Source organism: Bizionia argentinensis JUB59 (assembly GCF_000224335.1).
Taxonomy (GTDB): Bacteria; Bacteroidota; Bacteroidia; order Flavobacteriales; family Flavobacteriaceae; genus Algorimicrobium; species Algorimicrobium argentinense.
In genome coordinates this window covers 115344-173014 of record NZ_AFXZ01000012.1, presented here as the reverse complement: position 1 = coordinate 173014, position 57671 = coordinate 115344, and the positions used below count along the sequence as shown (strand labels likewise).

The 57671-nt window shown below is 34.8% G+C and carries 55 protein-coding genes (2 of these 55 cut by a window edge); 22 read left to right on the top strand and 33 right to left on the bottom strand.

From position 1 onward, the window contains the following. The 6 genes from BZARG_RS05055 to tamL all read right to left on the bottom strand — a co-directional run. A protein-coding gene (locus tag BZARG_RS05055; RefSeq protein ID WP_008635881.1) for a glycosyltransferase crosses the window boundary here: on the bottom strand, positions 1–1295 show its 5' portion. Its footprint begins 142 nt before the window's first position; 1295 of the gene's 1437 nt are visible here — the first part of the coding sequence; it begins with the start codon at positions 1293–1295; the stop codon falls past the left edge of the window. A 206-nt stretch (positions 1296–1501) separates the two neighbouring features. After that, a complete protein-coding gene (locus BZARG_RS05050) occupies positions 1502–3754 on the bottom strand; it encodes a polyribonucleotide nucleotidyltransferase (protein ID WP_008636030.1) in 2253 nt (750 codons plus the stop codon). A gap of 178 nt (positions 3755–3932) precedes the next feature. Beyond that, complete coding sequence (gene rpsO / locus BZARG_RS05045) at positions 3933–4202, bottom strand: 30S ribosomal protein S15 (RefSeq protein WP_008635930.1); 270 nt, start codon at positions 4200–4202, stop codon at positions 3933–3935. Between the two features lie 168 nt (positions 4203–4370). Further along, positions 4371–5228, bottom strand: coding sequence for an acetyl-CoA carboxylase, carboxyltransferase subunit beta (accD, locus tag BZARG_RS05040; RefSeq protein WP_008636006.1), 858 nt, complete (start codon positions 5226–5228; stop codon positions 4371–4373). Positions 5229–5353: 125 nt separating this feature from the next. Continuing rightward, on the bottom strand, positions 5354–6421 hold the full coding sequence (gene fbaA, locus BZARG_RS05035) for a class II fructose-bisphosphate aldolase (protein WP_008636045.1): 1068 nt from the start codon (positions 6419–6421) through the stop codon (positions 5354–5356). A 54-nt stretch (positions 6422–6475) separates the two neighbouring features. Further along, entirely contained in the window at positions 6476–9001 is a 2526-nt protein-coding gene (tamL, locus tag BZARG_RS05030; protein WP_040288028.1) for a translocation and assembly module lipoprotein TamL, read from the bottom strand. 187 nt (positions 9002–9188) lie between these two features. Here tamL and BZARG_RS05025 point away from each other — a divergent pair, with 187 nt between their 5' ends. Continuing rightward, positions 9189–9908, top strand: coding sequence for a TrmH family RNA methyltransferase (locus BZARG_RS05025; protein ID WP_008635923.1), 720 nt, complete (start codon positions 9189–9191; stop codon positions 9906–9908). 62 nt (positions 9909–9970) lie between these two features. Here BZARG_RS05025 and porT read toward each other — a convergent pair whose 3' ends face one another. Next, the gene (gene porT, locus BZARG_RS05020) at positions 9971–10684 is read right to left on the bottom strand and encodes a type IX secretion/gliding motility protein PorT/SprT (protein WP_008636013.1); all 714 of its coding nucleotides are present in this window, start codon (positions 10682–10684) and stop codon (positions 9971–9973) included. A 4-nt stretch (positions 10685–10688) separates the two neighbouring features. Beyond that, positions 10689–11414 carry a bifunctional demethylmenaquinone methyltransferase/2-methoxy-6-polyprenyl-1,4-benzoquinol methylase UbiE gene (gene ubiE, locus BZARG_RS05015; RefSeq protein ID WP_008636032.1) on the bottom strand — a complete coding sequence of 242 codons (726 nt, stop codon included), beginning with the start codon at positions 11412–11414 and terminating at the stop codon, positions 10689–10691. Positions 11415–11638: 224 nt separating this feature from the next. On the opposite strand from ubiE, the gene trkA reads away from it, so the two are divergent. Both trkA and BZARG_RS05005 read left to right on the top strand, forming a co-directional pair. Next, positions 11639–12988 carry a Trk system potassium transporter TrkA gene (trkA, locus tag BZARG_RS05010; RefSeq protein WP_008636027.1) on the top strand — a complete coding sequence of 450 codons (1350 nt, stop codon included), beginning with the start codon at positions 11639–11641 and terminating at the stop codon, positions 12986–12988. Positions 12989–12990: 2 nt separating this feature from the next. Continuing rightward, positions 12991–14484, top strand: a complete 1494-nt coding sequence (locus BZARG_RS05005; protein WP_008635837.1) for a TrkH family potassium uptake protein — start codon at positions 12991–12993, stop codon at positions 14482–14484. A 73-nt stretch (positions 14485–14557) separates the two neighbouring features. Here BZARG_RS05005 and BZARG_RS05000 read toward each other — a convergent pair whose 3' ends face one another. Together BZARG_RS05000 and BZARG_RS04995 are read right to left on the bottom strand one after the other, a co-directional pair. Continuing rightward, positions 14558–15745: a pyridoxal phosphate-dependent aminotransferase gene (locus BZARG_RS05000; RefSeq protein ID WP_008635940.1), complete on the bottom strand. Its 1188-nt coding sequence runs from the start codon at positions 15743–15745 to the stop codon at positions 14558–14560. Positions 15746–15777: 32 nt separating this feature from the next. Next, positions 15778–16872, bottom strand: coding sequence for a fatty acid desaturase family protein (locus tag BZARG_RS04995; RefSeq protein ID WP_008635966.1), 1095 nt, complete (start codon positions 16870–16872; stop codon positions 15778–15780). Positions 16873–17017: 145 nt separating this feature from the next. Between BZARG_RS04995 and rsmG the strand changes: the two genes are divergently transcribed. Further along, positions 17018–17647 (top strand): 16S rRNA (guanine(527)-N(7))-methyltransferase RsmG, encoded by a 630-nt coding sequence (rsmG, locus tag BZARG_RS04990; RefSeq protein ID WP_008636029.1) that lies wholly within the window; start codon positions 17018–17020, stop codon positions 17645–17647. Between the two features lie 175 nt (positions 17648–17822). On the opposite strand, the gene pruA is transcribed toward rsmG, so the two are convergent. Beyond that, entirely contained in the window at positions 17823–19451 is a 1629-nt protein-coding gene (gene pruA / locus BZARG_RS04985; RefSeq protein WP_008635917.1) for an L-glutamate gamma-semialdehyde dehydrogenase, read from the bottom strand. A 149-nt stretch (positions 19452–19600) separates the two neighbouring features. Between pruA and BZARG_RS04980 the strand changes: the two genes are divergently transcribed. Next, positions 19601–20320, top strand: a complete 720-nt coding sequence (locus BZARG_RS04980; protein WP_008635804.1) for an NRDE family protein — start codon at positions 19601–19603, stop codon at positions 20318–20320. A 7-nt stretch (positions 20321–20327) separates the two neighbouring features. Here BZARG_RS04980 and apaG read toward each other — a convergent pair whose 3' ends face one another. Together apaG and BZARG_RS04970 are read right to left on the bottom strand one after the other, a co-directional pair. Beyond that, positions 20328–20714 carry a Co2+/Mg2+ efflux protein ApaG gene (gene apaG / locus BZARG_RS04975; protein WP_008635807.1) on the bottom strand — a complete coding sequence of 129 codons (387 nt, stop codon included), beginning with the start codon at positions 20712–20714 and terminating at the stop codon, positions 20328–20330. Between the two features lie 96 nt (positions 20715–20810). Next, positions 20811–22064, bottom strand: coding sequence for a type IX secretion system plug protein (locus tag BZARG_RS04970; RefSeq protein WP_008635791.1), 1254 nt, complete (start codon positions 22062–22064; stop codon positions 20811–20813). Between the two features lie 200 nt (positions 22065–22264). Here BZARG_RS04970 and BZARG_RS04965 point away from each other — a divergent pair, with 200 nt between their 5' ends. From BZARG_RS04965 to nqrF, 6 genes are all read left to right on the top strand, one after another. Beyond that, positions 22265–23620 carry a Na(+)-translocating NADH-quinone reductase subunit A gene (locus tag BZARG_RS04965; protein ID WP_008636040.1) on the top strand — a complete coding sequence of 452 codons (1356 nt, stop codon included), beginning with the start codon at positions 22265–22267 and terminating at the stop codon, positions 23618–23620. Positions 23621–23659: 39 nt separating this feature from the next. Further along, a complete protein-coding gene (locus tag BZARG_RS04960) occupies positions 23660–24865 on the top strand; it encodes an NADH:ubiquinone reductase (Na(+)-transporting) subunit B (RefSeq protein ID WP_008635838.1) in 1206 nt (401 codons plus the stop codon). 2 nt (positions 24866–24867) lie between these two features. Next, positions 24868–25665, top strand: coding sequence for a Na(+)-translocating NADH-quinone reductase subunit C (locus BZARG_RS04955; protein WP_008635903.1), 798 nt, complete (start codon positions 24868–24870; stop codon positions 25663–25665). Position 25666: 1 nt separating this feature from the next. Then, a complete protein-coding gene (locus BZARG_RS04950; RefSeq protein ID WP_008635788.1) occupies positions 25667–26311 on the top strand; it encodes an NADH:ubiquinone reductase (Na(+)-transporting) subunit D in 645 nt (214 codons plus the stop codon). A gap of 65 nt (positions 26312–26376) precedes the next feature. Continuing rightward, positions 26377–27117 carry an NADH:ubiquinone reductase (Na(+)-transporting) subunit E gene (nqrE, locus tag BZARG_RS04945; RefSeq protein WP_083823828.1) on the top strand — a complete coding sequence of 247 codons (741 nt, stop codon included), beginning with the start codon at positions 26377–26379 and terminating at the stop codon, positions 27115–27117. Between the two features lies 1 nt (position 27118). Further along, the gene (nqrF, locus tag BZARG_RS04940) at positions 27119–28426 is read left to right on the top strand and encodes an NADH:ubiquinone reductase (Na(+)-transporting) subunit F (RefSeq protein WP_008635987.1); all 1308 of its coding nucleotides are present in this window, start codon (positions 27119–27121) and stop codon (positions 28424–28426) included. Positions 28427–28574: 148 nt separating this feature from the next. Here nqrF and BZARG_RS04935 read toward each other — a convergent pair whose 3' ends face one another. After that, positions 28575–29297 (bottom strand): YggS family pyridoxal phosphate-dependent enzyme, encoded by a 723-nt coding sequence (locus BZARG_RS04935; RefSeq protein ID WP_008635864.1) that lies wholly within the window; start codon positions 29295–29297, stop codon positions 28575–28577. Between the two features lies 1 nt (position 29298). Then, complete coding sequence (locus tag BZARG_RS04930; protein ID WP_008635974.1) at positions 29299–30345, bottom strand: AAA family ATPase; 1047 nt, start codon at positions 30343–30345, stop codon at positions 29299–29301. A 317-nt stretch (positions 30346–30662) separates the two neighbouring features. On the opposite strand from BZARG_RS04930, the gene BZARG_RS04925 reads away from it, so the two are divergent. Continuing rightward, positions 30663–32483 (top strand): OmpA family protein, encoded by a 1821-nt coding sequence (locus BZARG_RS04925; RefSeq protein WP_008635835.1) that lies wholly within the window; start codon positions 30663–30665, stop codon positions 32481–32483. Positions 32484–32646: 163 nt separating this feature from the next. After that, on the top strand, positions 32647–33738 hold the full coding sequence (locus BZARG_RS04920) for a hypothetical protein (RefSeq protein ID WP_040288027.1): 1092 nt from the start codon (positions 32647–32649) through the stop codon (positions 33736–33738). Positions 33739–33863: 125 nt separating this feature from the next. Here BZARG_RS04920 and BZARG_RS04915 read toward each other — a convergent pair whose 3' ends face one another. Beyond that, positions 33864–34307, bottom strand: a complete 444-nt coding sequence (locus BZARG_RS04915) for a hypothetical protein (RefSeq protein WP_008636021.1) — start codon at positions 34305–34307, stop codon at positions 33864–33866. Between the two features lie 110 nt (positions 34308–34417). Here BZARG_RS04915 and BZARG_RS04910 point away from each other — a divergent pair, with 110 nt between their 5' ends. Then, on the top strand, positions 34418–34795 hold the full coding sequence (locus tag BZARG_RS04910) for a hypothetical protein (protein WP_040288026.1): 378 nt from the start codon (positions 34418–34420) through the stop codon (positions 34793–34795). 3 nt (positions 34796–34798) lie between these two features. Continuing rightward, the gene (locus BZARG_RS04905; protein ID WP_083823827.1) at positions 34799–35836 is read left to right on the top strand and encodes an FAD:protein FMN transferase; all 1038 of its coding nucleotides are present in this window, start codon (positions 34799–34801) and stop codon (positions 35834–35836) included. Between the two features lie 535 nt (positions 35837–36371). Here the strand turns inward: BZARG_RS04905 and BZARG_RS04900 are convergent. The 4 genes from BZARG_RS04900 to map all read right to left on the bottom strand — a co-directional run bounded on the left by BZARG_RS04900 (position 36372) and on the right by map (position 39244). Then, positions 36372–36740 (bottom strand): DUF423 domain-containing protein, encoded by a 369-nt coding sequence (locus BZARG_RS04900; protein ID WP_008635847.1) that lies wholly within the window; start codon positions 36738–36740, stop codon positions 36372–36374. 265 nt (positions 36741–37005) lie between these two features. Beyond that, positions 37006–37773, bottom strand: coding sequence for a class I SAM-dependent methyltransferase (locus BZARG_RS04895; RefSeq protein WP_008635906.1), 768 nt, complete (start codon positions 37771–37773; stop codon positions 37006–37008). Between the two features lie 39 nt (positions 37774–37812). Further along, on the bottom strand, positions 37813–38187 hold the full coding sequence (locus BZARG_RS04890) for a GxxExxY protein (protein ID WP_008635953.1): 375 nt from the start codon (positions 38185–38187) through the stop codon (positions 37813–37815). Positions 38188–38425: 238 nt separating this feature from the next. Beyond that, positions 38426–39244, bottom strand: coding sequence for a type I methionyl aminopeptidase (gene map / locus BZARG_RS04885; RefSeq protein WP_040288025.1), 819 nt, complete (start codon positions 39242–39244; stop codon positions 38426–38428). 122 nt (positions 39245–39366) lie between these two features. Here map and BZARG_RS04880 point away from each other — a divergent pair, with 122 nt between their 5' ends. Then, complete coding sequence (locus BZARG_RS04880; RefSeq protein ID WP_008636000.1) at positions 39367–40638, top strand: acetyl-CoA hydrolase/transferase family protein; 1272 nt, start codon at positions 39367–39369, stop codon at positions 40636–40638. A 5-nt stretch (positions 40639–40643) separates the two neighbouring features. On the opposite strand, the gene BZARG_RS04875 is transcribed toward BZARG_RS04880, so the two are convergent. The 4 genes from BZARG_RS04875 to pepE all read right to left on the bottom strand — a co-directional run bounded on the left by BZARG_RS04875 (position 40644) and on the right by pepE (position 43904). Then, the gene (locus BZARG_RS04875) at positions 40644–41060 is read right to left on the bottom strand and encodes a BT0820 family HAD-type phosphatase (protein ID WP_008635988.1); all 417 of its coding nucleotides are present in this window, start codon (positions 41058–41060) and stop codon (positions 40644–40646) included. Between the two features lie 18 nt (positions 41061–41078). Then, positions 41079–42596 carry a 2,3-bisphosphoglycerate-independent phosphoglycerate mutase gene (gene gpmI, locus BZARG_RS04870; RefSeq protein WP_040288024.1) on the bottom strand — a complete coding sequence of 506 codons (1518 nt, stop codon included), beginning with the start codon at positions 42594–42596 and terminating at the stop codon, positions 41079–41081. Between the two features lie 118 nt (positions 42597–42714). Continuing rightward, on the bottom strand, positions 42715–43197 hold the full coding sequence (locus BZARG_RS04865; RefSeq protein WP_008635830.1) for a GNAT family N-acetyltransferase: 483 nt from the start codon (positions 43195–43197) through the stop codon (positions 42715–42717). After that, positions 43197–43904 carry a dipeptidase PepE gene (gene pepE, locus BZARG_RS04860; protein ID WP_008635984.1) on the bottom strand — a complete coding sequence of 236 codons (708 nt, stop codon included), beginning with the start codon at positions 43902–43904 and terminating at the stop codon, positions 43197–43199. The genes BZARG_RS04865 and pepE overlap by 1 nt, the downstream gene beginning before the upstream one ends. A 113-nt stretch (positions 43905–44017) precedes the next feature. Between pepE and BZARG_RS04855 the strand changes: the two genes are divergently transcribed. The 6 genes from BZARG_RS04855 to BZARG_RS04830 all read left to right on the top strand — a co-directional run bounded on the left by BZARG_RS04855 (position 44018) and on the right by BZARG_RS04830 (position 49644). Then, positions 44018–44803, top strand: coding sequence for a peptidase associated/transthyretin-like domain-containing protein (locus BZARG_RS04855; protein ID WP_008635863.1), 786 nt, complete (start codon positions 44018–44020; stop codon positions 44801–44803). Beyond that, a complete protein-coding gene (locus BZARG_RS04850) occupies positions 44790–45569 on the top strand; it encodes a peptidase associated/transthyretin-like domain-containing protein (protein ID WP_008635925.1) in 780 nt (259 codons plus the stop codon). Before BZARG_RS04855 ends, BZARG_RS04850 begins: the two co-directional genes overlap by 14 nt. A 61-nt stretch (positions 45570–45630) precedes the next feature. Next, positions 45631–46308 carry a hypothetical protein gene (locus BZARG_RS04845; RefSeq protein WP_123766877.1) on the top strand — a complete coding sequence of 226 codons (678 nt, stop codon included), beginning with the start codon at positions 45631–45633 and terminating at the stop codon, positions 46306–46308. Positions 46309–46391: 83 nt separating this feature from the next. Beyond that, a complete protein-coding gene (locus tag BZARG_RS04840; RefSeq protein WP_040288023.1) occupies positions 46392–46892 on the top strand; it encodes a DUF6702 family protein in 501 nt (166 codons plus the stop codon). A 63-nt stretch (positions 46893–46955) separates the two neighbouring features. Further along, entirely contained in the window at positions 46956–49265 is a 2310-nt protein-coding gene (locus BZARG_RS04835) for a M1 family metallopeptidase (RefSeq protein WP_008636011.1), read from the top strand. Between the two features lie 94 nt (positions 49266–49359). Then, positions 49360–49644 carry a Sec-independent protein translocase subunit TatA/TatB gene (locus BZARG_RS04830; protein ID WP_394330506.1) on the top strand — a complete coding sequence of 95 codons (285 nt, stop codon included), beginning with the start codon at positions 49360–49362 and terminating at the stop codon, positions 49642–49644. A gap of 248 nt (positions 49645–49892) precedes the next feature. Here BZARG_RS04830 and BZARG_RS04825 read toward each other — a convergent pair whose 3' ends face one another. The 9 genes from BZARG_RS04825 to BZARG_RS04785 form a co-directional block, all read right to left on the bottom strand. After that, entirely contained in the window at positions 49893–50411 is a 519-nt protein-coding gene (locus BZARG_RS04825; protein WP_008635832.1) for a hypothetical protein, read from the bottom strand. Positions 50412–50492: 81 nt separating this feature from the next. Beyond that, complete coding sequence (locus BZARG_RS04820) at positions 50493–51137, bottom strand: O-methyltransferase (protein ID WP_008636025.1); 645 nt, start codon at positions 51135–51137, stop codon at positions 50493–50495. Between the two features lie 141 nt (positions 51138–51278). Next, a complete protein-coding gene (locus tag BZARG_RS04815; RefSeq protein ID WP_008635999.1) occupies positions 51279–52367 on the bottom strand; it encodes an amidohydrolase family protein in 1089 nt (362 codons plus the stop codon). A gap of 93 nt (positions 52368–52460) precedes the next feature. After that, positions 52461–52994, bottom strand: a complete 534-nt coding sequence (locus tag BZARG_RS04810; protein WP_008635817.1) for a 3-hydroxyanthranilate 3,4-dioxygenase — start codon at positions 52992–52994, stop codon at positions 52461–52463. A gap of 319 nt (positions 52995–53313) precedes the next feature. Further along, entirely contained in the window at positions 53314–53766 is a 453-nt protein-coding gene (locus tag BZARG_RS04805; protein ID WP_008635976.1) for a hypothetical protein, read from the bottom strand. A gap of 7 nt (positions 53767–53773) precedes the next feature. Next, positions 53774–54556, bottom strand: a complete 783-nt coding sequence (locus BZARG_RS04800) for an SDR family oxidoreductase (protein WP_008635911.1) — start codon at positions 54554–54556, stop codon at positions 53774–53776. 136 nt (positions 54557–54692) lie between these two features. Beyond that, positions 54693–56099, bottom strand: a complete 1407-nt coding sequence (locus tag BZARG_RS04795; RefSeq protein ID WP_040288034.1) for an aldehyde dehydrogenase — start codon at positions 56097–56099, stop codon at positions 54693–54695. Between the two features lie 190 nt (positions 56100–56289). Next, positions 56290–56727 (bottom strand): RidA family protein, encoded by a 438-nt coding sequence (locus BZARG_RS04790; protein WP_008635935.1) that lies wholly within the window; start codon positions 56725–56727, stop codon positions 56290–56292. Positions 56728–57029: 302 nt separating this feature from the next. Further along, positions 57030–57671, bottom strand: partial view of an FAD-dependent oxidoreductase gene (locus BZARG_RS04785; protein ID WP_008636008.1) — the end only. It continues 777 nt past the right edge of the window; only the last 642 of its 1419 coding nucleotides appear in the window; the start codon falls outside the window, past its right edge; the stop codon is at positions 57030–57032.

Sequence of the window (57671 nt, the reverse complement as noted above, 5' to 3'; positions counted from 1 at the left end):
TGCGCGAAGAAAAACACTGAAAATGTAGAGGTTACTAAAATACTTAACAATGTAGATCCTAAAAATAATAAGGGATGCGTTACAACAAAAAACAGCATAAAGATTACAAATGGATAGCTCATGATTATGCTTGTAGATTGACTAATAAAAAGTAGTCGGGTACCAAATTTGTTTTCCTTCTTAAAGTTGGTAAACACATATTTGGCCATGTTAATATTCTCACGAACATTGCTACGTCCCCATCTGATAAACATTTTATATAATCCTGGATACTCCTCTGGAACATTAGTAAAGGCAACTGCATTTCTTTGAAATAGCACGTGTTTTCCTTGTTTTAAAATCATGTTGGTCATGGCACGATCTTCACCTATATCAGAAGGTTGTCCCATAAAGGTTTGATTAATCCATTCTGGCAAACATGCAAAAACAGCTTCACTGCGGTAAGCAGCCAAGGCTCCTGGTGTACATAAAACAGAGTTCATTGCGCTTTCAGCCGAACGTACAAATTCAAAACTCATAACAAAACTGACGTCCAACATTTTTGGAAGCATGGCTTTTGTGTTGTTTAAAACACGAATATTTCCAGCAACAGCACCACAATTTTTATCTGTAATAAAGGGGCTTACTAAATTACGTAACGTTTCTGGGGTTACTACAGAGTCACTATCAACCGTAACAAAAACTTCGCCAGTTCCTAAATTAAAGCCACGATATAAGGCATGACGTTTTCCTTTGTTTTCTGGTTGTTTAAAAATTTCTACGCCATCGCCTAAACGTTTCTTCGCATTTACCATCCAATCCCAAGTGTCGTCTAAACTACCATCGTCAATAGCTAGTAGTTGAATTTTTCCTTTAGGATAAGCGCTGTTCGCTAAACTCATTAGCGTATCCCATACTTGTTTTCCTTCATTGTAGGCAGGAACGATTATGGTAACCGTTGGTAATTTATCATCCGAAACAGATTCAATAGGCTTATATTTAAAGTATTTATAGGCCATGAAAATAAAGTAGAATGTTTTAAAAGCAAATAGACCTCCCGCAGTAACTAAAAAGGTAAGACCTATTATGGAACTTTTTCGATCGGCATTAAATTGTTGAAAATCATTATGAAATACAGTAAATAAATAAACACCCATAGCAATAAATATGAGAGTACTTAATAAAGCAATACCATTATATGAACTTTCAGTTTTACCATTACTGTGCGTGGTGAAACCTAAAAAATGTTTTAGTTTTTGAGCCTTGATTCGTGTGTTAGTATGTGGTTTTTTCAAAGTAGTGTTATTTGCAGCCATATCTCGTTCTGTCGTTTGTTATTTAAGCCTTTGTTTGATGTACGACGTTAAATTGGTTTTAGATTTTTTTTAATCTTTTTTTAAGATAAAAAGCATGGGTTTAACTTATTTTAGATGTATTTGGAATAAATAATTTATTCTTCTCGCATAAAAAACCTCACAATTTATAAAAACGGTGAGGTTTGATTTTATTAAACAGAAGACTTTTAGTCTTGTTTATCTTCTCTCGGCTTCCTGTCATCACGACGGTTGTCACGACCTTTATTGTCACGAGAACCACGATTATCACGCCCACCAGAACGGCTATCTTCTCTTGGCGGTCTTGCTACATAACCTTCAGGTTTAGGCAAAATAGCTTTGCGAGAAACTTTTTCTTTACGTGTTCTTGGGTCTTGTCCAAAATACTTCACATCAAAAACGTCACCCATATTAACTACATCGCTAACATTTTCAGTTCGTTCCCAAGCTAGTTCACTTACATGTAAAAGAACTTCGTTTCCTGGCGCATCCATATATTCAACAACAGCACCAAAATCTAACATCTTGATTACTTTTACTTCATATACGCTACCAACTTCCGGTTTAAATAAGATAGAATCTATTTTTGCCATAACAGCATCAATACCTTTTCTACCAACACCTAAAATTTCAACAATACCTTCTTCGGTAACTGGATCTTCGTTAATAACGATAGTTGTATCCGTTTCCTTTTGCATTTCCTGAATAACTTTTCCACCAGGTCCAATTAAGGCACCAATGAATTCATTAGGAACACGTCTAGTTATCATTGTAGGAGCATGCTCCTTAACTTCTGCATTTGGTGTAGCAATCGTTTCAACTAACTTCTCTAAAATATGTAAACGACCATTACGAGCTTGTTGTAGTGCAGCTACTAAAATCTCGTATGATAAACCTTTTACTTTAATATCCATCTGACAAGCAGTAATACCATCAGCCGTTCCTGTAACTTTAAAGTCCATATCTCCTAAATGATCTTCATCACCTAAAATATCAGATAAAACAGCATATTTTCCAGAATTAGCATCAGAAATTAATCCCATTGCAATACCAGAAACTGGTTTTTTCATTTGAACACCAGCATCCATAAGTGCCATTGTACCTGCACAAACTGTAGCCATTGAAGAAGAACCGTTAGATTCTAAAACTTCAGATACAACTCTTACAGTGTAAGGGCAATCTTCAGGAATCATTCCTTTTAAAGCACGTTGAGCCAAGTTACCATGACCTACTTCTCTACGAGATGTACCACGGATTGGTCTAGCTTCACCTGTACAAAACGGTGGGAAGTTATAATGTAAATAGAAACGCTCTTCACCTTCATGAGATGGCATATCTATTTGGTTAGCATCTCTAGAAGTTCCTAAAGTTACCGTTGCTAATGCTTGCGTTTCTCCACGTGTAAAGATTGAAGAACCATGTGTAGAAGGTAAATAATCTACTTCACACCAGATTGGTCTAATCTCATCTGTTTGTCTTCCGTCTAAACGTAAACCTTCATTTAAGGTTAAATCACGAATAGCTTCTTTTTCAGCTTTACGGTAATAATCAGAAACTAAACCACCATAATCAGCTAATTCTTCTTCAGAAAAAGTTGCTTTAATGTCTTCTTTTATTTGTTGAAAAGCAGCGCTGCGTTCATGTTTAGCTGATCCAGCTTTTGCAATAGCATACACTTTATCATAAGCCATATCATGAATTTTCTTGGCTAAATCTTCTTCTTTTCTTTCACCAGCATATTCACGAACAGCTTTCTTTCCAAATGCTTCTGCTAATCTTACTTGCGCAGCACATTGTACTTTAATTGCTTCGTGAGCAAACTTAATAGCTTCCGCCATTTCTTCTTCAGAAATCTCATCCATTTCACCTTCAACCATCATCACGGAATCGGCAGAAGCCCCAATCATCATATCGATGTCAGATTCTGCTAATTGTGCACGTGTTGGGTTGATTATGAATTCGCCATTTACACGACCAACTCTTGCTTCAGATATTGGACATTCAAAAGGGAAATCTGATAATTGAATAGCTGCCGAAGCGGCTAAACCTGCCATTGCATCTGGCATAACATCATCATCATGAGACATTAATTGAATCATTACCTGTGTTTCAGCGTGATAATCACTTGGAAATAATGGACGTAAAACACGATCCACTAAACGCATAGTTAATACTTCGCCATCACTAGGTCTTGCTTCTCTTTTGAAGAAACCACCTGGATAACGACCAGCTGCTGCAAATTTCTCTCTGTAGTCTACCGTTAATGGTAAAAAATCAAGATCTTTTTGTTCGTAATTGGAAACAACTGTACATAACATCATACATTTTCCTGACTGAACAACAACAGAACCGTGAGCCTGTTTTGCTAGTTTTCCTGTTTCGATAGTGATTTCTCTACCATCGCCAAGGTCTATAACCTCTTTAAATACTTTTGGAATCATAAATTTTTAATTCTAATTAAACATTGGTAGTTGTGTTGTGTAGTAGTAGTGTCCAATGAAAAACCTTTAGTCCCAAATTCGCTTTGGGATCTAGCTTCTTATTTTTTCGGGTTTTTAACTCTGCCGAATGAGCTGATTATAAAACAAAAAAGAGGCCGCGAAGCCTCTTATAGTGTGATTATTTTCTTAATCCTAATTCTTTAATTATAGCACGATATCTTAAAACATCTTTCTTAATTAAGTAATCAAGTAAAGCGCGACGCTTACCAACTAACATTACTAATGAACGCTCTGTATTATAATCTTTACGATTATTTTTTAAGTGTCCAGTTAAGTGTTCGATACGTTGCGTAAATAATGCAATTTGTCCTTCTGCACTTCCAGTATCGGCTTTTCCGCTACCGTGTTTAGCAAAAAGATCTTGCTTTTCTTCTTTTGATAAATACATTCTAATATTATTGTAAATGATTGTTATGTATTACCCAATTAAATTGAGTACATGATGAAAGATTTTCTTTCAAGCTGCAAATATAGTAAATTTTAATTATTCAATCGTTTTTTGTTAAAAAAAGACAACCACTGTTTTGTAGCGCTTTATCTAACAGAAAATTGCCCATTACGCTCGTAGCGGTTGATTGGTAATTAAATCAATATATAAATTAACTTTGTCTTTTAAATCTCTTCGGTGTGTTATGAAGTCCAAGAAGCCGTGTTCTAGTAAAAACTCCGATGTTTGAAAATCTTCTGGTAAATCTTGTCCTGTTGTATCACGAACTACACGCGGTCCAGCAAAGCCAATTAAGGCGCCAGGTTCTGCAATATTAATATCGCCTAACATAGCAAAGGAAGCGGTTGTTCCTCCCGTTGTTGGATCTGTAGCTAAAGAGATATACGGAATACCTGCATCGGCTAATTGCGCTAACATAACCGAAGTTTTAGCTAGTTGCATTAATGATAAAGCAGCTTCTTGCATACGTGCACCTCCAGATTTGGAGATAATCATAAACGGTAATTTTTTCTTTAAAGCATATTGTGCTGCACGTGCTATTTTTTCACCTACAACAGATCCCATAGAACCACCAATAAATGTAAAATCCATACAGGCAACGACTAAATCGTTTCCTTTAGATTTTCCAACGGCTGTACGAACAGCATCAGTTAATTTGGTCTTTTCTTGTGCTGCTTTTAAACGGTCTGGATATTTTTTAGTGTCTTCAAACTTTAATGGGTCTTTAGATTCTAGTTTAATATCAAACTCTTTAAATTTATTATCGTCAAATAAGATTTTAAAGTACTCGTTACTTCCAATTCTTACATGATAACCATCTTCAGGACTTACATAAAAGTTCTGCTCTAATTCTTTAGCATCAACAATTTTTCCTGTAGGCGATTTATACCACAACCCTTTGGGTGTGTCCTTCTTTTCTTCCGTAGAAGTTTGAATTCCTTTTTCTTTTCGTTTAAACCAAGACATATCGATTAACGATTTTAAGTTATGCGAGTAACGTTTTTAACTATTAAAAGCCGTTAGGATTCGCGTTAATTAGACTCGCAAAATTACACGTTTAATTGGATTGACGTATTTTTTGCCCTATTATTTTATAAAGTGTTGACGTTGTTTAGGTCTTCAAAAGCCTTTTTTAAACGTTCTACAAATGTTATTTCTCCTTTACGAAGCCAAACACGAGGGTCGTAATATTTTTTATTTGGGATATCATCGCCATCTGGATTTCCTATTTGCGCTTGTAAATAGTCTTTCTTTTCTAGTATATAATCACGAACACCTGTTGTAAAGGCATATTGCATATCGGTATCGATGTTCATTTTAATAACACCATAGCCAATAGCTTCGCGAATTTCTTCAACTGAACTTCCAGAACCGCCATGGAATACAAAATCTATATGATTATGTCCTACATTGAATTTTTCTGAAATATGTGCTTGAGAATTCTTAAGAATTTTTGGCGTTAATTTAACGTTACCAGGCTTGTAAACACCATGTACATTTCCAAAAGCGGCAGCAATAGTAAATTGATCGCTTACTTTGCTTAATTCTTCATAAGCATAAGCAACTTCGTCTGGTTGTGTGTATAATTTGGAATCGTCTACATCGGTATTATCAACACCATCTTCTTCGCCACCTGTAATGCCTAGTTCAATTTCTAACGTCATGCCCATTTTGCTCATGCGTTCTAAATATTTTTTACAAATTGCAATGTTTTCTTCGATTGGCTCTTCACTTAAATCAATCATATGTGAGCTATAAAGTGGTTTTCCAGTTTCTTTAAAATGCTGCTCACTAGCATCTAATAAACCGTCTATCCAAGGCAATAGTTTTTTAGCACAATGATCTGTATGTAAAATTACTGGAACGCCATAAGCCTCTGCCATTAAATGCACATGTTTGGCACCAGCAATACAACCAGCAATAGCTGCTTTATGGTTTTCATTGCTTAAACCTTTCCCGGCATTAAATACACCGCCACCATTAGAAAATTGAATAATAACAGGGGCGTTTAAATCGCGAGCAGTTTCCAGGACACCATTGATACTGCTTGATCCAACCACGTTTACAGCTGGCAAGGCAAAACCTTTTTCTTTAGCTAATTTAAAAATAGCTTGAACTTCGTGTCCGGTTGCAACACCCGGTTTAATAGAATGTGACATAGTTTGTTGTTTTGTTGTTTTTTTAATGAAACAAAAATAATGAAATTAAATAGCTTAAAAGGGGTAATTGATACCAATGTTATAAACAGCTTTTCTGAAATTGTAATCATTTAACCATCTTTCACCCATTGGGTATGAAGGATCGTAAGTTTTAAACCCGACATCAAAGCGGAAAATAATAAATCCGAAATCGTAACGCAGCCCAAAACCAGTACCTAGTGCAATATCCTCTAACGATTGGAAACCGGTGAAGGTTGCCTGTGGATCTTCAATATTATCCAGTGCATTCCAGATATTTCCAGCATCAGCGAAAAGGGCGCCATAAAAATCTTCGAAAATATTAAAACGATATTCCAAGTTGAAGGCTAACTTCATATTGGCTTCATTAAACTCATCATTACTGTCAGAACTTCCTGGTCCTAAACTATAGGCGGTCCACGCACGGTTATCGTTTGTTCCTCCGGCAAAGAAACTCTTGGAGAACGGAATGCTATTCGAGTTTCCATAAGGAATGGCAATTCCAAAAAATGTACGTAAAGCTAAGACTTGCTTTTTACCTAAATCCCAATGTTTAATATAATCGAGTTCGGTTTTAATGTATTGTGAATAGGCAACATCAAAAACTTCATAATTATCATTAATGTTTTTTGGTGCCCCAAAAGCTTTGGATCCTAATGATAAAAGATTTCCTGCCGATTCTATTTTACCTCTAAATATGGAGAAATTTTCGTCGAATAAGCTAGTTCTATTGTCGCGAATGTAGTTATAGCTGGACGCAATAATTAGGTTGTTTTCTGTTAAGCGCTCTTGGCGTTCTCCAATATAACTAATGTTTTGAATATTGTCTGATGATAAACCAAATGGTGGATTATTACTGGCAGCTTCCTGAATAAAAGTATTGGCTTGACCAGGTATCCCTAGTTCTGCATTAGGACCGATATAATTAACGTCCTGAGCAATGTCATTTAGTATGTTGTAAGACGTGCTATAGACATTGAAATAGTTGTCTGGATTTAAGTTTTTTACATATTGAATACTAAACAAATCGAAACGGTTTGTAACTTTTTCATTAGGTTTCCAACGGTAATTTAAGGTTCCTATAAGGTTTTGTTTGTCTAAACCAATGTTGGTTTGACTAGAGGTAGAGATACTCATTCGCGTACTTGGCGACATGCTTTTAGGAATAAACTTGGTGGTATTAAATGGTAATAATAACCTTGGAATAGTTAATTTTAAATCAGCTCCCCATTCGTTGATGTCAAAAAAATCATCCTGATCAAGAGCTGCATCTTTAGAGGATCCAATAGATCCAAAAGCAGTAAGTTGTAGCGTTTCAGCGCCGCCAAAAACATTACGCATTAATACGGATGGATTAAAGGATAAACCAATGGTTTGAATATTGCTTTGCGAAACTTCGGCACTGAATTCTACACCAAATTTCTTTAAAGGTGTTAAAAATACATTAGCTGTAAGCGTGGTGTCCGCATTTTCAATATATTCAATATTAGGATATTTAAAAGTCCGTAATTCCGAAATATGCCTGTAGGACATCGTTCGGTCTTTATCTCTAAAAGTAGAATCTGGTGTAATAAAAACAGCATCGGTTAAAGCCTTGGGCTTAAAGCGTAGTTTTTCGTTACTAAACAAGTTGTAGCCTTTATAAGTTGCCGAATCTTTTTGTTGTTTATTTCGGTCATTGTAGGAATAATCCGTGAAAATATTAACATCCTTTACTTTATAGATTTTAAAAGGTTCACGTCTGGACGAATCTTGATTTTTTATTAAACGATCGCGAATCTGCAATTCTACTTTTACCTTTTTATTCGTGTCTATGGTATCCATTTCGAAATAGACATAATCTTCACTGAAATGATAAACTCCGCTATTTCTAAAATATTTATTTAAACGATCTTTTTCCTGCTCAAACGTTACCGTTTTGTATTGTTTGTTTAATTGAATACGTGATTTTTTTTCTGACCTCCTGTACAAAGTATCAATTTCTGGTGAAGAAATTTTAACGGTTAAAGAATCCACCATATACGGATCTCCAGTGTTAACAAAATAATCCACTTTTGAGCGACTAGAGTCTATTCTGATTGTTTCCGATTCTGCCTTGGCGGTAAACCAACCGTTATGAAAGTAATAAGCCTCCAAGCGATTAATAGAGCGCTTGGTTTTTTCTGGGTTTAAAATTATCGGTGCTTCTCCTGTTTTTTTAAGCCACTTATTAATTCCTATTCTGGAAGCAATATATTCGTCTAATTGTTTTCTAGATAAAAAGCGTTCTAATCTTCTTTCTCGTTTTGGGTTTTTGGTGATGTTTGCTTCTAAAATTGAATCAATATCAGGCCGTGCTAAATTATAAATATGAAGCCGAATAGGAATAGTAAGCAGTTTTCGATTCGCTTTTTGGTAAAGTAAATTATTTATGTTTTCCGAATTATTTACCTTGTCATTGACGTAAACCGTATTTTTGGTCAGTAGTTGCTCGTCTTCCCCAACGCGTTTTATGGTGCTACAAGAAGCCAAAAACAGGGATAGAACAATATAAAATGCTATTTTTGAAGACTGTATTCTCAAGGATGCTTAAAATTATATAATTTAATGATGGATTTTTGGTGTGTATTTACAGCTGACAAATAATCTGAAAATCGATTCAAAAATACGCTATTTCATCGGAAATATGGTATTAATATAATGACACATTTTTGAAAGCTTTTTGTTTTATTCTTTTTAATTTAGTTGCCATCATTTAAAAGGTATTTTCATGCTATCAAAAAATCAAATAAAATTACTTGCGCGTTTAAAACAAAAAAAGTTTAGGCAGGAGCAAGGCTTGTTTGTTGCCGAAGGTATTAAAACCATTCAAGAGCTTCTTAACTCTACGTTAATTCTACACCAATTATATACGGTAAAGTCCTTCAATTTGGATGCTGAATTAGAAACGCTTATCGACGAAAAAGAATTAAAAAAGATTAGTTTTTTAAAAACACCCAATCAAGCGTTGGCTGTTTTTAAAATTCCAGATGAAAAGGATCTACCTAAAAAGGGGTTCGTTTTAGCTCTAGACGATGTTCGCGACCCTGGTAATTTAGGAACTATTATTCGTTTATGCGATTGGTTTGGAATCTCAAATTTAGTTTGTAGCGAACAAACTGTAGATTGCTTTAATCCGAAAGTAATCCAAGCAACCATGGGTTCTATAACTCGTGTACAAGTTAGTTATACGGATTTGAACACGTATTTAAATGATACCACTTTGCCTGTTTATGGCGCTTTTATGGATGGTAAAAATGTCTATACAGAATCCCTTGTGTCTGAAGGTGTTCTTGTTATGGGAAATGAAGCTAACGGGATCTCAGAAGACATTGAGAAACATATAACTAAACGCATAAGTATTCCACGTTTTGGCGAAATTCAAGCTACAGAAAGCTTAAATGTGGCTACAGCTACTGCTATTTTATTGAGTGAATTTAGAAGAGGGTAGGTGTTGGTTTGCTATATGTAATTTAATGTCTCCACAATTAAAGCGCTAAACAGCTCAAAAATTTATTGAAAGGTAAAGTTTAAAAACACACCGCGTGTTTTCATGCTGTTTACATTGTTAGTCCAAGGACTGTTAGGGTCCTTATCCTGAATTATTTCATCGTTTAAAGCAAATACACCTCTAATAGATGGCGTGAATTTAAAGTAGTGCAAATAAAGGTCTACACCAAAACCGATTTCGTAGAAGAACATGTTCTTTTTGGTTCTAAATTGTCCGCTACTATTGTCGTCTGGGTTATTTTCGTTACTTGATAAATTTATAGCAGTCGATAAACCAGCAACCACAAAAGGCTTGAAGTTATTAATTCGTTTGGTTGAAAATTTCATTAAAAGCGGGAAATGTACGTAGGTAGATTTGACTTCACGTTCCAAATCCGTGTCTGTATAGGTTAACCCATTAAAGTAGCTTTCGTTGTACATTAAATTTCGTGTGGTAATATATAAGCCTGGCTCAAACCGCAAATCCATGTATTCTAGAATACGTATGTTTCCAACTAAACCAACACTAAAGCCACCTGTTTTTCCAACTAAAATATCGGCTTGATCAAAATTATAATCGAAGTTAAAATCGTAACTATTATATCCTAAAAAGAAGCCATAGCTCAATAGCCTTTTATCTTCATTTTCAAGGTTTCTAATTTTTTCTTTTGAAAATAATTGTGCCGAAGCCACTTGTGAAAGTAAAATAAATGCAAAAAGGACTAGGTGTTTTTTCATAAAACTATTTTGATAATGTATAAATAGTTGCCACTCCAAAAGTTTGTGGCAAATCATTTACATTAGTAAACCCAGTTTTACGTAAAATATTGTTTAATTCTTCACCAAAAGGAAAAACAGAAGCCGATTCACATAAATATTTATAAGCCGTTTTGTCTTTTGAGAACAATTTTCCAATAACAGGTAAAATATTTTTAGTGTAAAAATTATAACCTTGTTTATAAGGTGTTTTTGTTGGCATAGACGTTTCCAAAATAACAAAAGTTCCGTTTGGTTTTAATACACGGTAAATTTCCGCCAAGCCTTTTTCAAGCGTTTCAAAATTACGAATACCGAACGCAACGGTAATAGCATCAAAGGAGTTGTCCTGAAAAGGCATGTTTTCCGAATCGCCTAAAACCATATCAATGGTGTCATTCAATTTTTTTTGTGCTACTTTTTGTTTGCCAACTTCTAGCATACCGCTACTAATGTCGAAACCAATAATTTTCTTGGCATCAGTTTCAGCCATCATAATGGCTAAATCACCAGTGCCTGTTGCAATATCTAAAATAGTTTCTGGATTACTAGCTTTTACAATTGCTAATACTTTTTTACGCCAAGACACATCAATACCAAAGGAAATTATACGATTTAAACCATCGTAATTACCTGAAATGGCATCAAACATTTGTGTAACCTGCTCTTTCTTTCCAAGGGCACTGTCTTTATATGGATTTATTTTTGACAACTTATAATTTTTACTACAAATATAAACTAATAGGTAACCATAAAACAACTAGATGGTAATTTATTATATACGGATGAATGATATCGCAGTCCTATTTTTTGCTTTATATTTGTACTACTTTTTAGTTAAAAGTACATGAAACCGAAATGGTTAATGTGTGAATTACAGATATTAATTGGTATCTAGATACATGTAACCATTGAAAATTAAATCTAAATAAATAGATGAAAATAATTATTGCGGGTGCTGGTGAAGTTGGATTTCATTTAGCAAAATTACTGTCTTTTGAGTCGCAAGAAATTACGCTAATAGATCCTGATAAAGAGAGTTTGCTTAGTGCCGATAATCATTTAGATATTAAGGCAATGAAAGGCGATGCAACGTCAATCTCTATTTTAAAAGATGCTCGTGTAGCTGAAAGTGATTTGGTAATTGCCGTAACATCATCCGAAACTACGAATATTACGGTTTGTGTTCTAGCCAAACAATTAGGTGCCAAACGGACTATTGCGCGCATATCAAATACAGAGTTTATTCATCATAAAGAAGAAGTTGGTTTTACCAAACTTGGTATTGATGAACTTATTTCACCCGAAGCTTTAGCCGCCGCGGAAATTAGGTTGCTGTTAGATCAATCAGCTTTTAGTGATACCTATGAGTTTGAAGATGGCGCGTTAACTATGGTGGCATTAAATTTAACGGCCAACATGGCTTTTGCAGGTAAAAGTGTAAAAGAGGCTGCACAAATTTTTCCTAAAATTCGTTTCGTTCCTATCGCTCTGCAGCGTTTTGGAACGCAATTCACCATTATTCCAAGAGGTGATACTCTGCTCAAGGATGGCGACCATGTAGTGTTTATTACATCGGAAGGCGGTGCTGAAGAACTGTGTAAGATTACTGGGAAAAAGAATACGGAAATCAAAAATGTCATGATTTTGGGAGGAAGTAAAATTGGTTATAAAACAGCTCGCGATTTGGCAGATAGTGGGTTTAGAGTAAAACTTATTGAAAAAGATAAAACCCGCGCTTTTGATATTGCAGATGAATTACCAAACGTGCTTGTTATAAATGGCGACGGTAGAAATGTAGATTTGCTTGAGGAAGAAAATATTAGTAAAATGGATGCATTTATTGCCGTAACGGGTAATAGTGAAGTGAATATTATGTCTAGTTTGGTAGCGAAATCGAAACATGTAAAAAAAACGATTGCCTTGGTGGAAAATATGGATTATTTTCAGTTATCACAATCCATAGGAATTGATACTTTAATCAATAAAAAACTTTTAGCAGCAAATACTATTTTTAGATATGTTAGGCGTGGCGATGTTGTTGCTATGACTAAATTAAATAATATGAATGCCGAACTTTTAGAGTTTAAAGTCAAATCGCGCGCAAAAATTTGTAATAAATTAATTAGAAATGCAGGTTTTCCAAGATCCGCTATTATAGGTGGCGTTATTCGTAATGGTATTGGGAAGATTGCTTTGGGCGATTTTAGAATAGAAGAAGGAGATCGAGTAGTAGTTTGTGGATTGCCGAGTTCCATTAAAGAAGTTGAAAAGCTATTCTTATAGGTATGAAATTGAACTTCAAAATCATCTTTCACTTTTTAGGTGTCCTACTCCTGTTTAACGGCGGGTTTATGTTGGTGTCTACATTAATTAGTTTCATTTATAAAGATGGCGTTACGTTTCATTTATTATTAGCAGCTATAAGTACTATTTTTATAGGAGCTTCTATAATGGTTCCAACACGCAACCATGAAAAAATCATGAATAAGCGCGAAGGGTATATCGTGGTAACTTTTGGTTGGATTATCATGGCATTTTCGGGCACATTGCCTTATATTTTTACGGGTGCTATTCCGAATTTTACAGATGCTTTTCTGGAAACCATGTCCGGTTATACAACAACAGGAGCCACTATTTTAAACGATATTGAAATTATTCCGCATGGCGTTTTGTTTTGGCGTAGTATGACGCATTGGATAGGGGGAATGGGAATTATTGTTCTTGCCATTGCTGTTTTGCCCTTATTAGGAATAGGAGGAATGCAACTTTTTGCAGCCGAAGCACCAGGTCCAAGTGGTGATAAATTACACCCGAGAATTACCGATACAGCCAAACGTTTATGGCTTATTTATGTTGGTTACACGGTTGCTGAAACCATTTTATTGAAACTTGCAGGCATGAGTTTCTTTGATGCCATTAATCATGCGTTGAGTACCTTGTCCACTGGTGGGTTTTCCACAAAAAATGCCAGTGTAGCGCATTGGAATGATCAGCCTATTATACAGTATATTATTATTCTCTTTATGTTTCTAGCAGGAACGAATTTCGTTTTAAGCTATTTTGCTCTTAAAGGAAAGGTGCAGAAGGTTATAAAAGATGATGAATTCAAGATTTATTTTATCTTTATTGTCATTTTCACGGCTATAGCAGCGGCTATTATTTATCTTAAAGCCGATCCATCTATCTCGTCCATTAGCCATCCCATGGTTTGGGGACCCGCGGAAAGCGCGTTTCGTCATGCTCTCTTTCAAGTCATTAGTGTGATAACAACTACTGGCTTTATAACTGCAGATTATACCTTATGGTCACCATTTTTAGTGGTGTTCTTTTTTGGACTCATGTTTTTGGGGGGCTCTGGAGGAAGTACCTCAGGTGGTGTTAAAGTGATGCGACATTTAATTTTGATTAAAAATGGTTTTTTAGAATTTAGGCGAGCCTTGCACCCAAATGCAATTTTACCAGTTCGGTATAACTCGCGAGCAGTTTCAGGTGAAATTGTTTTTAATATTCTAGCGTTTTTTATTATGTATATGCTGTCCTTTATTGTGGGAGCTTTGGTGTTTTCTATGTTTGGGTTGGACTTTATGTCGTCCATTGGTATTGCAGCTTCTAGTTTAGGAAACGTTGGACCAGCTTTTGGCGATTTTGGACCTGTAAATAATTATGCTTCATTACCTGCTTTAGGTAAGTGGTGGGCTGCATTTTTAATGCTTATTGGACGTTTAGAACTCTTTACCGTACTTATATTATTGACGCCTTTCTTTTGGCGGAATAGATAAACTGTGAAAACAAAAAATCCACTTCAAACGAAGTGGATTTTTTATAGAATATAAATTGATAGTAACTATTAAATTAAGTCACAGCATCTTTAATACGTTTAATGGCTTCTACAATTTGTCCTTGACTTGCTGCATACGATAATCGGATGCAATCTGGAGCACCAAAAGCTTCACCGGTTACAGTTGCTACTAAAGCTTCTTCTAGTAAGAATAAAGAGAAATCGGTAGCATTGCTAATTGTTTTTCCTTTCAATGTTTTTCCGAAGAAAGCAGAGATATTTGGAAATACATAAAATGCACCTTCTGGTGTATTATTAATAAATCCGGGAACATCATCCAATAACGTTAGAACTAAATCACGACGAATTTTAAATTCATCAATCATGTATTTCACACGTGTTGGCGATTCGTTTAAAGCAGTAATAACGGCACGCTGTGCTATACTGTTGGCACCACTAGTAACTTGTCCTTGCATTTTGTTGCAAGCGCGTGCAATTTTTTCTGAAGCTCCAAGATATCCAATTCTCCAGCCTGTCATAGCGAAAGCTTTGGAAACACCATTAATGGTTATCGTTCTATCAAACATATCTGGGAATTGTGCCATACTAGCATGACCATTTTCTGTAAAGTTGATATGCTCGTAAATTTCATCAGAAACCACGTAAATGTTTGGGTGTTTTATAAGTACATCAGCCAAAGCGCGTAATTCTTCTTTACTGTAAAGTGAGCCACTTGGATTGCACGGTGAGCTATACCAAATCATCTTTGTTCGCGGTGTAATTGCTGCTTCCAGTTGTGCTGGTGTCATTTTAAAATCGGTAGCAATACTCGTTTGTACTTCTACAGGAACACCTTCGGCAAGCTTGACAATGTCTGCGTAACTAACCCAATATGGACAAGGTAAAATAACTTCATCACCTGGATTAATCATTACTTGTGCTACATTATAAAGCGATTGTTTAGCGCCTGTAGAAACCACAATTTGCGGTAAGGTATAAGTTAAGTTATTGTCCCGTTTAAATTTCGTTATAATCGCTTCTTTTAACTCTACGTAGCCATCAACAGGCGTATAAGAACTGTAATTGTCGTGGATGGCTTGAACAGCTGCATCCTTGATATAATCAGGTGTATTAAAATCAGGTTCACCTAAACTTAAACCAATAATATCTTTGCCTTCTGCGCGAAGTTCACGCGTTTTAGCAGCCATTGCTAAAGTAGCAGATGTGGCCATGTTTAAAACTCTATCTGAAAGTATTTTCATGTAGATATATCTTTTTTAAATTGAAATATTAATTAGGCTAATGTCGGCTTAGTACCAAGTACTTTCAATTGATTGTAATGTTCACCAATTGCTGTCCAAATCGAATTGTATTCGTTGTATGGTAAGCTGAACTCATGAGCTGTATCTCTAACTATACTAGCAATATTCTTATAATGCACATGACTAATATGAGCAAATAGGTGATGCTCTACTTGTCTGTTAAGTCCACCAGTATAGAATTCAACGATCCAACTTTTTGGAGAAAAATTAGATGTCGTAAATAATTGGTGAATAGCCCACGTGTTTTTCATAGTACCGTTTTCATCTGGCATTGGCATTTCAGTGTTTGGCATTACGTGTGCCAATTGGAAAATAACACTTAAAATAACACCAGCTGTATAGTGCATAATAAAGAATCCGATTAATACTTTCCACCAAGCAAAACCTAGAGCTAAAGGAAGCGCTACCCAAAGAGAGTAGTACAATACTTTTCCAATAATAAGTTTAGTCCACTGCGTTGCAGGGTTGGGAAAATCTCCGTAAGATAATTTTCTTTTTAAATAGGTGTAGGTTTGCTTAAAATCAGTAGTAATAGCCCAGTTTACAGTTAATAAACCGTAAAGAAGGAATGCATAATACTTTTGATATTGGTGAATTCTAGACCATTTAGAGTGTTTTGAAAAACGAATAATACGGCCAGCATCAATATCTTCATCATGACCTTGAATATTTGTGTACGTATGGTGTAATACATTATGTTGCACTTTCCAGTTGTAATCGTTTCCTGCTAAAATGTGAATACTACTTCCCATTAAAGTATTTACCCATTTTTTGCTAGAAAAGGAGCCGTGATTGGCGTCATGCATCACATTCATTCCAACACCTGCAATACCAATTCCTATTACTATCATGCAAATTACTTGCAGCCAACCAGGCATAGTAACGGTTAATAAAAGTACTAATGGTCCTAAAAGTAAGGTGAACATGATAATGGCTTTAAGATATAAAGTCCAATTACCTGTTTTTTTTATGTCATTTTCTTTAAAATAATCATTCACACGCTTATTAAGTGTCCTGAAAAATTTTGCAGAATCGTTTCTTGAAAAAGAAAGGGTTTTTGTTGTCATGCTATTTAATATTAAAATGGAATAATGCTTTTATGCGTTATTAACATCATTATGCAAATATAATTAATTATGAACGGGTATGTGCACAAATTTTTCATAAAAAAAATGCATAAAAATTACCTACTTTTGTCCAAAAGATAAGAGAATGGAACTCATTTTAAAATACTTTCCGAACCTTACGGAAGATCAAATAAGTAAATTCACCCAATTAGAAACCTTATATCAAGACTGGAACCTAAAAATTAATGTGGTCTCCAGAAAGGATATTGACGAGCTATATTTACGTCATGTTTTACATTCGTTAGCAATTGCCAAAGTGATTGATTTTAAACCTGGAACCAAGTTGTTGGACGTTGGAACGGGTGGCGGTTTTCCTGGTATACCATTAGCTATTTTATTTCCAGAGTGTTCATTTCATTTGGTGGATAGTATCGCTAAAAAACTAAAAGTGGTAGATGAGGTTGTGGCAGGATTGGAATTGACCAATGTAAAAACAACCCACGCTCGGGTAGAGGAAACAAAAGGGAACTACGATTTTATAATAAGCAGAGCAGTAGCGGCTATGCCTACTTTTGTACATTGGGTTAAAGGTAAAATTACAAAAAAGCAAAATCATGAGCTCAAAAATGGTATTCTGTATTTAAAAGGCGGGGATTTAACTGAAGAGCTTCAAGATTATAAAACGGCAGCTATTTATAATATTACAGAATTCTATTCTGAAGAGTTTTTCGAAACTAAAAAAGTGGTGCATTTACCGATAAAATATAAAGGATAAGACTATTATTCAAAAATTATTTCTATAAAATGAAAAAGCTTCGAAGTGTATTCGGAGCTTTTTCATTTTTAAATTATTTATAATTTTATCAAGCAAACGCGCTAGAAATAAGACATAAAAAAACCCTTAACAAGAAATCTGTTAAGGGTTTTTGGTATAAAAACTTTAAGTAAGTCTATTCTCCTAAAAATGGATATCTGTAATCAATTGGTGTTACAAACGTTTCCTTAATTAATCTAGGTGATACCCAGCGCAATAAGTTTTGTGAGGAACCAGCTTTATCATTTGTTCCAGATGCTCTAGCACCTCCAAATGGTTGCTGACCTACAACAGCACCTGTTGGTTTGTCATTAATATAGAAGTTACCAGCACTGTTTTGAAGTGCTTTAGTTGCTTCTTCAACAGCATAACGACAAGATGATAAAATAGCACCTGTTAAGGCGTATTCACTTGTTCCGTCTACTAATTTTAATGTTTCCGAAAAATCATTTTCGTCATAAACATAAATAGTCATAACTGGGCCGAATAATTCTTCAACCATAGTTGTGTATTTCGGGTTTGTTGTTACAATAACAGTAGGTTCAATAAAGTAACCTTTAGATTTATCGTAATTACCACCAGCAATTATTTCAGCATCTTTATCTGTTTTAGCAGTATCAATATACTTCGCTAATTTATCAAAAGAACCTTCGTTAATTACAGCAGTAATGAAATTGCCCATATCTTCTGGCGATCCCATTTTGAAAGTTTTTAAATCTTCAATTACAAACTTCTTAACATCTTCCCATAAGTTACTTGGAACATACGCTCTAGATGCTGCACTACATTTCTGACCTTGGAATTCGAAAGCACCACGCGTAATAGCAGTCGCTACTTGTTTAGCTACAGCCGATTTATGCGCAACAATAAAATCCTTACCACCAGTTTCACCAACTATTCTTGGGTATGTTTTGTAGTTTTCAATATTGTTACCAATTTGTTTCCATAAACTTTGGAATACTGGCGTAGAACCTGTGTAGTGTAATCCTGAAAAATGTGGATTTGCTAAAATAGTATCTGTAATCATACCTGGATTACCAAAAACAACGTTAATAACGCCATCTGGTACACCAGCCTCTTTAAAGACATCCATAATTACTTTAGCAGAGAATATTTGGTTGTTACTTGGTTTCCAAACAACAACGTTCCCCATTAAAGCCATACAAGATGGTAAGTTTCCAGCAATAGCAGTAAAGTTAAAAGGTGTAACGGCATAAGTAAAACCTTCTAGCGGACGGTATTCAACACGGTTCCAAGCATCGCTTGTACTTTCCGGCTGATCCATATAAATATCCGACATGAATTGAACGTTATAACGTAAAAAGTCAATTAACTCACAAGCTGCATCAATTTCTGCCTGATAAATATTTTTAGACTGTGCAATCATGGTTGCAGCATTAATTTTAGCTCTGTAAGGACCTGCAATTAATTCAGCAGCTTTTAAAAAGATTCCTGCGCGTTGCTCCCAAGGCATTGCGGCCCATTTTTCTCTTGCTTCTAAAGCAGTAGAAATAGCTTCTTCTACATGCTCTTTTTCAGCTAAATGATAAGTTCCAACAATATGTTGATGATCATGAGGCGGAGACATTGTTCTCGTGTTTCCTGTTTTTACATCTTTTCCGTTGATGTACATAGGAACATCAACTGTGCTGTTGAACATTTCTTTGTATGCTTTTAAAACTTCTTCGCGTTCTGGCGATCCTGGAGCATAAGATTTTACAGGCTCGTTTACTGCAATTGGTACGTTAAAGAATCCTTTTCCCATGAGTATTTATATATTTAAATGGTTATGTTGATTTCAAGCTGTAAATATAAGCCTTTTTAGCTGTTTTTTTAACACAATAGCTCTTAAAACCGCGTTAAAAGTTTTACTTCTTTTGTAAGTTTCTTAATATTTAATAGACTTGCTGAATTATGTGCACATTAACATTTATTCCTAAAGGGAAATCGGATTTTATTTTAACATCTAATCGGGATGAGGCGCCAAATCGGCCAACACTTGCACCCGATTTTTATATTGAAAATGGCGTAAAGTTACTGTATCCGAAAGATGAAAAGGCTGGCGGTACTTGGATTGGTGTTAGTGAGAAGAGTCGATTAGTATGTTTGCTTAATGGTGGTTTTGTTGCACATAAACATGGCTTAACATACCGCATAAGTCGCGGTGTGGTGGTGAAAGATGTTTTAAAAGCGACTGATTTTTTACATACTTTAAAAACCTATAACTTAATGGGTGTAGAGCCATTTACTTTGATAATTGTAGATTGGCAAAATGCCTTACAAGTGTGTCAGTTGGTTTGGGATGGAGATGAGAAACATATTGAAATCTTGCCAAACGAGCCGCGAATCTGGTCGTCCTCATCTTTGTATACCAAAGCTATGAAAGAAAAGCGTTTACAATGGTTTGAAACCTTTAAAAAAGAAAATGATTTTAAAGGTGAATCATTAATGAGGTTTCATAAAACGGGTGGCAAGGGTAATTCTGAATTTAGTTTAATTATGGATCGCGAATTTGTAAAAACAACGAGTATTACTCAAATTGAAAAAGCAGAAGCTGCAGTTAAAATGCGTTATACCAATTTTAAAGATGATGAGGTTGTTGAAAAAGTGATGCTTTTTTCCGAAGAAAAATAACCTATTTTTAATTCATAGCAAAAGGCGCATTTAATCGAAATGTAGGAATCGCAACATTAAAGCTTTTGTGGGTTTCCAAATTTATCATTTTATAATAACCGGACATAGCACCAAAGGGAGCCCCTAATAAGCAACCCGAACTGTAAGTGTACGAATCACCAGGTTGTAAAATTGGTTTTTTGCCTATTACACCTTCACCTGCTACAATTTTCTCATGATCTAATGCGTCCAAAATTGTCCATGCTCTGGCTTCCAGTTGAACTAAATCTTTGCTTTGGTTTTCAATAGTTACCGTGTATCCAAAGGCATATTGAATTTTATAATCTTTATAAAAAGTGCCTTCGAAATGTGTTTCAACCGAAATCTTAATGCCTTTTGTTACTTGCTGAACCATGCTTATAATGGGGTTTGAAGCGTTTAGTGTCTTGCTAATGTATGAAATAAACGATTAGAATAAAAGAAAATAATTATTTAACAATTACTGATCATCTTAATTAGTTATAGTATTTGAATTGCCCTCGCCAAATCCAATAATGCGGTCGTATCTAGCGCCTAAATCGCGGTAGTAAACTAAAACTTTATAATCGTTTTCGGTTTGCCAAAAACTACCACTTATAAAACTCTCATTTAAAGCACCTGTTTTATTATCAACTACGACATATTTATAGTTGTAAAAACCTTGTTTTAAAATAACAGGGACTTCATAAACACCTCTTTGTGAGTTGAAAGTCATTTTGGTAGCGTCCTCAATTACGTAATTATTAAAATTTCCATAAACATAAACCGACTGGTTTTCTGGTAATTCATCCATCAGTAAAGAGAAATGCATCCAAGCATAATCTGCTTCAATCGCTGGTTTTTCTGTATCGAGTGCTGTTATTAAAAACGCGCCATTTATATCCGGGTTGTAGGTATAAGGTTTATTAAAACGCGGAATATTGGTAAATAAATAATTGCTATACAATTCGTGGAGTTCTATAAATTGAATGGCAGACGTAGCGCCACGAATATCCTTGTTTTCAAAATAAAAATATTCGTTACCACCTTCAAAAAGCGTTTCATTGGTGTATTTATAAATCAATTCGTTACCCATCGTGTATTGTGGCGGTACGTTGTAAATAGCCGTATTCAAGTTGTTATTCTGAATAATTAGCGTTTTAACAGTTTGCGTTGGGTTGTTAAATTGCATGTTTCCAGAATTAATAATAATGTCAACAGTTTGCATGTTATCAATTTCCTTAACATTCCGAGCGCGTTTAATAGATACTCCAACATTGGCTAGGTTTTCCTGAATCATAAATTTTCTTGAAAACATTAATTCATCTAAATCATTATAAATTTTAATCATATAATTACCCGAGACCTTTAAACCACGTGTTTGTTCGTTTGGAATTCGAAGGTTATAATGTGAGTATATTTGATAGGTATTAAAAGAATTCTCGTAATTTTTAAGGCGCTGATTATCAATTCCACTTAAAAACTCGGACTGCATGAGTTGGGAAGGTGTCCAATCGTAATCAAAATGTTCAATTTTATAGTAAAAATCGTCTTCATCACCATTAAGTGCATCAAACTCCAGAATCAATGCTTGACCTAATTGTAAAATAGGCAGTTGACTTTCTCGTGCTTGCCCTTGAAAGCTAATAGATTTTATATAGCCTGGCGGGTTAATTTCCTGTTCAATTTGCGAAAAAGCAGTCTGACTAAAAGTAATTAGGAGTAGCAACAGAAAAGATTTAAACATACGTTGTTTGTTTTGAGAGGTTAAAGATAAACAAATTTTATGCCTAATTATTTTTCTTTATTTAGAAAGGGTATAAATAACAAACTTCAACGAAGTGTACTACAAAATGATGTTTAATTTCGTAAATTTGCAGCGATTTTTGGGTTAACCCAAAAGTCCAAATCATATTATTTTTACTACTAACGAATAGATTTATAAACATGTCAAACGACATTACCATTAAAAAAGGTCTAGACATCAAGCTTAAAGGCGCCGCTGAAAAAGTGACTGAAAATGCTACTATTAGCAATTTTTGTACGGTTAGACCAGAAGACTTTCACGGTGTTACACCAAAATTAATTGCTAAAGTTGGAGCGAAAGTAAAAGCTGGAGAGGCTATTTTTTACGATAAGGCTCAAGACGCTATTATGTTTGTTTCACCTGTATCTGGAGAAATTATAGATATTCCAAGAGGTGAAAAGCGCCGTATTTTAGCATTAAAAATTCAAGCTGATAAGGAGCAAGTGTTCCACGATCATGGAAAATTTAATTTAGAATCTGCTACGCCCGAATCTGTAAAAGCACATTTATTAGCATCAGGTTGTTGGCCTTTTATTAAGCAAAGACCTTATGATGTTATTGCAAACCCTGAAAGAGCGCCAAAAGCAATCTTTATTTCTGGTTATGCGAGTGCACCTTTAGTTGCAGACTACGATTATGTGCTTCAAGGAAAAGAAGCTGAATTGCAAGCAGCTATTACAGCTTTAGGGAAATTAACAGCAGGTAAAGTACACGTAACTGTTGGTAAGAATGCAAATTCGCCATTATCAGGTTTAAACGGTATTGCGCTGCATAAAATATCTGGTCCGCATCCATCTGGAAACGTAGGAACACAGATAAATAAAATAGATCCAGTTAATAAAGGAGAAACCGTTTGGACAATTAATCCACAGGATTTAGTTATTATTGGTGAGCTTCTTTTAACGGGGAAATTCAACGCCGAGCGCTTGGTTGCATTGGTAGGGTCGTCTATAAAGAAACCAAGATATTTCAAAACTAAAATTGGAAGCGAAGTTTCTACAATGGTTTATGATAATGGTGTTGAAAAAGATGGAAACGATCGTATCATTTCAGGGAATGTCTTATCTGGAAAGCAGATAAAGCCAGACGGAAGTTTAGATTATTATAGTAATACAATTACGGTCATTCCAGAAGGTGATGATTACGAGTTTTTTGGTTGGAATAAACCTGTTTTCGATAAAGTTTCTACTTCTAGAGCTTTAACGTTCTCTTGGTTAACACCAAATAAAGAGTATGAATTGACAACTAATACAAACGGCGAGCACAGAAACTTTGTGTTAACTGGGAAGTATGAGGAAGTTTTTCCTTTTGATATTTATCCACTTCAAATTTTAAAATCTTGTATGTACGAAGATTTAGATGAAATGGAAGCTTTAGGTATGTATGAAGTGGCTCCAGAAGATTTTGCCTTAACTGAATTTGTTTGTGTATCTAAACAACCGCACCAACAAATAATTAGAAAAGGATTGGACGTTATGATTAAAGAAATTGGATAATGATTCGTTTTCAACGTGAAATGAAAAATATAAATAGAGATGAGTTTAAAAAGTAGTTTACATAACTTAAAGGAGAAGTACAAAGGTACCAAGATGGCACCGGCGTTTAACGCACTTCATACTTTTTTGTATTTGCCAAACATGACGACCGAAAACGGGACTCATATTAAAGCAGCCGATGATTTAAAGCGAACAATGAATATTGTTATCTTGGCTTTAGTTCCATGTTTAATATTCGGAATGTTCAATGCAGGTTATCAGCATTATTTAGCACTTGGCGATATTGAATCTGCCAAAGGTTTTCTAGGAGCTTCATTCTGGACTTTAGATAATTTAATAATAGGTGCATGGACAGTTTTACCTTTAGTAGCCGTTTCATATGGTGTTGGTCTAGGGGTAGAGTTTCTATTTGCTGTAATTAAAGGACACGAAGTAGAAGAAGGTTACTTGGTAACTGGTATGTTAGTTCCCTTAATTGTACCGGTAGATATTCCATTATGGATGTTAGCCACTGCGGTTATTTTTGGTGTTGTAATAGGTAAGGAAGTTTTTGGTGGTACAGGGATGAATATCTTGAACCCAGCATTAACTATTCGTGCGTTCTTGTTTTTTGCATATCCAACTTGGATGTCTGGAGATAAAGTTTGGGTTCACGGAGCAGTAGAACGCGCTGGAACACCAGATGCTATTTCAGGTGAAACGATATTGGGTTCTTTTGCACAAAACCAGTCAGTAGCTTATGATTATTGGGATATGTTCTGGGGAATTATTCCCGGCTCCGTTGGTGAAACATCCAAGTTCTTGATTATTATAGGCGCCTTGATTCTTATCTTTACAAAAATAGGAAGCTGGAGAATTATAGCTAGTACACTTATTGGTGCATTATCTATGGGATTAATCTTTAATGGCGTTGTAGATGCTGGTTGGATTACAGATACAAGTAAGTTTTACGGATTAATGAGCGTTCCTTTCTGGCAACACTTAATTATTGGTAGTATTTTATTTGGTGCTGTTTATATGGCAACAGATCCTGTTACAGCTTCTCAAACCAATAAAGGAAAATGGATTTATGGTTTCTTAATTGGATTTCTATCCATTATGATTCGTGTTTTCAACCCAGCCTATCCAGAAGGTGTATTCTTAGCAATATTATTAATGAACGTTTTCGCACCAACTATTGATCATTATGTAGTTCAAGGAAATGTGAAACGTAGAATGAAGCGTTTAAAAGTTAAAACAGCATAATTATGGCAGTTAATACAGATAAAAACTCATACACCATACTTTTTGCGATAGCAATGGTAGTGGTTGTAGGTTCATTATTAGCGTTTACAGCATCGTCTTTAAGACCTAATATTGAAGAAAATGAAAGAATGGAAAAGCAGCAGAATATTCTGTATGCTATGGGAATTAATGGAAACGAAGGGACGTCAGATATTACCTTTATTTCTACAGCTGAAGTAGCAGAAGCATTTTCAACGAAAGTTTCAGAGCAAATAGTTCTAGAATATAAAGACGGTCAGATTATTCAAGAAATGACTCGTGAAGAATATATGGAAGCTAATAATAAGCAAGAGCCTTATTTAATTGATGTTAAAAAACAGCAAACTAGAACCAAAGAGGGTAAATCAAGATTCTTACCGTTATTTAAGGGAGCTACCAAGGATGGCGATACAGTTTATGTAGCACCAATTCGTGGAAAAGGATTATGGGATGCAATATGGGGTTATATAGCTTTAGATAAAAACATGGTTGTTAAAGGTGCCTTTTTTGATCACGCGGGAGAAACGCCGGGTCTAGGAGCTAACATTAAGCAGCGTTACTTTATGGATGATTTTGAAGGAGAACACTTATTATCAGAATCTGGTGCATTTAAAGGTATTAATGTTGCTAAAGGAAATAACGATCCTAGAAACGATAGAAAAGAAGATCATGCAGTGGATGCTTTAGCGGGTGCAACTATTACCGGCGATGGTATTTCTGATATGATTAGAAATGATTTAAAATTGTATTTACCATACTTTAAAAATTTAAAAACTAACTAATATGGGACTTCTTTCAAAAAAAGACGCGAAGTTAATTACAGATCCATTAACAGATAATAACCCAATTACCATTCAGGTATTAGGTATATGTTCAGCTTTAGCAATTACGGCAGAACTTAAAGCATCTTTAGTAATGGGGATTGCAGTACTTTTTGTTCTAGGTGTTGGTAACGTTGTTATCTCTTTAATGAGAAATATTATTCCTTCAAAAATTAGAATTATTGTACAACTAATTGTGGTTGCATCTCTAGTTATTATTGTAGATCAGGTGTTAAAAGCTTATGCATTTGAATTGAGTAAAACACTATCCGTTTTTATTGGTTTAATTATTACCAACTGTATAATCATGGGACGTTTTGAAGCCTTTGCTTTGGGTAATGGACCATGGAGATCATTTCTAGATGGTATTGGTAACGCATTAGGATACGCAGTTATTTTAATAATTGTTGGTTTCTTTAGAGAGTTGCTAGGTTCAGGATCTTTGTTTGGTTTTCCAGTTTTAGGAGATGCTATTGAAAAAACAGGTGTTTACTCTATAGGTTATGAAAACAATGGATTTATGTTAATGCCACCAATGGCCTTAATTATTGTAGGACTAATTATTTGGGTACAACGTAGTAGAAACAAAGATTTAATAGAAGACTAAATCGGTTAACAGGTTTAAATAACCGTTAGCAGTAACTACAGTTTAAAATTTAAAAAAATAAAAAAATGATAGAGCATATAGAATTGTTTTTTAAGTCCATCTTTATCGATAACATGGTCTTTGCGGTATTCTTAGGTATGTGTTCATACTTAGCCGTATCTAAAAAAGTGGCAACAGCCGTAGGTCTTGGAGCAGCGGTAATATTCGTATTAGCTATAACCGTACCTTTAAACTGGTTATTAGATCAGTATTTATTACAACCAGGAGCCTTAAAATGGTTAGGTCCTGAATTTGCAGATTACGATTTAGGTTTCCTTTCTTTTATCATGTTTATTGCAACCATTGCAACCATGGTACAATTGGTGGAAATTGTGGTAGAGAAATTTTCTCCATCTTTATATAATTCATTAGGTATTTTCTTACCGCTTATTGCTGTTAACTGTGCTATTTTAGGTGGGTCGCTATTTATGCAATCTCGTGAAATTGAAACATTAGGTTTGGCACTAAACTATGGTGTCTCTTCAGGGATAGGTTGGTTTTTAGCAATTCTTGCTATTGCAGCCATTCGTGAGAAAATTAGATATTCTAACGTTCCAGCCCCATTAAGAGGTTTAGGGATTACATTCATCATTACAGGTTTAATGGGAATTGGGTTTTTAAGTTTCGGTGGTATGTTAACAGGAGGTGACGAAGAACCTTCAGCTGCACCTACTGAACAAGTAGAAAGTGTGGAAACGGAAACTACTAAGGAAATGAATATCGAGCAAGGTAAAAGTATAGTTGAAAATACTAAAACAGTAGAGTAATATGATTTTAGCAGCAGAAACATTCGGAATAGTTGCAACTACAGTAGTAGCGTTTATGGTTATAACGTTATTACTTGTAAGTTTACTATTATTTGTAAAACAGAAATTGTCGCCGTCAGGACCTGTAACAATTAAAATTAATGGCGAAAAAGAAATTGTAGTATCTTCAGGTGATACGTTGTTATCAACTTTAAGTTCAAACAAAATATTTTTACCTTCCGCTTGTGGTGGAGGTGGAACGTGTATCCAATGTGAATGTCATGTGCTTTCAGGTGGAGGTGAAGCTTTACCAACGGAAACACCTCATTTTAGTAGAAAAGAACTTAAAGATGGTGTGCGTTTATCGTGTCAGGTTAAGGTTAAACAGGATATGGAAATTACTATTCCTGAAGAAGTATTTGGTATTAAAAAATGGGAAGCTACCGTTGTGCGTAATTATAACGTAGCATCTTTTATTAAGGAGTTTGTTGTTGAAATTCCTGAAGATATGGGATACAAAGCTGGTGGATATATTCAAATTGAAATTCCTAACTGTGAAATTAAATTCGCAGATATGGATATTACAGCGCATCCAGAAGAGCATGAAACACCAGATAAGTTTCAAGCAGAATGGGATAAGTTTGCGTTATGGCCATTAGTAATGAAGAATAATGAAACGGTTGAACGTGCATATTCCATGGCCTCTTATCCTGCCGAAGGACGAGAAATTATGTTAAACGTACGTATTGCAACACCACCTTTTGACCGAGCTAAAAACGGTTGGATGGATGTAAATCCAGGTATTGCTTCGTCGTATATTTTTGCGCAAAAGCCAGGGGATAAAGTAACTATTTCAGGTCCTTATGGTGAGTTTTTCATCAACGAATCTGATTCAGAAATGTTATATGTTGGTGGTGGAGCTGGAATGGCACCAATGCGTTCGCACTTATATCACTTATTCAAAACCTTAAAAACAGGTCGTAAAGTAACATATTGGTACGGTGGGCGTTCTAAACGTGAATTGTTTTATCTAGAGCATTTCCGTGAGTTAGAAAGAGATTTCCCTAACTTTAAGTTTTACTTGGCATTATCGGAGCCTGCTCCAGAAGATAATTGGAAAGTAAAAGAAAATATTGATGCACCAGGAGATGGTTTCGTAGGTTTTATTCACAATTGTGTAATTGAAAACTACTTAAATCATCACGATGCACCAGAAGATATTGAACTATATTTCTGTGGACCACCGTTAATGAACCAAGCAGTTCAGAAAATGGGTGAAGATTTTGGTATTCCAGATGAAAGTATTCGTTTTGATGACTTTGGAGGATAATTCAAAGGTTATGTATAAAAGTAAAAGCCGATTCGTTAGAATCGGCTTTTTTTTGTTTTTAAAACAACTACTTTATTTATATAAATAATATTTGGGAATAGTTAAATAGCTCTGTTTATGCTTAATTTATGAAATTAAGCGCCATCTCTTATAGGCCTTCATTCCAATAATAACTATCCGGATGTTCGCGTTTTCCAAAAATGGCGGTTCCAACTCTTATAATGGTTGCACCTTCTTCTATAGCTATTTCTAAATCGCCACTCATTCCCATGGATAGTTCATGTGCCGGAATCCCGTTCTCTAGAAGTTCTTTTTGTATGTTTTTTAATAATTTAAAACACTTACGGACTTTGTCATCTTCTGCAGAGAACAAACCAATAGTCATGAGTCCTTTTATGTTTATTCTATCCAATTTTTGAACTGCGAGTGCAAATGTAAGAGCATTTTCTGGTTTCATGCCAAACTTACTGTCTTCATAGGACGTGTTAAACTGTAAATAGGCGTCAATCGTTTTATCTTCGTATTCGAGTCTGTTTTGCAGTTTTTCTGCTAATCGGAGACGATCTAAAGACTGAATGCAATCCACATCATATCGCAATAATTCTTTCACTTTATTTGTCTGAAGATGTCCTATAAAATGCTTTTCATGTTTAACACTTTTTAAACTATCGTACTTCTCTTTAATTTCCTGAATTTTATTCTCACCAATTAAGGTTTGATTGCTTTCAAAAGCTATTTTTATATTTTCAGCAGACACCGTTTTAGTCGCCATTAAAAGTTTAACAGCTTCTGGATCGCGGTTTGCATTTTTACAGGCAATTGCAATTCTGTTTAGAATGTCTTTTAGATTATTTGGAATGTTATTTTTCATATTAGTATGAATTGTGCGCAACATAAATCCAAACATCGGTGCCTGATTGCGTTGTTTCTAAAACCCTTTTGCAATTATAAGCTTCATATCTATCTGTTTGGATTAACTCTTCTCCGGTTATTTCAAAAACAACACCTTCAATTCTATCACTTTTCTCTTTGGATTTTACAGCAATTTGCTGAAGATTAATTTGATTACTTTCATCCTTAGACGAATTTTCTGGTACTAGTTCATTCAATTTATAACCTATAATAGTATCATGGGTACTTTTAAGTAATCGACCATAGTATTTAGTTTGAGTATCATTAGATTTTAAATTATTGTAAGCAAATACTAAATGTTTTTTATGTTTTTCATACTGAATAACTTGAGCTTTAATTTGCTGATGCATTACATCTTTGGCTTCAGCATAAGATATGCCATACTTCCGTTCTACGGTGTTAATGTTATCGGGAAAATTTGATAAAATATCATCGTAATAATTATCTAAATGTTCTTGAGTCGGTAATTCGTAATTTAATTTTATCTGAAATCTTCGCAATAAAGCGGTGTCAATTATTTCAATATGATTGGTGGCGCAAATTAATAATGAGTTGTCTGCTAAATTATCAATTTGCTGAATTAGTGAATTCACTAATCGTTTCATTTCACCAGAATCTTGAGTATCATAATCTCGGATTTTACCTATAAAATCGAATTCATCTATAAATAAAACGGCGTTGTCACTTGATGCTTTTTGGAAAAGTTCGGCGAGGTTTTTTCCAGTTTCTCCTAATCTGGATGATACAAAACCACTCAAATTTACGGTAATTACTTTTTTGTTTAAAGCCAAACCAATAGCGTGGGCGGTAGCTGTTTTTCCACAACCTGTATGGCCATGCAACAAAATTTTATTATCTACTGGGATTTGTAGGGTACTTAAGGCATCGATGTAGGTGAACTCTTCTAATAACTGATTTATTTTAGTGCGAACATCTTTATTTAAGTGAATTTCGTCTAGCGTTATAGCCTTATTTTTAGATCGTATTGTGGTCTTGTGAGTTGCCATATAAAGTTTGTATTCTTAAGATTATGTCTCTTATTATTACTGTTGTACGCTTCAATAAAAATAGTTTAAAGACAGAATTATGTGGTGCTATAATATAGTTACAAATTTAGTTAAATTGTTTGGTTTTCATCATGGTTATAACCTAACTATTGCTGTTCTATACTTTTAATTTAAAGTTCAAAATGCAGGTTAATTGATTGGTAATAATTCGTTATTTTATTCTTAACGTTTTAAATATGGCTGTTTATAGAGCGGGTAACAATTTCATAGGTTTTTTTATATGGATGTGAGAAAAATAATTTAAAACAATTTTTGGAATGAAAAACTTATCAAAAATTCTAATCATGCTATTTGTATTTACAAATACATTTTTCGCGCTCGCCCAAGATGAAGCGTTTGAAGCGCCGGAAGAAACGACCTTGGATCGGAATTATTTTCAATTAAGTTCAAGAGTCGGTTACGATTTTCCTAGTTACAAGAATAATACGCCCTATATAGATTATAAGGGTGGTTTAGATTTAGGGCTTTCGCTAGATTATTACTGGAATTGGTTTGGTTTAGGCGCCGATGTTGATTTTATAACAAACAGTCCAGAAAGTACGTATCCAACTTCAAACCTTTATGAAACTGATTTGACAACGGCAATAAACGAGTTCAGTTTAAGTGAAGAAAAAGTCACACGTTTATTTTATGGTATTGGGCCTAACGTACAATACAGAACGAGTTCTGGTAAATTTACGGCCGAGTTAAATACACGTGTCGGGTTTGCTACCATTAAAGGTGGTCGAACGTATTTGGAAGGCACTTCAACATCATCAGGTGGCTCTAATGTTCATCCTTTAAACTTTCATGCCGGATATAAAGATTCTGGCGTGCTAACTTTTAAAGGTCAAATGCGTTTTACTTATTTTTTAAATAAAAACTGGGGTGTAAATGCTGGTGCTTACTATATGAAGCATTTTGATGTTCAAGAACTAAATGAGGATGGTATTTCGGCTTTATATCATCCATTTGATTATGTGACAGAAAATGTAGAACAACCCATAAACGCATTAAGTGGTGAAGCCTTATCGAGAAGCGAGCCATGCGATTGCGATATTTCTTCTATTGGTGTATTTGCAGGTTTAACTTATAAATTCACTAAAAAAAATACTGTTAAGGAAATCGCTAATGTTTGTCCTGTTTGCCAAGAGGATCATTTACCACATTGTTGCGCTACCTGTGGTTGTGGTGTAACGATTACCGCTAAAGATAAATTTTCTGGTGAAATTCTACCAAATACAGATGTTGTATTACAAGATTTAAACGGAAATATTATTCAAAGTGGTATGACCAATTCTTACGGTGTTATTGTTTTTAACGATGTCATGGAGGACGATTATGTAATTAAAGGAAAACTATACAATGTTAACTTGGAAACAGCAAGCATTCAAAAAGATGAATTTAAATTATGTAAAAAAGAGGGAAATAGCATTCAAAAAGTAATTTTATATGGAGATGAAAACTTTATACTAGAAGGAAATGTGGCAGAATGTAATGAAGATGACGGATTGCAAACTGTGGATATTGGACTTAAAGACAAGGTTAATGCGGGTGAAAAGCACACATTATCTGATGCCGAAGGTGATTTTATGTTTCACTTAAAACAAGAATCTACCTATGCATTAAATGGCAAAAAAGATGGTTACTATTCTAATGAGGTTGAAGTTTCAACGAGTTCGTATAGTAGAAATAAAACATTATTTATCGATTTTGAAATGTGTATAGATCCGTGTGGTAAAGCTATTAAATTAGATAATATTAATTTCGATTTAGATAAATCGGATATATTACCAGCTTCCATTCCAGATTTAGAGCGTATAGTTAAACTTATGAAAGACAACCCGAATATTCAGGTCGAAATGTCTTCGCATACCGATAGTCAGGGATCTGATGCATATAATAAAAAACTATCACAACGACGCGCAGATGCTACGGTTAGCTATATCGCCAATCAAGGAATATCCAAAGATCGCTTAATTGCGAGAGGCGCAGGAGAAACGGAGTTGAAGAATACAAAATGTGCTAATAATGTACCATGTACAGATGATGAGCACCGTGTAAACCGCAGAACTGAATTTAAAGTAATTTGCTTCTAAAAATATTTGAATTAGTCTACTATTTATCATTAACTCAATCAAGGTAGTTGTTAACTGCTGCCTTGATTTAAATTAAAACAATATGTACAATTTATATATAAAACTGGAAAACATAATGTTTTCAACTATAGTCAGTAATGTTTTTAAATTTATTTGCTTTGTCATGCTAATATCAGTCTTATCATGTGGTGATGACACTGTTTGTGCTTATGATGAAGGGGCTATAGACCCTGTTTCTTTTGAATGTAAAGACCTGCAGCTTAATGTAGGCGATATCTGTGATTCCAATGGCGATGGCGTTAATAACGGAACTGTAAATGACGCATGCGAATGCCTTCCCAATACCCAAGGTTTTGATTGTGAAGACCTACAGCTTAATGTTGGTGACTCATGTGATTCCACGGGCACAGGAGCTATGGATGGAACTATTAGCGATGATTGCCAATGTATTCCTGATAGAGTTGCTTATGATTGTGTAGATTTACAACTTAATATTGGTGCTGCGTGTGATTCTACTGACGATGGTGCTTTAGATGGAACTGTTAATGATTCATGTGAATGTATTACTGGTTTCCCAATTATAGCTTCTTGTCCTGGTTTTATTCAGAATGGTGATTTTGAGATTATAACTGGCGATCCAAATGCTCAAACAGATGAAGATATCGATTTAGCTACGCATTGGAAAGCGTTATGGCAAAGCGGCAGTCTTGCAGATTTGTTTGATGATAATACTACTGATTTTGGAACTGGTTGTTTTACCAGTCCTACATCATTAACAGGCGTTTTTGCTGGAATGTGGATTGAAAACACCACAAATCCTAATGGTGGACCTCTTTATAGAGAAGGTATGTTTAATAAGCTAACAAACACTATAAACCAGGACACAGGGCTATACACATTATCTTTTGATTATGCTAACATGAGTGAAGCTTGTGCAAGCTCAAACGATGTTAAGGTTGGTGTTTATGGTGTATATCATCCATTAGCAAATCCATTGCCTGCTAATCCTACGGGTATTTCATCGCCTTCAAATCTAGATTTATTTGGTGCTGCAAATACGGTTTTTTTAGGTGAAGTTGTTATTACATCAACCACAACAAATGCTTGGCAAGCGACTATATTCACAATAGATACAAGTACTTTAACATTTCCTACAAACGGAATTAATCATATAATGATCACTAATTCCCACCTTCCTTTTAACGATTATGGGAAAATGTATTTAGGTTTTGATAACTTTTGTTTGACAAATTAATTATGCGAGAAAGGCAATTCCAAAAGTTGTAAACTTGCCTTAATAAAATTTAAGAATCTAGAATAACCTAAAACCAGCATCATTTTAAAAGTTGCTGGTTTTTTAATATATAACCTTTAAATGATTTAATTTTGAAAGTCTAGTAACGGCTTTTCAAAGTCAAACAAGAAGGAATAATCCAGCACGTCATTTACGGCATCTAATCTGCAAAGGAGCGAAACTACATAGCACAAGCCTTTAAAAAGAACTTCATGATTTATATGGTCAGGTTTATGCAAACGATTTTGAATAGTAAAAGAATAACCACAACCTTCCAAAAAAGCACTTTCAATTTGTAAGAGTTCAATAGGTGTATAACCAAAAAATCGTCTCCCTAAATTTTGGTGTAATAAACCGAGATAATTTAATTTTGTAGCACCATGGTTGTCAGTTAGGTGCATCCAAAAGTCTTTGTTGTTAACAATATTACCAACGGCACATTGTTTACAATTTTCAGGATTTAGGGTGTTATTATGAAACGCCATATATAATTTCTTTATAGCTTGATCAAATCTAAAAGTCGTTTTCATAATTTAGTTTTTTAGTTTGCGTCTGTAAAAGATACGATAAAAAAATATTTTATTTTTAAGTATTACTGACCTAATTGGCAAGGACACTAATAAATTAGTAATTTTGCACAATGAAAAAACCACTTACAGAACAGGAACGACATAACTTGGCCATGAACCATGTGGGTAAAGATTTAGAGGAACGCGGATTTGAGTTTATAGCCATAAATAGTAAACTTAAAAAGCACCCGCAGTTTGTTTGTATTGATAAAAACAGTCAATATTTCTTTGTGATTGTTCGGTCTGTTTTATTGCCTGACAACCCCAATAATTATGATATTGTTTGGATGGAAACCTTTAAAAAACATGCTCATGATAAAGAAGCAAAAGTTCTTTACGCTGGTGTGGGATTAGGAAATCCAGATGGCGAAGATTTGCCTATCTATTTAAACGAAGAATATTTGATTGAATACAATGGTATTCAGGTTATTGAAAACAATTTAAATTAAGCTATGATACAGAAATTCGCGGAGTTGTTTATAAAGAGTAATCCTGGTTCTATTACCTGCTTGAACGTTGCAAAGACATTGTGCGTTTTTTTAATATTCATTTCTTTTTCATGTAAACAAGAACCTACAAATACCAAATTATCAGGATCTGTTTTCGGAACTACTTATTCTGTTATTTATGATTCTGAAGTTAATTACGAGAAACAATTTGATAGTCTTTTTGCGGTTATTAATAAATCCATGTCAACCTATATTCCAGATTCAGATATTTCAAAATTAAATAGAAATGAGGCTGTTTCTGTCGATGCGCACTTTTTACACGTGTTCAACGCTTCAAACGAAATCTATCACGCCACAGATGGTGCTTTCGACCCCACAATTGGTGCTGTTGTCAACGCATGGGATTTTGGTCCTGAAGGTAAAATAATAGCTTTAGATAGCGTTAAAATTGATAGCCTGATGCAAGGCGTGGGTTTTAGCAAAATATCGGCTAAAAACAATACGATAACCAAGCCTAAAAGTACGTTTATCGATTTTAATGCCATCGCAAAAGGTTATGGTGTGGATGTAATTGGTGTTTTTTTAGAATCGAAAAATGTCAATAATTATTTAGTCGAAATAGGCGGCGAAATTCGGACCCGAGGAAAAAACGAGGAAAAACAAAGCGATTGGAAAGTCGGTGTAGAATTACCTAATTATGATGGTGAGCAATCTATATTAAATGCTATTAGTTTGCATGATGAGTCGATGGCTACTTCAGGAACCTACAGGAAATTTAAAGTCGATGAAAATGGTAATCGCTATTCTCATATTATCGATGCGAAAACAGGTTACCCAAGTAAAACCAATTTATTAAGTATTTCAGTTTTAGCTAAAGATTGCATGACAGCGGATGCTTATGCAACGGCTTTTAAGGCGATGGGATTAGATCATACCAAAGAGTTCTTAAAAAGTCATACTGAAATAAAAGTCTTTTTGATTTTCGAGAATGATGACAAGGAATTTGAAACGCTTGCTATAAATGGTTTCCCTGAAGAATAAAATTCCTGCTCAGGCAGGAAGCATTTAGGTTCAGCTTAGCTAATCTGTATTGAAATAGGAAACCTCCAACAACATAAATTAGTGGCTTAAGCGAAAACTGTTTTGGATTCTGTTAATAGCAGTTTCTCTTAAGAATAAAATGATTAGTAGAATATTTATTTTTTAGTTTGTTAATGCTATTTCTCTTTTAGATTCCTGTCTTCACAGGAATTTGTGACAACAGATGCTTATGCAACGGCTTTTAAGGCGATGGGATTAGATCATACCAAAGAGTTCTTAAAAAGTCACACTGGAATAAAAGCCTTTTTTGATTTATGAGAATGATGAAAAACAATTTGAAACGCTAGCTATAAACGGTTTCCCCGAAGAATAAAATTCAGTAAAAGCTGGTAACTCGTTTTATATTCCTGACTACTCTAACCTCAACTCAACTATAAAGATTAGACCTCACAGGTTTCCAAAACCTGTGAGGTCTTATTAAGACAGCATTTCGTCTTTCAGAATGTCACTACGTGAATACCTGCGGAATACTTTTTTAAATAACATTAACCAGTAACAGCAACCAGCCGATAACTAAAAGCAAGCCGCCAATAGGTGTAACAGGCCCTAAAAACCGCATCTTTTTTCCTTTAGCATCCGATAAAACCAAGCCATAAATACTAAAAGAAAATAAAATAATTCCGATAGTAAAACACCAATAGATTGCGGATGTTATGCTCTCAAAGTTGAAACCTAAAACAACTAATAGAATAGCATGATACATTTGGTATTTAACGCCGACTTCAAAACTCTGTAATTGATCGTTAGATAAAGTTTTCTTTAGAGCATGTGCTCCAAAAGCACCAAAAATAACGGATAGCATTCCGAAAATAGCGCCTGTAGCAATTATAATTTCTTGTGTCATTAAAATGAATTTTAGTAAATGTAAAAAGTATTAAAATCTTTATGTTATCGTCGTGAATCGCCGTCTGGTCTGAAGAATAATTTTAATCAGCACAAGGTATATATTGCATTATTAAGTTTGATATTAATTTAGATGGAACCAATAAAGTACAACGAACCGATAGTTATAAGTATAGAATTTAATCAGGGATTTTTTTTAGAAAAATTTCACACTAAAATTCCTCCTTGTATCTCTGTGTTATCTCAGTAAATCTCTGTAAAATAATTTACATTTTATAAACAACCGGAATAATTTCTCCTTTGGCCAAACAAAATCCCTCTACTTCAGCATCTGAAAGTTTTGATGTATAATCAGCTTCATCCACCGTAAATCCGATACTCCGAAGCTTATCAAAAAAGTCTCGACCATAAATCCGAACATGATCATACTGCCCAAAAATAGCGGCACGTTCTTTTCTATCGGTTATAGTATCATCTTCAAAAGTTTTTTCTCGAGATAAATCTTGAGGAATTTGAAAAATACCATAGCCACCAGGTTTCATAACACGAAATAATTCTTGCATTGCTTTTGTATCATCAGGAATATGCTCCAACACATGATTACATAAAATAATATCGTAGCTATTATCTTCAAATGGCAAATCACAAATATCAGCTTTAACATCCGCGATAGGTGATTCTAAATCGGTTGTTGTATAGTTGAGGTTTTTGAGTCTTCGAAAACGTTTCAAAAAACATTGTTCAGGTGCAAAGTGAAGTACTTTCTTTTCTTCCGTAAAAAAGTTCGTCTCATTTTTTAAATACAACCATAACAAACGATGGCGCTCTAACGATAGGGTAGAAGGCGATAACACATTATTCCTTTGGTTGCCGTAACCATAAGGTAAAAAAGATTTAAAATTCTTACCATCTATCGGGTCTGTAAAGGTGTCACCCTTCAGGAAAAAAGCTAAAATAGGACGCGCTATGTAGCTTAACCTAATTAGGATTGGTCTGGGAACGGTGTTGAGGATGGATTTGAAAAGTTTTTTCAATTTATTTTGACACGAATTTCACTAATTATCAAGAATCATTTAAAGAACGATTCGTTTATATTTTAAACTTTCTTCTTCAAAATTAATAAGGAGTCCTAACTTTAGTTTTGACACGGCCAGATAATTTAATGTTTGTTTTATATGAGCGGAATTTAAACATTCAATTGGTTTTAATTCTAGAACTATTTTATCCTCGATTATAAAATCTGCTTTGTATTTATGCGGGAGCAAATTCCCTTTATAAACAATATTATAAGTTTGCTCACGGGAATACGTAATATGATTGTCAATGAATTCAATTTCTAAAGCATCAGCATAAACTACTTCATTAAAACCTTTACCTAATTGATTATGCACTTCCATACATATACCGATAATTTTATAGGCTTCTTCCTTGTAAATTAGATTTGACATAAATGAGATTAAATTTAAAGCATTAGACTTAAACTACAGTTTTAAAATTAGTAATAATTGCTGAAATTCGCGACTCTAAATTCTGAAAGTATAAAATTAGTGCAAATCCGATAAATCCGTGTATCTAATTCAGTGCATTTAGATATTAGTGCCAATTCGTGTCTAAAAAAACAAAATAAACCTGTGTCATAATTTAAACGATTCCATCCGTGTTAATCCGTGAAATCTGTGTCTAATTTTATAGCACAATCGGTTTCTGTCTAAACTCATCCTCCTCATTACTCACAATCCCCAATGCCTCATATATATAAGCAAACGTAGAAAGCAATTCAGGCTTCCCATCTACAATAGCCACATCATGTTCAAAATGCGCTGATGGTTTATTATCTAAAGTTGTAATAGTCCAACCATCACGATGTTGCTCAATTCTATGTGTTCCTAAATTAATCATAGGTTCAATGGCAACCACTTGTCCTTCCAAAAACTTTTTACCACGCCCACGTTTTCCGTAGTTTGGCATTTCAGGATCTTCATGCATTTTTTTACCAATTCCATGACCTACTAATTCACGGACCACGCCATAACCGCGATCTTCGCAGTGTTTCTGAATAGCATAACCGACGTCACCAACACGATTGCCAATTTTGAACTCACGAATCCCTACATATAAAGATTCTTTAGTAACGTCTAAAAGTGTTTGTGTTTCTGGAGCAATTTCACCAACCGCAAATGTATAAGCATGATCACCATAATAATCGTTTTTTATGGCACCACAATCAATGGAAATAATATCACCTTCTTTTAAAGGTTCCTTAGTCGGAAATCCATGAACCACTTGGTCGTTTGGACTCATGCAAAGCGTATTTGGAAAATCATATAACCCTAAAAAACCAGGTATGGCGCCTTGCTCACGAATAAAATCTTCCGCTAATTTATCTAATTGTAATGTTGTAACACCAGGCTTAACTTCCTTGGCCAACATTCCTAAAGTTTTGGATACAATTAAGGCACTTTCACGCATTAACTCTATTTCTTCTCTTGTTTTAACTATTATCATAATTCAAAAAATATGTGCAAAGGTACTTAAATTAAATAAGCTATGTAATCTTTGGGAATATGACTTTTGACAGGTTTTGTCTGATAAATTTTTAAGAACTTCGCATATCAAAATTGTATTCTATGTATAAGTCAGTAACAGCTGAAGAAGCTGTAAAAATCGTAAAATCGAATAGTAAAGTATATATTCAAGCAGCAGCGGCCGCGCCACAATTACTTATTCGTGCATTGTCCGCACGTCATGAGGAGTTGCGTAATGTAGAAATATGCCACTTGCATACCGAAGGTGAAGCACCTTATGCTAACCCCGAACTTCGGGATAGCTTTCATGTGAACTCTTTTTTTATAGGGAAAAATGTACGCCATACTTTAAAGGCTGGGAACGGATCTTATACCCCAGTTTTTTTAAGTGAATTGCCTTTGCTTTTTAAACGCAATATCATCGATTTGCAATACGCTTTTATTCATGTTTCTGTGCCGGATCAACATGGTTATTGCTCATTGGGGGTTTCTGTTGAAGCGACTTTAGCCGCCATTGAAAATGCCGATTATGTTATTGCACAAGTCAACAAACAAATGCCGAGAACTCATGGTGCTGGTATTATTCATTCATCAAAAATTGATGTGTTTGTTGAATGTGATGAGCCATTGCCAGCACATGATATGGTAGAACCGTCCGAACTAGAGGGCAAGATTGGAAATCATGTGGCTGGTTTAATTGAAGATAGAAGTACTTTGCAAATGGGCATTGGAAATATTCCGAATGCCGTTTTAACACGCTTAACAAATCACAAGGATTTGGGATTACACACCGAAATGTTTTCCGATGGCGTTATAGATTTAATATTAAGTGGCGTTATAAACGGTAATTACAAAAAGATTAATCGCGGCCGAGCACTTTCAACATTTTTAATGGGCTCTAAACGATTATATGATTTTGTAGATGACAACCCGTTTATTGAAATGCGTGCTTCAAATTATACAAATAATGCGGCCTATATAAAACAAAACCCCAAAATGGTGGCTATAAATTCTGCTATAGAAGTAGATGTTACGGGGCAGGTTTGCGCCGACTCAATTGGTGCGCATATGTATTCTGGTGTTGGCGGACAAATGGACTTTATGCGTGGTGCTTCGCTAAGTAATGAGGGGAAAGCCATTATTGCATTACCATCCGTAACTAAATCAGGAATTAGTCGCATTGTTCCTAGTTTAAAACCAGGAGCAGGTGTGGTTACTACACGGGCACACGTGCATTATGTAGTTACGGAGTATGGAATAGCAAATTTATATGGCAAAACGATAGAGCAACGTGTAAAAGCCCTTGTTAATATCGCGCACCCAGATCATCAGGAATCTATAGATAAAAGTTACTTCGATTTAATAAGAGGTTAACCCACTTATTTTCGGAGAAACGAAAAAAGACCTTTCTTTTTTTTAGATTGATTAATAGGGTGGTTTTTTGGGTCGGCTAGCAGTTGAAACACTTCGCCCCAACCCAAAAGACCACCTATATTTCTGTCATCAATAAAAACATCGGCATTAATTTTTCTGCTTTTCGTGTTGTCTAATTCTTCTTCAGGAAAACTTTTATTTACTGCGTAAAATTCTAAGCCGTTCTCTTTGCAGAAATCAACCGCATCGTCCAAATGCGAACCAGATCTGTAAGTCCATAAAATGAGTCGATGACCTTCTTTTTGTAAACGGTCTAAAGTTTCAAAAGCAAATAATTTAGGCTTCCCTACTTTCGGATAAGCATCTTCTACAATAGTGCCATCAAAATCTACGGCAATAATAAGTTTGTCAGTAAAATTCATAAAAACAATAAATAAATCTTAAATAATAGAATGTTGTGTCATGACGTCTGGTTGTGGAATGCCAATAAGTTTTAGAATAGTTGGTGCTAAATCGGCTAAAACGCCATCTTGAATGTGTTTTAAATCCTTATCAATTAAAATAATAGGCACCGGGTTTGTTGTATGCGATGTATGTGGCGAACCATCCGGATACATCATCGTTTCACAATTACCATGATCGGCAATTAATAGTGTCGTGTAGCCATTCTCCAGTGCTGCCGTAACGACATCTTTAACGCAAGCATCAACAACTTCACATGCTTTTATAGCCGCTGCCATTACGCCTGTATGTCCAACCATATCGCCATTGGCAAAATTTAAACAGACAAAATCAACTTCACCTTTTTGTAATTCTGGGATTAGTGCGTCGCGTAATTCAAAAGCACTCATTTCTGGCTTTAAATCGTAAGTTGCTACTTTTGGCGAGTTACGTAAAATACGCGCTTCACCTTCAAATAACGCTTCGCGACCTCCGGAAAAGAAAAACGTGACGTGTGGATATTTTTCAGTTTCTGCAATACGGATTTGTTTTTTACCATGTTTCGCTAATACTTCGCCAAGCGTATTCGTTAAATTGTCTTTATGATAAACCACATGAACATTTTTATAGGTGTCATCATAACTCGTCATGGTTACATAATACAAATCGAGTTTATGCATATTCTGCTCATGGAAATCGGTTTGAGTTAACGCTTGAGTTAACTCACGACCTCTATCGGTTCTGTAATTAAAATAGATAATTACATCGCCATCTTTTATGGTCGCTTTTGGTTGATTCTCTTCATCCACCATAATGATGGGTTTTATAAATTCATCCGTAACATCAGTATCATAACTTTGCTGAATGGCTTGTGTGGCATTAGTGGAATGAATACCTGTTCCATGAACCACAGCGTCATATGCTATTTTTATTCGCCCCCAACGTTTATCACGATCCATGGAATAATATCGTCCAGTTATACTAGCCAATTTTGTTGGTGTATTTAAAATATAATTTTCTAATGAATTGATAAATCTATAACCCGATTTCGGATCCACATCACGGCCGTCCGTAAAGGCATGAATATAAGATTCTGTTACGCCAGCATTTTTTGCGGCATCTACTAAACCAAATAAATGATGGATATGCGAATGCACACCGCCATCACTAACTAATCCTAAAAAATGAACGGGTTTGTTATTGGTTTTGGCGTATTGAAAAGCATTAATAAGTGTTGGTTCGTTTTGAAGCGTATTATTCTCGACTGCCAAATTAATTTTCACCAAATCTTGATAAACAATACGTCCGGCGCCAAGATTCATATGGCCAACTTCGCTATTACCCATTTGACCTTTTGGAAGCCCCACATGTAAGCCATCGGTACGTAAACTGGCGTTCGGATACTTTGAATATAGAGAATCTATAAAAGGTGTATTGGCGTTATCTATGGCGGAGACTTTAGGATCGGGAGACTTTCCCCAACCATCTAAAATCATGAGTATAACTTTTTTGTTCATGGTAAAAAATGGTAAAATTTAAAGTACAAATATAGACGTTTATAATTTCTTTAGTTTAATAATAGTATTTGAAAATGGCAGTGAAACCAAAACATATCTTATAAAAGTAACTTTTATTTTAGTTGTTGTTTCTGTGAATTTTAGTCATCAAAAAGTGTATTCCTACGCCTTCAATATTAAAATTAGTTCCTTGCGTTTCATAACCGTGTTTTTTATAAAAATTAACAGCGTTTTCACGAGCATTAAACCACAATCGGTTCACGTTACTTTTGGCCAAATTTGTTTCACCTGCTTTCAATAAAAATTCACCTAATCCCTTTTTTTGATAATCCTTCAAAATAGCCATGCCGCGCAATTGGTATTGTGTTTCTTCGGCAAAAGAATCGTTTTTATTCTTCATATAAGAAGCTACGCCAATTAATATGTCCTGAAAAAATAGTCCCAAATGAAAGGTTGAACCCAATGTGTCATCAGTAAAAACACAATCTTCTAGTGCTCGGCCCGGTCTTAAAACTGGTTGTCTAATAGGGTAGGTTTCTTCCGAAGAAATAAAACGGATACTATAATCCTTATTTTTAGTTATATATAGATCTTTTAACATTATTTTAAATGTTGCAAAGTGGTTCCAGTTTTTACTTCATAAGGTTCCTTGCCATATTCAAAAACTCGCGCATCTAACGTTCCTTTTAATAATATGTTTTTTCCTTTAACTTCCAACCAACTTCCTTCACGCAAGCCAATAACGGGAAAGGTATTATAAGCATGAAATTCTTTAATACGTGTTTCGCGCGTTTCACCCATGTGTTTACTGTTAGTAATAGGATCTAAATAATGCGGATTAATATTAAATGGAACGAATGTCAATGCTTTAAAACTCGGTGGATACATAATAGGCATATCGTTCGTGGTATTAATTGTTAAGCCGCAAATATTACTTCCAGCGCTAGTACCTAAATAAGGAGTTCCGTTATTAATGGCATTTTGTAACGCTTCAATACATTTGTTTTTATAGAGTTGGTTAAGTAAAACAAAGGTGTTTCCACCACCTGTAAAAATACCTTCGGCTTGTTTTATGGCTTCCGCAGCCGATTCAAATTCATGGATACCTTTTACTTGTATATTTATTTTGCTGAAAGCTTCGCGTGCTTTTTCGGTGTATTCATCATGAGAAATTCCTCCAGGTCGTGCATACGGAATAAATAAAATGGTTTTACAGTTTTTGAAAAAGATTTCTAAATCACCTAAAAGATATTCTAGATAACCACTTCCATGAATAGTTGATGTGCTTGCAATAAGTAATTGTTTCATAAGTCAAATTTTTGTAAATTTAAGTAAACATTGGATTTAACAAAAGTTTATCAGCTATTTGCGTTTAAATTAAGATTCGAAAGAGTTTCTTTAGCCTAACTAAACCATTCATTATGAAACAACAATTACTCGGATTTCTTTTCGTACTTTCTTTCGGAACTATATTTTCTCAAAACACCACACGTATTGAAGTGGAAGGAAAAATTATTGCCAGTAGCGATGTAGAAGGTGTTACGATTTTTAATAAATCATCCAAAAAAGGTACGGTTGCAACAGCAGATGGTGATTTTACCATGGCTGTAGCATTATACGACGTTTTGGAAATTTCTGCTTTACAGTACGAACCAAGAACAGTTGTTATAAACCAAGACGTAATGGATTCTAAAAAATTGCGTTTGTTTTTGGTTGAATCGGTAACCACATTAACTGAAGTAATATTGCTACCCTCCAAATTAACAGGTGATTTATTAACAGATATTGAAAATGCTGAAGTCCAAAAAGAAATTTTTATGAGTTTTGGTAATCTAAGTAATCTCGAATTTCCTGAAGATGCTTTTACCAAGCCTATAAACTCTGTGACTAATCAAGGTGATTTTTATAATGGCATTAATTTCGCGTCTATTTTAGGTGTTAATAAATGGGTGAATTCGCCATTAAAGAAACGGTCCATTGAGATGGCACGCGAAAACAGACCTTTAGATCTAGGTGATATTTATTCGCCAAAATATATAAATGAAACTTATAATATTCCATTAAATAAGGTGGAAGCATTTTTTGCATTTATTACAGAAAATGGATTTAAGGCAAGTTTGCTTGGAGAAAAAAACGAGCTTAAACGTATGGAGTTTCTGAAAAAGCAAAGTGATTTGTTTTTAAAATTAGAAAATGGACAAAACTAAAATTTTTGTTTTAATTCTATTTATCACATGTCAACAAAGCTATTGTCAAACTGTTGAACTTCTCGGGAAAGTTAAAAGTACTTCAGATGTGGAGAATATTCACATTATAAATAAAACTGCGCAAAAATTTACTATAACTAATATTCATGGTACTTTTCGAATTGCTGCAACATTAAACGACACGATTATTTTTACTTCTGTCCAGCATAAAACAATGTCAGTAATTGTAGATGATGAGATTATTAAAAATAAAACATTAGTTATTACTTTAGAAGAACAGATAAACGAACTCGATCAAGTGGTCGTTGGTAAAATACTTACGGGTAATATGTTACTCGATGTTTCCAATGTAAAGGATGAGCCGATGACATCATTAAAAGCAGGGATTCCAAGTTATCAAGGACGTCCTAAAACGCAAAGTGAGCGGCGATTAAATGAAGCAACCACGGGTGGCGGATTTCTACCACTAAACCCTATATTAAATGCCATATCTGGTAGGACGAAAGAATTAAAAAACCGGATAAAATTAGAGGAGAAAGATGCTTTAATGCAGGATATTAAAGTTCGTCTTTCTGTTGATTTGTTTTCGGAAAATCCTTTAGCTGAAGAATCTGTTATGGAGTTTTTCTACTTCGTTTCCGAGCAACCTGATTTTTTAGAGCGCTGTAAACACAAGACATCCATTGAAGTTTTAGATTACTTAATTGCTAAACTTAAAATCTTCAAACAGATTTTAAATAGCGCTAAAATATATGAAGTTGATTAGATTTTCATGCTTATTAGTTTTGTTTCTTGTCGCTTCAAATGTGTTCTCGCAAACACAAGATTTGAAAGGAAAGATAATTACCAATCTAGATGCTGAAAATATTCATGTTATTAATAGAACATCTAAAAAATTCACAATTACCAATGCTACAGGAGATTTTGTAGTTCCAAGTAAAGTAAGTGATACCATCATTATTTCTTCTATTCAACATCAATTAGTTTCTATAATTGTTGATGCCGAAATGTTACAGGGAAATCAAATCCAAGTTGTTTTAGAACCTTTAGTAAATAAGTTAGATGAGGTGACAGTGGGTAAAGTGCTTTCTGGTAATTTAATGCATGATGTTAAAAATGTTGAAGGTGAGCCATTAACGGCTAAAATGGTAGGTATTCCCAGTTATCAAGGTAAAATGCCAACCCAAAGCGAAAGACGCTTGAGCAATGCTTATGGTAACGTGATCGTAACATTAGTAAATACAATTAATGGAAAAATTAAAAGGCTAAAACAGCAAGTGTTACTTGAAGAAAAGGATGAGCTTCTCCATAAAATTCGTGTGGCTTATGAAGGCGATTTATTTGCCAACTATGCTTTAGAACCGATGTTTCGGATGGATTATTTTTTCTTTTGCTCGGAAGATCCAAAATTTTTAGAGCGTTGTAAAAATAAAAATGGTATTACTGTTTTAAAGTTTTTAATCGAAAAATTAGAAATTTATAAGCAAAACAGAAATAACTATTAAAAGCATTATTATCAATTAAATTTAAGCGATAATATTATTCGGACTCTCAAATATGTACTTTAGCTTATACAAATGATAAGAAAATGAAAGGATTCAAATACTTGCTGATTCTAGCGGTTATTCCCATGTTCGCTTTTACTATGCATAAATATTATGTCAGTATTACCGAGGTGGAGTATATAGAGGAAAAGCAATCAGTGCAAATTATTACTAGAATATTTATTGATGATTTAGAGCGCTTAATTCGCATGCGCTATGATGAAAATATTACTCTAGCAACGGAAAATGAGGCAGACAAAACAGATTATTATATCGGTAAATATTTAACTGAAAAGGTTAATATTAAAATTAATGGTAAACAAGCAAAACTTTTGTTCTTGGGAAAAGAGTATGAAAACGACCTGATTTATTGTTATTTAGAAATACCTAACGTAGCGTTAATTAACTCTTTTGAAATTACAAATCACGTTTTGTTTGATGTTTTTAGTGATCAGAAAAATATTGTTCGCACAGATATTAATGGTCAAAAGAAGAGCTTTATACTCATAAAGCAAAATGATAAAGGAATGTTAAATTTTAAATAAAATATTTCTAAACCTTAAAAAAGCGTTAAATTTCAATCAACTATCCAGTAACTTCACATAATAATGAAAAAACTACAATATCTTTTCCTATCTATTTTATTTGTTTCGCTAGGTGCATTTGCCCAAGATGAGGCACAAAAGCCAGAGCGTAAACCCGGTCATACAAACACCAACAAATTCAAACAATTGTATGACGAGTTTTCAACACCGAATATGTTCAGAACTGCTTCTGGAGCCCCAGGCCCATCTTATTATCAGCAACAAGCAGATTATAAAATGGATATAACCCTGGATGATGATAAAGCCATAATTTCTGGTTATGAAACGATTACGTATACCAATAATTCCCCTGATCAATTAAAATATTTATGGGTACAATTGGATCAAAATATGCGTGCTAAAGATTCCGAATCTCCTTTAATTGAAGGTAGTGGGGTGCCACCTGCACAACAAGCAGGAAGCTTTGCTTCAACCTATATGACAGATGGTTTTGATGGTGGTTTTAAAATTGAATCCATAACAGATACAAGCGGAAAACCTTTAGCTCACATGATTAATAATACCATGATGCGTGTGGAATTGCCACAAGTATTAAAAACAGGTGAAAAATTCAGTTTCTCACTTAAGTGGTGGTATAATATTAACGATTATGTTAATATGGGTGGACGTTCTGGTTATGAATCATTTCCTGAAGAAGACAACAGAAACTATATTATAGCGCAATTCTATCCAAGAATGGCGGTTTATAATGATGTAGAGGGTTGGCAGAACTCTCAATTCTGGGGACGTGATGAGTATGCTTTACCTTTTGGAAACTTTGAAGTGAATATTACCGTGCCTTCAGATCATATTCTGGATGCTACAGGAAAATTAACAAACCGTAAAGACGTGTTTACGAAAGACATGATGAAGCGTTTTGAAAAAGCTAAAAAATCTTACGATAAACCAGTTTTCATTGTAACTCAAGAGGAAGCTGAAAAAGCTGAAAAGGGCCGTGCAAAAGGGACGAAAACGTGGAAATTCTCTGCAGAAAATGTACGTGATTTTGCCTTCGCATCGTCTAGAAAATATATTTGGGATATGATGGCTGTTAAAATTGGCGATCAAGATGTCATGGCGGTTTCAATGTATCCTAAAGAAGGAAATCCTTTATGGGAAGAATGGTCTACTTATGCTGTGGCAACCACGTTAAAATCATATTCTCGTATGACTTTTGATTATCCTTACCACAAAGCAATTTCGGTTCATGCCAAGCAACAAGGAATGGAATATCCAATGATTTGTTTTAACTATGGTAGACCAGATAAGGATGGAAAATATAGTGATCGTACTAAATACGGTATGATTAGCGTAATTATTCATGAGGTAGGACATAACTTTTTTCCTATGATTGTTAATAGTGATGAGCGTCAATGGACGTGGATGGACGAAGGTTTAAACACCTTTTTACAGTATGTTGCTGAACAAGATTTTGGGGTATCGCACCCAACAGCCTTATCAGAAAGTGATGATAAATATCCTTCAAGCCGCGGGCCTGCTGTTAATATTGTTCCTTACATGGGCGGAGATCAAGATTATATTGCGCCAATTATGACAAAAGGTCTAAACACCTACCAATTTGGAAATAATGCATACGGAAAACCGGCAACAGCACTTAATATTTTAAGAGAAACCGTAATGGGTCGTGAGTTGTTTGATTATGCTTTTAGAGAATACGCGCACCGTTGGATGTTTAAGCACCCAACACCAGAAGATTTCTTTAGAACCATGGAAGATGCTTCGGCATTCGATTTAGATTGGTTTTGGAGAGGTTGGTTTTATACAACAGACTATGTGGATATGGGTGTGAAAGAAGTGAAGAAGTATTACGTCTCCGCCGAACCAAATGCTCAAGTTAAAGAAATGGTGAAACAACGGGGTATGAAAATGAGCGATTTACCGCCATTAGTATATATGGTTGAAGAAGGAAGTGAAGATTTTAACGAGAACATGAAAAATGGGACTTTATTAGAAAACTCACCAACTCTAAATGAATATGTTATGGATAACTTTTCGCCAGAAGAACGTAAAAATATCAAGCAACCAAAATACTTCTATAGTGTTACCTTTGAGAAGCCAGGAGGATTGGTAATGCCTATAATCGTTGAGTATAAGTATGCTGATGGGACTTCTAAAACAGAGAGATATCCAGCGCAAATATGGCGTTTAAACGATAAAGAAGTAAGTAAAGCAATAGCTTCAGATAAGGAGATTGTGAAAATTACAGTCGATCCTAATTTAGAAACTGCCGATGTTGATACTTCTAACAATTCTTGGCCACGAGAAGTTACTCAAAGTCAGTTTGATCAGTTTAAAAACAAGTCGGAAGACTAAAAAAGACTAAATTTCAAAAATATTTATTAAAAGCCGACTTTTATCAGTCGGCTTTTTTTATTCGTATCATTCTACTTACTATATTTGCATCGTGATACAGCAAGTAATTTATTTATTCATCGGTACAACCGAAATCATGTTTATACTATTTATAGTAGTCATGGTCTTTGGAGCCGATAAAATCCCGGAAATTGCCCGCGGATTAGGAAAAGGTATGCGTATGATGAAAGACGCTTCCAACGATATCAAATCTGAAATCACTAAAAGTGCTGAAAAGAATGGTATTGATACGAGTGTCTCTAAAGATGTTCAAGACGAACTGAAGAAAGTAAAAGACGAATTAGAGGATTTTACGGGTTCTGTACGACGTAAGTTATAAATTCCTGCGAAGGCAGGAATCTCATTTTTTAATTGCTATTTTTATAAAGTTTTAGGACAAATAATTTCTTGAAAAGCTTGCTTTGTTGAGTTTTTTTGGATTCTATTCTGGTGGTTCTATTTCAGTGAATAATATCGGTAAGGAACCTTCAATTGACTCATATACAATTTACTGTGTTTTAATATATGAGTTTTGTTCAGGTTAAATTTCTTAATCTTTTAGTATTTTAAAAAACTAGTCTACAAATATTAATAAAGTGTTTTATTTCTAATTTCTTTTGATACCAATTCAATTAATTCGCTACAGTTTATGACGAATTTATCATCGACTTCTATTAAAGTGGAAATTTCTGAAACATCGCCTTCATCAAACAAATTCTCTTCTGGTAATTTTAGTTTATAGGGTAGTTGTTCGACTTTAGACAATAACTTATTATAACTTCTACCATGTCCATGTTTAAGGACATTTATTGCACATATAAAATCATTGAAACGATTATGTAATTCAACTTTTTCCATTTGAAGAAGTAATTTTTTCGCCGCATCAAACCCATTATTACATGATAATCGTTCTTGCAATACTGAATCGAACATGGAAAACATTCCAATAGATAAAATAGTTTTTTGTAATTGAATCATTTGAGTACTTCTAACTGCAATAGTTGAACCACTTCTTTGGAGTTCTTCTATTGATTTTAAATTCATTTCTTCTAATGCATCCAAAGTAAATAAAGTTCCGCTTGATACTAATTCCTCAAAATAGTGCATATGTTTAATTTAATTATTCATCGACGCATGATATAAAATAGTTTGATATTTTAATAACGAGATTCCTGCCTTCGCAGGAATTTAAACCTTCCTGCTAATAGTCAAACCATCCCTAATCGGCAAAAGCACAGTTTCCACGCGTGGATCTTCTTTTAATAATTTATTGTAAGCTATAAGTGCTGGTGTTGAGGTATCGTCCTTTTTAAAGGTTGTATCGAGCACTTTACCGCTCCAGAGTACATTATCAGATATAATTACGCCGCCGGGATTTAAACGCTCTATAATAAGCTCAAAGTACTTTACGTAATTTTCCTTATCCGCATCAATGAAAACTAAATCGAATGTTTTATTAAGTGTTGGAATAATATCCAAAGCATTTCCTAAATGCTGATGAATTTGTTTTCCGAAATCTGATTTATCAAAATACAATCTTTGAAAATCAACAAGCTCCTCATTAATATCTATGGTATGCATTTCGCCGCTTTTTTGCATGCCTTCTGCTAAACATAAAGCAGAATAACCCGTGTACGTCCCAATCTCCAAAATGTTTTTTGGGTTTACCAATTTGGAAATCATACTTAAAACACGACCTTGATAATGACCACTTAACATACGTGGTTGTAATATTTTTTGGTAAGTCTCGCGTGTTAATTGCTGTAGTAATTCTGGTTCGTTTTCCGAATGGTTTACAACATAAGTATCTAAATCTTCTGAAAGAAAATGCATTTTTTTGTGAGTTGTTTGTTGTCAGGTGGATCGTCGTGTATGCCGATAGGCAGGAAGTCGAAACCTATTTTCATTAAACCTAAAACTAGAAGGTTTTTCTAAATGTTTACTTATTAGTAGATATGTAATTCTACGATATACTTATCCTAAAATCCGATTCACTAATTTCTTTTTAGCGGCTTCATCATCACCACATAACCATTGAATCACATTATCTTCCCAAATGGCATCGCGTTCAGTTTCATTAATGATTTTTTGTTCCATAGCTAAATCCAAAATCTTCCCTGGGTAGGACGATTGTTGCGCACTTTCCATTTCTCCCAGTGGATAAGGGTCATCAAGTCCCATTAGTACTTGTTTGGATCCTTGGTTTTTTATCAATAACTGCAAACCGCCAGTATCATGAACTAACGTATCGAAAAATATGTTTTTATGGCCTACTGCTTTTCTTGGGTGACTTTTCCCTTCAAATAAATCCGGTCTACCATCAAAACCTTGAATACGTCTGCCCAGATTAATTTGTGCTAATTGTCCCCCATGAGCAAAACAGGTTCGCATATTGGGATATTTATCTTGATAACCGTTTAAAGTTAAAAAGTGATAGGCATCAGCACATTGTGCCAACATCCATATCAAGTGAAAACGCCAAGAGGTGTTTTCTAATTTTATAAACTTTTCACCATCATAAGGGTGAATTTCCACTGCTAAATTATATTTATTCGCCAACGCAAATAAAGGCTCATTTTCTTCATCAAATATACAACGCCATGTACCAATAGTATCCATATAATGGGTTGGTAAGCAAAGTAATTGCATACCTAGTTCGTTAACACAGCGTTCTATTTCCCAACAAGCGCCTTCCATAAAACCAGGATGTACAACAAAACCACAGGTAAATTTACTCGGGTTTTCTCGTTGTACTTTGGCATTAAAATCATTTTGAAAACGCAGCGCTTGTCGCATTTCTTCCACACGCAAACCATTTCCGTATAATTGAGATAAGTTTAAAACTACCGCATGATCAATTTTAAAACGCTCCATCCAAGCCAACTTTTCATCCAAAAAGAAACTTGAGTCTGTAATGGGTCTGTTCCAATCTTTTTGAAGCATATATTTCCGATCTTTATCCACCCAAAAGATCTCTTTATCCTTCATGAATTGTGGAATTTCTTCCGGATAAGGAAGTAAATGTGAATGACCGTTTATTCTTAATTTACGATGTTCTTTCATATGTGAGGATGAGTGCAGGCAAAGCATCTCAATAGTTTTAATTTATTTTTTTATGTTTCCCGAAAGGGATATGTCAGATGGATAATGGACTTTTTATTCAATCTGAACCTTTTTTGGCGGCTCCATTGTTTCACCACAATTTGGGCATTGACGTTTTTCTGAATCACTGTAATATTTATCGAAAATTACAGGCATATCAGTTTCAATATTTTCAACGGTAAAATCCTCTTCGTATAGTTTGGTTGTACAGTTTTCGCAAAACCACAATAGCGCATCACGCACACCTTCCGGTCGTTTGTACTCTATTACGAGTCCAACAGTATTCGCTTTTCTTTGTGGAGAATGTGGCACTTTTGATGGTAATAAATAAATATCACCTTCTTTTATATGTACGTCTTTTGGTACGCCGTCATCAATTATTTTCAGAATCATATCTCCCTCAACTTGATAGAAAAATTCGGGTGTTTCGTTGTAATGATAATCCTTTCGGTTATTTGGTCCTCCAACAACCATAACAATAAATTCCCCGTCTTTCCAGACCACTTTATTACCAACGGGTGGCTTTAATAAATGTCTGTTTTCCTCAATCCAGGCCTTGAAATTTAAAGGCGAAACTAACTGACTCATAGCATATTTTTTTTTTGGCGTCCCGTTACGTCGCTTTAGCTATGTAACGTCAGGCTTTCGCAAGTCGCTTCCCGATGAAAAATCGGGAGAGCTCCATCAATTGCTCAATCCTTAACGCGGAATATTGTTATAAATATACAAAGACCTCACAGGTTTTGAAAACCTGTGAGGTCTATTTTTATAAAGATTTTTAATTTTTTCGTTTTTCGATTTCTTTACCTTCATCAGACCCAATAGAATTGGTGAACTCTTTACTGATAATTTGTGAAAACGTAAGGTTTCAAATGAGAGTAATAATGGTTATTATTTTCATTTGAAATCAATTTTTGCTATAATCACCGGTATTTATTTTTTTCTTCTTGCCAATTTTAAGGTCAATTATCTTATAAGAATTATTAACGAATTCCACCGTAAAGTAAATTTGATAGCGTGGTTTTAATTTGGATTTCGATTTTTTATAAAAATCGCGTTCGTACCAAACAATATTTCGGTCATCATCAATATAATGGTGCGTTTTAGAATCCACTTTATTTCTGTCATACTTTAATGATAAAAATGCCGATTCGGTGTTCAGGTAAACGCGGTCTATCGTATTAGGGTTTTCCAACAATGGTATCACATTATTACTGCTGTTGAATTGAATCCAATTAGCAATCTCTTCAACAGCTGGTAACTGATCAATTTCTGCATTCGAATAATTTTCTATAACATATTGGGCATGCCCAATTGCAGACAACATTAGAAATAGACAAGTAATATAAGCGGTTTTCATACGTATCTTATAAGCTTTTAGTACGCCCACCGTCAACAGGAAGGTTAATGCCGTTAATATAACCAGCACGTTCACTGGCTAAAAAAGTTATAGCATCCGCTAATTCTTCTGGTTTGGCAAAACGTTTGGCAGGAACCGCTTGTTTCATAGCGTTTGCAGCTTCTTCTTCAGTACTTCCCGATTTAGCCGATTTGTTTTTAATTATTTCCGCTAACCGATCTGTTCCTGTCGCGCCAGGCAACACATTATTAACCGTGATTCCAAAAGACCCTAATTCGTTGGACAATGTTTTACTCCAATTGGCAACGGCACCGCGAATAGTATTACTCACGCCTAATCCGTCCAAAGGTTGCTTAACTGAGGTAGAAATAACATTAATGATTCTACCGTAACCAGTTTCCTTCATAAACGGAACAACCGTTTGTGCTAATACATGATTGCATTTTAAATGCTGGGTAAATGCTTTTTGAAATTCATCCAAATCCGCCATAAAAACAGGTCCACCAGCTGGTCCACCCGTGTTATTTACCAGAATATGAAAACCGTGATTTTTAGAAATAAAATCGGATACTTTTTGTTTTAATTCTAAAGGGTTCGAGAAGTCCGCAACAATATAACTATGCTTTCCTTCCGAGGGTAGCTTGGCTAAAACCATTTTGAGTTTATCTTCATTTCTAGCAACTAAAGTCACATTAACACCTTCTGATGCCAACGCCATAGCAGTTGCTTTTCCTATTCCTCCTGTACTTCCGCAAACTAATGCGTTTTTGTTGTTTAAGTTTAAATTCATGTTTTTTATTCCTGCGAACGCAGTAATCTTTTTACTGTAATTTTGAAACCTGTTTATTGCAGACAGGAGTGCAAAATGACGTTAAATTAATATTTTTTATTTCAATTTATAAGATTCCTGCCTGCGCAGGAATAAGTTAATATTTTATACACACATTCTTCGCTTCAGTAAAAAAGCGCAAGGCTTCAAAGCCGCCTTCCCGACCAACACCAGAGGCTTTTACACCACCAAAAGGTGTGCGTAAATCGCGCATCAACCAAGTGTTAACCCAGACAATACCGGCTTGTAATTGGTTACTCATCCGCATGGTGCGTTTTAAATCATTTGTCCACAAGGTAGCAGATAAACCATATTTGACTTTGTTAGCCATTTGCAGGACTTCATCTTCTTTATGAAATGGCATTATCGTTACAACAGGTCCAAAAATTTCTTCTTGGTTTACGCGGCAATCATCTGTTTGAACTTCAATAACGGTTGGTTCTAAATAATAACCATTTTCATAGCCTGAAACAGTCACTTTATTGCCGCCGCATAAAATAGTTCCATTTTCATCTTTGGCAATCTGGATATACTCCAGCACTTTTTCCAAATGAGGTTTTGAAACCAAAGCGCCAATATTCGTCGTGCTTTCTGACGGATGTCCGACTTTTAAAGCTTTTATTCTTTCAACGAAATCAGCTTTGAATTTCTCGTAAATAGATGCTTCTATAAAAATGCGACTCCCACACAAACAAATCTGACCTTGATTGGCGAAAGATGATTTGACTGTGGTATTTAGCATATCTTCATAATCGCAATCCGCGAAAATTATGTTGGGGTTTTTGCCACCTAATTCTAAAGATAATTTTTTAAACATTGGAGCTGCAATTCTCGCAATATGAGCGCCAGTTGCTGTTCCACCTGTAAAAGATATAGCTTTAATATCGGGATGTTCAATAATAGCTTGACCTGTTGATCCGCCTAAACCATGAACAATATTTAACACGCCTTTTGGTAATCCTGCTTCGTTACAAATTTCACCTAATAGATAAGCTGTCATTGGTGTCACTTCACTTGGTTTGGCAACCACGCAGTTTCCTGCGGCGATTGCGGGAGCAATTTTCCAAGTAAATAAATATAGTGGTAAATTCCAAGGTGAAATACAACCCACCACACCAATTGGTTGACGCAATGTGTAATTAATAGCATCCAAACCAACACTCTCATGACTTTCACTCGCAAATTGTGTAATGGCATTTCCGAAAAAACGAAAATTACTCGCAGCTCTCGGAATATCTATCGCTTTTGCTAAACTAATTGGTTTGCCATTGTCCTTGCTTTCTGCTTCGGCTAGTACATCGAGATTCTGCTCAATTAACTCCGAAACTTTGAGCATAATGCGACTACGTTCATCTAAAGTTGTTTTCGACCAAGTAGGAAAAGCTGATTTTGCTGCTATATAGGCATTCTCAACATCTTCTTTTGATGAATTCGGAATTTGTCCATAGACTTCGCCACAAGAAGGGTCGTAATTGTCCAACCACCCATTAGCAATGGGAGGCATGAATTTTCCGTTTATATAGTTTTTAATTCCTGCGAAGGCAGGAATCTCTTTGTTTTCTGCTATGGTTCCCACTTGCTAGTGATTTTATCTAAAGTTCTCTTCATTGAGAATATAGAATTTTTATAAATTCCGATTTAAAAGAATCTAGTAGCCTCGAATTCTTTTCGTCTTTTTATGAGACTCCTGCCTACTAAGGAGTTGGTTTATAAGCCGTCACCTTAATTTCTACGACCAAATCTGGATGTGGTAATTGGTGAACGGCAACAGTAGTTCTGGTTGGTCCGGTTTCTTTATCAAAAAACTCGGCATAGGCTTTATTATAACCTGCGAAATCGTTCATATTCACTAAAAATGACGACACATCAACCACATCTTTTATAGACGCCCCAACGGTTTGTAAATTCCGATCAATATTTCTTAATACTTCACGTGTTTGAACTTCTGCATTAAGGTGTTTTGTTCCCATTTCGTCAATAATATCGACGCCAGCAATCGTGTTGTCTGCTTTGCGCGAACTAGTTCCCGATACAAATATAAAATCGCCCACACATTTTACAGCTGGATAGGCTCCTCTTGGTGTTACTTTAGTTCCTGCGGAGGCAGGAACCTCATTTTTTTTATCGCTCATAATATAATCCCAGCCTAACCTTACTTACAGAAAGGAACTCTTACTCGGGTAAATAAGAGTATTAATTAATGTTTTCTTTTATGTTCTTATTCATTTTGTCTTGATACAAAACGAATCAAAAAATAATAATCAAAATTAGGAAATTGCTAAAGCAACATGCACTTTAGGAGTTACGTGCTTGAAGCTACGCCTCGCATCTTCATTCCTTCGCTTATTATTTCTGAATTTTGATCTTCAATACTTTGAATTGATTTAGGAGTTTCCCTTTAATTTATATTGAGTTCTAATTAATGTTATCTTCCTTATTTATGTAATCCAGCAATTTTATCATCCTCTAAAACTATGTCCGTTTCAACTTTTACTTTTTCTAAAGTTACTAGTAATTCTTCAGTCGACAAATCTTTTGTTTTGGTAATAACGCCATCTGCCAACATATTCAATATGGCTTTGTCTTGCGCACGACCGCGAAGCATGGCATCACGATAGCTGACTTCTTCATTAAATGTGACTAATGAATATTTTGATGAATAGTCATTTGGAAATGTTTTTTCAAAAGCCATTTCTAAATCGCGTTTTTCTCTGAAATTCGGGTGATTTACATGTCCCTTCATTTCATGGAAATTATCGATCGCTAAATCGGCAATCGCATCCGTATCTTGTTTGCGTGAATTTTCGTAAACCTTAAAAATGGTTTCCCAATTATCGTGACCTTCATCTAAAACCTTATCAAATTCTACCACATCTTCAAAAGAAGCGTTCATACCTTGTCCATAAAACGGTACAATAGCATGAGCCGCATCTCCCATTAAAAGCGTGTTGCCTTTATAATGCCAAGGGGAACATTTCACGGTTCCTAAAGGTGCGGTTGGGTTGGTGAAAAAATCGTCAATAAGATTCGGCATTAAATCTAAAGCATCTTTAAAATACTTTGTAAAGAATTCTAA

Excerpts from the sequence above, each read along its gene's own strand:
- BZARG_RS05050 (WP_008636030.1), bottom strand. The coding sequence starts at position 3,754 with ATGATTCCAAAAGTATTTAAAGAGGTTATAGACCTTGGCGATGGTAGA.
- rpsO (WP_008635930.1), bottom strand. The coding sequence starts at position 4,202 with ATGTATTTATCAAAAGAAGAAAAGCAAGATCTTTTTGCTAAACACGGT.
- accD (WP_008636006.1), bottom strand. The coding sequence starts at position 5,228 with ATGTCTTGGTTTAAACGAAAAGAAAAAGGAATTCAAACTTCTACGGAA.
- fbaA (WP_008636045.1), bottom strand. The coding sequence starts at position 6,421 with ATGTCACATTCTATTAAACCGGGTGTTGCAACCGGACACGAAGTTCAA.
- BZARG_RS05025 (WP_008635923.1), top strand. The coding sequence starts at position 9,189 with ATGCTATCAAAAAATCAAATAAAATTACTTGCGCGTTTAAAACAAAAA.
- porT (WP_008636013.1), bottom strand. The coding sequence starts at position 10,684 with ATGAAAAAACACCTAGTCCTTTTTGCATTTATTTTACTTTCACAAGTG.
- trkA (WP_008636027.1), top strand. The coding sequence starts at position 11,639 with ATGAAAATAATTATTGCGGGTGCTGGTGAAGTTGGATTTCATTTAGCA.
- BZARG_RS05005 (WP_008635837.1), top strand. The coding sequence starts at position 12,991 with ATGAAATTGAACTTCAAAATCATCTTTCACTTTTTAGGTGTCCTACTC.
- BZARG_RS05000 (WP_008635940.1), bottom strand. The coding sequence starts at position 15,745 with ATGAAAATACTTTCAGATAGAGTTTTAAACATGGCCACATCTGCTACT.
- BZARG_RS04995 (WP_008635966.1), bottom strand. The coding sequence starts at position 16,872 with ATGACAACAAAAACCCTTTCTTTTTCAAGAAACGATTCTGCAAAATTT.
- rsmG (WP_008636029.1), top strand. The coding sequence starts at position 17,018 with ATGGAACTCATTTTAAAATACTTTCCGAACCTTACGGAAGATCAAATA.
- pruA (WP_008635917.1), bottom strand. The coding sequence starts at position 19,451 with ATGGGAAAAGGATTCTTTAACGTACCAATTGCAGTAAACGAGCCTGTA.
- BZARG_RS04980 (WP_008635804.1), top strand. The coding sequence starts at position 19,601 with ATGTGCACATTAACATTTATTCCTAAAGGGAAATCGGATTTTATTTTA.
- apaG (WP_008635807.1), bottom strand. The coding sequence starts at position 20,714 with ATGGTTCAGCAAGTAACAAAAGGCATTAAGATTTCGGTTGAAACACAT.
- BZARG_RS04970 (WP_008635791.1), bottom strand. The coding sequence starts at position 22,064 with ATGTTTAAATCTTTTCTGTTGCTACTCCTAATTACTTTTAGTCAGACT.
- BZARG_RS04965 (WP_008636040.1), top strand. The coding sequence starts at position 22,265 with ATGTCAAACGACATTACCATTAAAAAAGGTCTAGACATCAAGCTTAAA.
- BZARG_RS04960 (WP_008635838.1), top strand. The coding sequence starts at position 23,660 with ATGAGTTTAAAAAGTAGTTTACATAACTTAAAGGAGAAGTACAAAGGT.
- BZARG_RS04955 (WP_008635903.1), top strand. The coding sequence starts at position 24,868 with ATGGCAGTTAATACAGATAAAAACTCATACACCATACTTTTTGCGATA.
- BZARG_RS04950 (WP_008635788.1), top strand. The coding sequence starts at position 25,667 with ATGGGACTTCTTTCAAAAAAAGACGCGAAGTTAATTACAGATCCATTA.
- nqrE (WP_083823828.1), top strand. The coding sequence starts at position 26,377 with ATGATAGAGCATATAGAATTGTTTTTTAAGTCCATCTTTATCGATAAC.
- nqrF (WP_008635987.1), top strand. The coding sequence starts at position 27,119 with ATGATTTTAGCAGCAGAAACATTCGGAATAGTTGCAACTACAGTAGTA.
- BZARG_RS04935 (WP_008635864.1), bottom strand. The coding sequence starts at position 29,297 with ATGAAAAATAACATTCCAAATAATCTAAAAGACATTCTAAACAGAATT.
- BZARG_RS04930 (WP_008635974.1), bottom strand. The coding sequence starts at position 30,345 with ATGGCAACTCACAAGACCACAATACGATCTAAAAATAAGGCTATAACG.
- BZARG_RS04925 (WP_008635835.1), top strand. The coding sequence starts at position 30,663 with ATGAAAAACTTATCAAAAATTCTAATCATGCTATTTGTATTTACAAAT.
- BZARG_RS04920 (WP_040288027.1), top strand. The coding sequence starts at position 32,647 with ATGCTAATATCAGTCTTATCATGTGGTGATGACACTGTTTGTGCTTAT.
- BZARG_RS04915 (WP_008636021.1), bottom strand. The coding sequence starts at position 34,307 with ATGAAAACGACTTTTAGATTTGATCAAGCTATAAAGAAATTATATATG.
- BZARG_RS04910 (WP_040288026.1), top strand. The coding sequence starts at position 34,418 with ATGAAAAAACCACTTACAGAACAGGAACGACATAACTTGGCCATGAAC.
- BZARG_RS04905 (WP_083823827.1), top strand. The coding sequence starts at position 34,799 with ATGATACAGAAATTCGCGGAGTTGTTTATAAAGAGTAATCCTGGTTCT.
- BZARG_RS04900 (WP_008635847.1), bottom strand. The coding sequence starts at position 36,740 with ATGACACAAGAAATTATAATTGCTACAGGCGCTATTTTCGGAATGCTA.
- BZARG_RS04890 (WP_008635953.1), bottom strand. The coding sequence starts at position 38,187 with ATGTCAAATCTAATTTACAAGGAAGAAGCCTATAAAATTATCGGTATA.
- map (WP_040288025.1), bottom strand. The coding sequence starts at position 39,244 with ATGATAATAGTTAAAACAAGAGAAGAAATAGAGTTAATGCGTGAAAGT.
- BZARG_RS04880 (WP_008636000.1), top strand. The coding sequence starts at position 39,367 with ATGTATAAGTCAGTAACAGCTGAAGAAGCTGTAAAAATCGTAAAATCG.
- BZARG_RS04875 (WP_008635988.1), bottom strand. The coding sequence starts at position 41,060 with ATGAATTTTACTGACAAACTTATTATTGCCGTAGATTTTGATGGCACT.
- gpmI (WP_040288024.1), bottom strand. The coding sequence starts at position 42,596 with ATGAACAAAAAAGTTATACTCATGATTTTAGATGGTTGGGGAAAGTCT.
- BZARG_RS04865 (WP_008635830.1), bottom strand. The coding sequence starts at position 43,197 with ATGTTAAAAGATCTATATATAACTAAAAATAAGGATTATAGTATCCGT.
- pepE (WP_008635984.1), bottom strand. The coding sequence starts at position 43,904 with ATGAAACAATTACTTATTGCAAGCACATCAACTATTCATGGAAGTGGT.
- BZARG_RS04855 (WP_008635863.1), top strand. The coding sequence starts at position 44,018 with ATGAAACAACAATTACTCGGATTTCTTTTCGTACTTTCTTTCGGAACT.
- BZARG_RS04850 (WP_008635925.1), top strand. The coding sequence starts at position 44,790 with ATGGACAAAACTAAAATTTTTGTTTTAATTCTATTTATCACATGTCAA.
- BZARG_RS04840 (WP_040288023.1), top strand. The coding sequence starts at position 46,392 with ATGAAAGGATTCAAATACTTGCTGATTCTAGCGGTTATTCCCATGTTC.
- BZARG_RS04835 (WP_008636011.1), top strand. The coding sequence starts at position 46,956 with ATGAAAAAACTACAATATCTTTTCCTATCTATTTTATTTGTTTCGCTA.
- BZARG_RS04825 (WP_008635832.1), bottom strand. The coding sequence starts at position 50,411 with ATGCACTATTTTGAGGAATTAGTATCAAGCGGAACTTTATTTACTTTG.
- BZARG_RS04820 (WP_008636025.1), bottom strand. The coding sequence starts at position 51,137 with ATGCATTTTCTTTCAGAAGATTTAGATACTTATGTTGTAAACCATTCG.
- BZARG_RS04815 (WP_008635999.1), bottom strand. The coding sequence starts at position 52,367 with ATGAAAGAACATCGTAAATTAAGAATAAACGGTCATTCACATTTACTT.
- BZARG_RS04810 (WP_008635817.1), bottom strand. The coding sequence starts at position 52,994 with ATGAGTCAGTTAGTTTCGCCTTTAAATTTCAAGGCCTGGATTGAGGAA.
- BZARG_RS04805 (WP_008635976.1), bottom strand. The coding sequence starts at position 53,766 with ATGAAAACCGCTTATATTACTTGTCTATTTCTAATGTTGTCTGCAATT.
- BZARG_RS04800 (WP_008635911.1), bottom strand. The coding sequence starts at position 54,556 with ATGAATTTAAACTTAAACAACAAAAACGCATTAGTTTGCGGAAGTACA.
- BZARG_RS04795 (WP_040288034.1), bottom strand. The coding sequence starts at position 56,099 with ATGCCTCCCATTGCTAATGGGTGGTTGGACAATTACGACCCTTCTTGT.
- BZARG_RS04790 (WP_008635935.1), bottom strand. The coding sequence starts at position 56,727 with ATGAGCGATAAAAAAAATGAGGTTCCTGCCTCCGCAGGAACTAAAGTA.